Here is a 55,620-nt window from a genome sequence, read left to right on the forward strand (position 1 = left end):
TCGGGCTGAACACGCAGATCTTCGCCGAGATCAAGCTCAATGCCCACGGTCGCTCCAACTTCACCGAGTTCACCGAGGCGATCCGTGGTTTCCCGGAAGTGCTGGAGTGCTACGTGCTGATGGGAGCGGTGGACTTCTTGCTGCGGGTGGTGGCGGCAGATATCGAGGCCTACGAGCGCTTCTTCTTCGAGAAGCTGTCCATGGTGCCGGGTATCCAGGAGGTGAACTCGATCGTTGCCCTGTCGGAGATCAAGTCCACCACCAGCCTGCCGCTGCTGCGCTGATCACATGCGCAGCAGGGTCTTCCAGGCACGGTTCTGGAAGACCGCGATGGCTTGCTGCTTGCGTGCCGCCAGGGCTTCGTCGCTGATCGGCTCGTTGGCCAGCTGCGCCAGCTTGTTCAGCTCACCATAGAGGCGGTCCAGCTCGGGGATCTCCAGCACGCTGCGGGCGTGGTGCAGCCAGGCCTGGATGCGCTCGATGCGCGGCAGTTGCTCGGCCAGGTCCTCGGGTTGCTGCTGGTAGCGCGGCAATTGCAGGGACGTGGCTTCTTCGGCCAGCAGGCGTGGCAGCCAGCTGTCCAGGCGCGCGGCACCCTGGCGATTGCCCCGGGTGTTGCGCTCGGCGGTCCAGGCCCGGGCCAGCAGCCAGCGCGAGGTATTCAGCGAGAACAGGCCCCAGCGCACGTCTTGCAGTTCTTCGATGAACTGTTCCGGAGCGGCCTTGCGCACGTCTTCGTCATCGAGGCCGGCTTGTACCAGCGGACGCCAGTCTTCGAGCAGCGCGTCCAGGGCGCTGCGCAGTTCGGCAGTGGACTGGCGTGGCGCTGCCTGGCCCAGGCTGCTGGCCAGGGCGCGCAATTCGGCGAGGTTTTCCACCCAATCCTGCAGCAGGCGCCAGTGGCCGTTGAAGCGGTACTGTTCGGCCAGGCGCTGGCTGCTGCCCAGCAGGTGCCAGGCCAGGGCAGCGAAGGCTTCGTCCAGCGATGTTTCGGCAGTCAGTTGCGGAGCCGGCAGGCTCAGGGTGTAGCTGCCGGCATCGAACAGGCGGTAGCCACGCTCGGCCTTGCTGATATCGCAGGGCATCAGCGGCAGGGTCATGGCCAGTTCCGAGGCCAGTTCCAGCAGGGCGGCCGGTTCGCCTTCGCGCAGTTCCAGCTCCAGCTCGCAGATCTCTTCCTTGTGCTTGCCGGCGACCACCTGGCCCAGGTCCAGGGCCGCTTCGATCACCACCTTGGCCTTGCCGCGACCCCAGGCGATTTCCGCGCGCTCGCGGACGAAATCGGTGGTGAACATCGGCTTGAGGGTCTTCTTGTCCAGCTCGGCCAGAGCTTCGGGCCAACATTGATCGTCGAGCTTCTTCAGGTCGAGCTTGGCCTTGGGTAGCTGCCAGTCGTACTCGTTGCGTACGGACAGGCCGGCGATGCTCTGGCCACGAGTCTTGAGGGTCTGGATCACCACGTCGCCATCGCGGCGCAGGCGCAGGGCCACCTTGGCCTGGGCCAGGTCGCGGTCCGGGCTGTCGAAGTACTGGTTCATCAGTTCACGGCGTTCCCAGCCACTTTTGTTGCGTTTCTTCAGCAGCGGGTGCTCGCGCAGGGCGGCGAGGGTCTCGCGGCTGGCGCGGAGTTTGATTTCGGTTTCTTTCTGCATGGCCGGACAATCCAGGATCGGGAGCGCAGCCGGGGAAGAGTTGGCTGCCAAGGTCGTGCAGTGTACAGGACAAGGCGTCGACAGGTGCCGCCGCGGTTCCTTCGGCGGGGCAACAGCCCCTATGATGGGTCTCGTCTTGGACATTCCGGAGCCCGCCCATGCCATTGCCATCGATGAAGGATCAATTCGCCGCGTTGATCGCCGCCCCTTCGGTGAGCTGCACCCAGGCCGCTCTGGACCAGTCCAATCGGCCAGTCATCGACCTGCTCGCCGCTTGGCTCGGCGACCTGGGTTTTGCCTGCGACATCCAGCAGGTCAGCCCCGGCAAGTTCAACCTGCTGGCTAGCTTCGGCAGTGGTCCTGGCGGCCTGGTGCTGTCCGGACACAGCGACACCGTGCCGTTCGACGCCGCGCTGTGGCAGACCGACCCACTGAAGCTGACCGAGGTCGACGGGCGCTGGGTCGGCCTTGGCAGCTGCGACATGAAGGGCTTCTTCGCGCTGGCCATCGAGGCGGTGCGGCCGTTGCTCGAACAACCGTTCAAGCAGCCGTTGCTGATCCTGGCCACGTGCGATGAGGAAAGCTCCATGGCCGGAGCCCGGGCCCTGGCGGATGCCGGGCGGCCCCTGGGGCGCGCGGCGGTGATCGGCGAGCCCACCGGGCTCAAGCCGATCCGCCTGCACAAGGGGGTGATGATGGAGCGTATCGATATCCTCGGGCGCAGCGGCCATTCGTCGGATCCGAACCTGGGGCGCAGTGCCCTGGAGGCCATGCACGATGCCATCGGCGAACTGCGCGGCCTGCGCCTGCAGTGGCAGCGTGAGTTTCGCAATCCGCAATTTGGCGTGCCACAGCCGACCCTGAACTTCGGCTGCATCCACGGTGGCGACAACCCCAACCGTATCTGTGGCCAGTGTTCGCTGGAGTTCGACCTGCGGCCCCTGCCGGGCATGGACCCGCAAGCCCTGCGCGAGGCGATCCGGCAGAAGCTCAGGCCTGTGGCCGAACGGCACGAAGTGCAGATCGACTATGCGCCGCTGTTTCCTGCCGTTCCACCGTTCGAGCAGCCCGAGGACGCCGAGCTGGTGCGAGTGGCGGAGCGCTTGACCGGGCATCGTGCCGAAGCAGTGGCGTTCGGCACCGAAGCGCCTTATCTTCAGCGCCTTGGTTGCCAGACCCTGGTCCTTGGCCCAGGGGATATCGCCTGTGCCCACCAGCCGGGGGAGTACCTGGAAATGTCACGCTTGCAGCCTACCGTGCATCTATTACGGGAATTGATTGAACATTACTGCCTGAAGCCGGCCCAATTTCAGTAAATTGCCGTCGTCCCTGTCCGTACCCATGAGGAGAGTAAGCGTGTCGCCAAGCCTGTTCCGACGATAACCATCAGCCCGCTGTGCGTTTTCCGTTTCGTCCTTCCATAGGCTGCTTTTTATTTACAGGCTCAGGTTCATGCCCGAATACGTCAATTGGCTCCGCCACGCGTCTCCCTACATCAATGCCCACCGCGACTGCACCTTCGTGGTCATGCTTCCCGGCGACGGTGTTGAACATCCCAACTTCGGCAATATCGTCCACGACCTGGTGCTGCTGCACAGCCTGGGAGTGCGCCTGGTGCTGGTGCATGGTTCCCGTCCGCAGATCGAATCACGCCTTGCCGCCCGCGGCCTGACTCCGCATTACCACCACGGGATGCGGATCACCGATGCCGCCACCCTGGAGTGCGTGATCGACGCCGTGGGCCAACTGCGCATCGCCATCGAAGCGCGCCTGTCCATGGACATGGCCTCCTCGCCGATGCAGGGCTCGCGGCTGCGGGTCGCCAGCGGCAACCTGGTGACCGCGCGGCCGATCGGCGTGCTCGAAGGCGTCGACTACCACCACACCGGCGAGGTGCGCCGGGTCGATCGCAAGGGTATCAATCGCCTGCTGGACGAGCGTTCCATCGTCCTGTTGTCGCCCCTGGGCTATTCGCCCACCGGGGAAACCTTCAACCTGGCCTGTGAAGATGTCGCCACTCGCGCGGCCATCGACCTGGGCGCCGACAAACTGTTGCTGTTCGGGGCGGATCCGGGCCTGCTGGACGAGAGCGGCAAGCTGGTGCGTGAGCTGCGTCCGCAGCAGGTTCCGGCTCATTTGCAGCGCCTGGGCGCGAACTACCAGGCCGAGCTGCTGGATGCGGCGGCCGAGGCTTGCCGGGGTGGGGTAGGGCGCAGCCATATCGTCAGCTATGCCGAGGATGGCGCCTTGTTGACCGAACTGTTCACCCGCGATGGCGGTGGCACCCTGGTGGCCCAGGAGCAGTTCGAGCGTGTGCGCGAAGCGGCGATCGAGGATGTCGGCGGCCTGCTGGACCTGATCAGCCCGCTGGAAGAGCAGGGCATCCTGGTGCGGCGTTCCCGCGAGGTGCTGGAGCGGGAGATCGAGCAGTTCAGCGTGGTCGAGCGCGAGGGCATGATCATCGCCTGCGCCGCGTTGTACCAGATCGCCGATTCCGACGCTGGCGAGCTGGCCTGCCTGGCGGTGAGCCCGGAGTATCGGCACGGCAAGCGTGGTGATGAACTGCTGGAAAGGATCGAGGCCCGGGCCCGGGCCCAGGGACTCAAGACCCTGTTCGTGCTCACCACGCGCACGGCCCACTGGTTCCGCGAGCGGGGCTTCGCGCCCAGCAGTGTGGAGCGCCTGCCATCGGCGCGGGCCTCGCTGTACAACTACCAGCGCAATTCGAAGATCTTCGAAAAAGCCCTCTGAAATCCTTCCTTCTGCTACACCAGCGCCGCGGTTCGATCATGGGATCGGATCGCGGCGCTGTGTATTTCAGAATAATTTCACTTCGATACTAAAACTGTAACAAATTGACGGGAGGATAGGCTCTTAGCCATGATTGCGTCGCTTTTTTGATCCCTTATGACGTTATTCATTGATCTGGCTAAGGGGCTGGAAGAGAGAGCGGCGGGAAAATATTTTTCAGGAATGGGCTCGCGAGGGTCTACGCTGGAGCTTTTGGCTGCCGGATGGCGAGCTTTATTCCTGAAGGGTATGAGAAAGAATGGAATAATTCTTTTTGGGTTTATGAGTTATTCATTAACCTGCATGGACCAAATAACTGCGATTAGACATTGGTCGAAGACACAGATCGTTACGATTGACTTGTCAGTCACGGTCTGGCGCTAATCGCACATCTGTGGCACCCGGGCGTATCGATCTGGGGCCAGGAACCACAAGAATTAGAAAACGAGAGGAGCGATACATGAACAAGTCCACCTTGGCCCTGGCTGTGGCCGTAGGGGTTTTGGCGCAGCAGGCAGGCGCCGCTGGTTTCATCGAGGACAGCAAGGCCACCCTGGGGCTGCGTAACTTCTATATCAATACCGATAACCGTGATGGCCAGCCATCGGCGACGTCCAACACCCGGAACAAAAACTCCGAGTGGGGCCAGGGCTTCGACCTGCGTTTCATCTCGGGTTATACCCAGGGCACCGTACAGTTCGGTGTTGATGCTATCGGCCTGTATGGCGTGCGCTTGGACTCTAGCCGTGCAGAGCATGGCAACTACACCGGTAGTGCTTCTGGCGGTACTGTTTTCCCAAGTGATGGCAACAAAGCTGTCCATGACTTCGCCAGCCTGGGCTTGACCGGCAAGGTCAAGATTTCCCAGACCGAGCTGAAGATCGGCACCCTGATGCCGAACAACCCGGTGATCAAGTACAACGACGGCCGCCTGCTGCCACAGACCTTCCAGGGCGGGCAGATCACCTCCAACGAAATCAAGGACCTGACCCTGACCGCAGGCCAGGTCGAGCGCGCCAAGGGCCGTAACTCGAGCAACAACGAAGGCTTGTCCATCGCTGGTGCCAACGGCAACTCGAACTACGATGCTGGCGAGTTCAGCAACAAGTTCTACTACGCAGGCGCGGACTACAAGATCACCAAGGATCTGACCGCTTCGTACTACTACGGCGAACTGAAGAACTTCTACAACCAGAACTTCCTCGGCCTGGTGCATAACTGGGCAATCGGCCCGGGCGTCCTGAAGAGCGACCTGCGCTACTACCGCAGCCGCGACGATGGCCGCAATGGCGATACCTCCAGCTACTACACCACTGGTTACTACGGCAACAAGGTCACCAAGGGCAAGGTCGACAACGACCTGTATAGCTACCTGGCCCTGTACTCGATCGAAGGCCATACCTTCGGTGCCGGCTACCAGTACACCAAGGGTGACAGCGACTTCCCTTGGCTGAACCAGGGCGATGGCTCGTCCAACAGCACCATCACCGACATGCAGATCCAGAAGTTCGCCCGCGCTGGCGAGCGTACCTGGCAAGTCCGCTACGGTTATGACTTCGCCAAGGTCGGCCTGCCAGGCCTGACCGCCAACGCGGTCTACCTGCGTGGCAACAACATCGATACCGCCCTGGGCAGCAAGACCGAGTGGGAGCGCGACCTGACCGTTGCCTATGTCATTCCGGAAGGCCCGCTGAAGAACCTGGGCTTTGCCTGGAAAAACGCCATGTGGCGTACCGACCTGGCCAATACTCGTTCCCAGGACGAAAACCGCCTGATCGTCAGCTACTCGATCCCGCTGCTGTAATCGGCAATAAAAAACCTCGCCCGGCGCAATGCCGGGCGAGGCTTCGTTCCAAGTCAGGCCCACCCCCGTGAGCCCTTCCTGAATTCCCCTCTTTCTTGCAGCTACTCAAGGCCTTCTCGAACCTTGTGGCCAAGAGTGTTCCCGGCCTGTCCGCGAGTCCAGTGAAGAGATTTTTAATATTCATTTTCGATCTTAATAAATCGATATTTATTCTTTTTAAATAAACTGCGTCCGAGGCAGAGTAGCGTCATCACGCACTCACAGGAGCAGCACCCATGAGCCTCAGACTGGGCGATATCGCCCCCGACTTCGAACAGGATTCCAGTGCCGGCAAGATTCGTTTCCACGAGTGGCTGGGCGATAGCTGGGGCGTGCTGTTTTCCCATCCGGCGGACTTCACCCCGGTTTGCACCACCGAGCTGGGTTTTACCGCCAAGCTCAAGGACGAATTCGCCCAGCGCGGGGTCAAGGCCATCGCCCTGTCGGTGGACCCGGTGGATTCCCATCACCGCTGGATCGAGGACATCAACGAGACCCAGGACACCCGGGTCAACTTCCCGATCCTGGCCGACGCCGACCGCAAGGTCTCGGACCTCTACGACCTGATCCATCCCAATGCCAGCGACACCCTGACCGTGCGCTCGCTGTTCATCATCGACCCGAACAAGAAAATCCGCCTGACCATCACCTACCCGGCCAGCACCGGGCGCAATTTCCACGAGATCCTGCGGGTGATCGACTCGCTGCAACTCACCGACAACTACAAGGTGGCCACCCCGGCCAACTGGCAGGACGGTGAGGAAGTGGTGATCGTGCCGTCCCTCAAGGACGAAGAGGAAATCAAGCGGCGTTTTCCCAAAGGCTATCGCGCGGTGAAGCCCTACCTGCGGCTGACTCCACAACCCAACCGTTGAGGCGCGTGACAGATCCACAAAGCAGGGGTTTTCAGGCCGTTTCGACGGCCTTTTTTTGGGCCTGCGAAACGGTGTTCCTTATATTCATATAAGGAATAAACAAATGAAAAAATAAGATTTATGGATATAAAAATAGACTGTTAAGGTCTGTTCAGTCCGGCGAGATCGCATCCCGCGAATCGCCCCAATCGCTCAAGGAATCCCTGCATGCTGGTGGTCTCTCTCGGTGGCAGTCCCAGCCAACGCTCCCGTTCCGGGGTGCTGCTGGAGTTGGCCAGGCGCTGGTTGCAGCAGCAGGGCGTAGAGGTGGTCAGCTACCAGGTGCGGGATTTCCCCGCCGAAGACCTGCTCCATGCCCGCTTCGACAGCCCCAGGATCATCGACCTGCTGCAGCAGATCGAACAGGCCGATGGTTTGCTGATCGCTACTCCGGTGTACAAGGCGTCTTTCTCCGGAGCGCTCAAGACCTTGCTCGACCTGCTGCCCGAGCGCGCCTTGCACCACAAGGTGGTGCTGCCCATGGCCACCGGCGGCAGCATCGCCCATATGCTGGCGGTGGATTACGCCTTGAAACCGGTGCTGTCGGCGCTCAAGGCCCAGGAAATGCTGCAGGGCATCTTTGCCGAGGACAGTCAGATCGCCTATGGCGAAGGCAGCGCCCAGCCACAATTGGCCGAGGCCCTGGAGCAGCGCCTGCGCGAAGCCCTGGAGCAGTTCCACAGCGCCCTGGCGCGCCGACCCAGGCCGCTGGACCCGGGCCTGCTGAACGAACGCCTGCTCAGTGCTCGCTGGAGTATCTGAGCCACACCCCTGATTTGCATCACTGGCCTTACTCGCCCGCCAACGGGCAAGCAGGTGCAGCCATAACCCAACAGCCAAAAGGAGAGCGCCATGCGCCCTGTCATTTTGCGCCGTGGTCTGGTCGCTCTGTTTGCTGCGGCTGTGTCCTTCGGTGCTATTGTCCAAGCCCAGGCCGAGACCCTGCGTATCGGTTATCAGAAGTACGGCACCCTGGTCCTGCTCAAGGCCAAGGGCTCCCTGGAGAAGCGCCTGGCCCAGCAAGGTGTCGACGTGCAATGGACCGAGTTTCCCGGTGGTCCGCAACTGCTGGAGGGGCTGAACGTCGGCTCCATCGACTTCGGCGTGACCGGCGAGACCCCGCCAGTGTTCGCCCAGGCTGCTGGCGCCGACCTGCTCTACGTGGCCTATGAGCCGCCGGCGCCCCTGAGCGAAGCGATCCTGGTACCCAAGGACTCGCCGATCCGCTCGGTGCAGGAGCTCAAGGGCAAGAAAGTGGTGCTCAACAAAGGCTCCAACGTCCATTACTTGCTGGTCCGTGCCCTGGAAGATGCCGGCCTGAAGTACAGCGACATCCAGACTGTGTTCTTGCCTCCGGCCGATGCCCGCGCCGCTTTCGAGCGTGGCAGCGTCGATGCCTGGGTGATCTGGGACCCATACCAGGCCGCCGCCGAACAGCAGCTGCAAGCGCGAACCCTGCGTGATGGCAGCGGTATCGTCGACAACCACCAGTTCTACCTGGCCACCAAGCCTTATGCGCAACAGCACCCTGAGGTGATCAAGACCCTGGTGGAGGAAGTGCGGGCGGTGGGCGAGTGGTCCAGGGCCAACCCGCAAGAGGTTACCCAACAGGTGGCGCCGCTGCTGGGCCTGTCCCCCGAGATCACCCTGACCTCGGTCAAGCGCCAGGGCTACGGCGCAGGCTTCCTGACCCCGGAAGTGATCGCCGCACAACAGAAAATCGCCGACAGCTTCTACCAGCTCAAGCTGATTCCCAAGCCCCTGAACATCAAAGACGTGATCTGGACGCCCGGCGCTGCCGTGGCCAAAGCGCCGTAACCCGACCCCTTAGGAGACCACTCCATGAGCCTCAATATCTTCTGGTTCCTGCCCACCCACGGCGACGGCCATTACCTTGGCACCGCCGAAGGCGCCCGCGCCGTCGATCATGGTTACCTGCAGCAGATCGCCCAGGCCGCCGACCGCCTGGGTTTCGGTGGCGTGCTGATCCCTACCGGACGGTCCTGCGAAGACTCCTGGTTGGTGGCGGCGTCGCTGATTCCAGTGACCCAGCGCCTGAAGTTCCTGGTGGCCCTGCGCCCCGGGATCATTTCCCCGACGGTGGCGGCGCGCCAGGCAGCGACCCTGGACCGGTTGTCCGGCGGACGGGCGCTGTTCAACCTGGTGACGGGTGGCGACCCCGACGAGCTGGCCGGCGATGGCTTGTTCCTCGACCATGAAGAGCGCTACCAGGCTTCGGTTGAGTTCACCCGGATCTGGCGTCGGGTGCTGGAAGGCGAGACCGTCGACTACGACGGCCAGCACATCAGCGTGAAGGGCGCCAAGCTGCTCTATCCACCCTTGCAGCAACCGCGTCCGCCGCTGTATTTCGGTGGCTCTTCGGAAGCGGCCCAGGACCTGGCCGCCGAACAGGTGGACATGGTGCTGACCTGGGGCGAGCCGCCCGCCGCCGTGGCCGAAAAAATCCGCCAAGTACGGGAAAAGGCCGCTCGGCAAGGGCGCAGCGTGCGCTTCGGCATTCGCCTGCACGTGATCGTGCGGGAAACCAACGAAGAGGCCTGGAAAGCCGCGGAAAAACTCATCTCCCACCTGGATGACGAGACCATCGCCCGGGCCCAGGCGTCCCTGGCGCGCTTCGATTCCGTGGGGCAGCAGCGCATGGCGGCCTTGCACGGCGGTCGTCGCGACAAGCTGGAAGTCAGCCCCAACCTCTGGGCCGGCGTCGGCCTGGTGCGCGGTGGCGCTGGCACCGCCCTGGTAGGCGACGGGCCTACGGTGGCGGCGCGGATGCAGGAGTACGCGGACCTGGGGATCGATACCTTCATCTTCTCCGGTTATCCGCATCTGGAAGAGTCCTATCGGGTGGCCGAACTGCTGTTCCCGCACCTGGACATCGAGCGGCCCAAGCTGCCGGAGGCTGCCGGTTATGTCAGCCCGTTCGGCGAGATGGTGGCCAACGACATCATCCCCAAAGCCGCGTCCCAGAGCTGAGGTGCGGCCATGAACAGAGAACGCATAGTGCAACGGTTGGCGCCCTGGGTGCTGCCGCTGCTGTTGCTCGCGGTGTGGCAGCTGGCGGTTTCGGCCGGCTGGCTGTCGACGCGCATCCTGCCGGCACCCAGCGCGGTGATCGAGGCCGGGGCCAACCTGATCCGCAGCGGCGATATCTGGACCCACCTGGCCATCAGCGGCTGGCGCGCCGGGCTGGGCTTCCTGATCGGCGGCGGTATCGGCCTGGCGCTGGGCTTCATCACCGGCCTGTCGAAATGGGGCGAGCGCCTGCTGGACAGCTCGGTGCAGATGATCCGCAACGTGCCGCACCTGGCGCTGATCCCGTTGGTGATCCTGTGGTTCGGCATCGATGAGTCGGCGAAGATCTTCCTGGTCGCCCTGGGGACCTTGTTCCCGATCTACCTCAACACTTACCACGGCATCCGCAACGTCGATCCGGCACTGGTGGAAATGTCCCGCAGTTATGGGCTGTCGGGCTTCGCCCTGTTTCGCCAGGTGATCCTGCCCGGTGCCTTGCCTTCGATCCTGGTGGGGGTGCGCTTCGCCCTGGGTTTCATGTGGCTGACCTTGATCGTCGCCGAGACCATTTCCGCCAGTTCCGGTATCGGCTACCTGGCGATGAATGCCCGGGAGTTCCTGCAGACCGACGTGGTGGTGCTGGCCATCGTCATGTACGCCGTGCTGGGCAAACTCGCTGACCTTGCCGCGCGTGGCCTGGAGCGGGTCTGGCTGCGTTGGCACCCGGCCTACCAGGTCGCCAGGGGAGGTGCGCAATGACTGCCCAGCAACCGCCGCGGCTGCTGCGGGGCATCCCGCTGGCGGTGCGCAAGCTGCAGAAGACCTTCGGCTCGCGGCAGGTGCTGCGGGAAATCGACTTGCATATTCCCGCTGGCCAGTTCGTCGCGGTGGTGGGGCGCAGCGGCTGTGGCAAGAGCACCTTGCTGCGCTTGCTGGCCGGCCTCGACCAGCCCAGCGCTGGCCAGTTGCTGGCTGGCGCCGCGCCGCTGGCCGAGGCTCGCGAGGACACCCGGTTGATGTTCCAGGACGCGCGCTTGCTGCCCTGGAAGAAGGTGATCGACAACGTCGGGCTCGGACTCAAGGGCAACTGGCGGCCCCAGGCCCTGGAGGCCCTGGAGGCGGTGGGCCTGGCGGATCGGGCCAATGAATGGCCGGCGGCCTTGTCCGGTGGCCAGAAGCAGCGCGTCGCCCTGGCCCGGGCGCTGATCCATCAACCACGGCTGTTGCTGCTGGATGAGCCGCTGGGGGCCCTGGATGCCCTGACCCGGATCGAGATGCAGCAGCTGATCGAGCGCTTGTGGCAGCAGCATGGCTTCACCGTGCTGCTGGTGACCCACGATGTCAGCGAAGCGGTGGCGATCGCCGATCGGGTGATCCTGATCGAAGACGGCGAGGTCGGCCTGGACCTGCACGTCGAGCTGCCGCGCCCGCGAGTGCGAGGTTCCCATCGCCTGGCGGCGCTGGAGACCGAAGTGCTCAATCGCGTGTTGTCATTGCCCGGGTCGCCGCCCGAGCCGGAACCCGTTTCACCTTTGCCCACGCAGCTGCGTTGGGCGCTCTAGAGCAGCGGCAAGCCAGAGTGTCGTGCTTGGGCTTGCCGCTGACCGCTTGAAACTTGCAGTTCTGTTTTTCGACCCCAGGAGAAATACCATGACCATCAAAGCCATCAACGTTCGCAACCAGTTCAAGGGCACCATCAAGGAAATCGTCGAGGGTGATGTACTGTCGGAAATCGACGTGCAGACCGCTTCCGGCATTGTCACTTCGGTGATCACCACGCGCTCGGTCAAGGAGCTGGAACTGTCCATCGGCAGTGAAGTGATCGCCTTCGTGAAGTCCACCGAGGTCTCGATCGCCAAGTTGTGAATGCCGCCGTAGACAGCCCCGCAGGGTACGCGCCCTACGGGGCTTTTTTCATGGACGCTGTAAATACCGGTCAGATTTGATACTTTCCCTGCTTTCGCACGGCCTGAACAGTACAGACATGACAACAAAGCAGGGTCCAAAAGCAGGGTACCTGGAGTTCGATCGCGACCGTTGGGCCGCTCTCCGGGCCGGGGAACCCATGAGCCTGGCGCCGTCCGAGATGGAGACGCTGACCAGCCCGACCCAGCCCATGGCGCCCGAGGAGGTGAGGCAGATCCTGCTTCCTTTGTCGCGCCTGCTGCATTTGCACGCAACCCGGGTGCAGGCATTGAAGGCGCCGCAGGCCGGGGCCAGGGTGCCCTATGTGATCGGCGTGTCCGGTAGTGTCGCGGTGGGCAAGAGCAGCTTTGCCCGGGTCCTGGCAGCATTGCTGGCCTACTGGCCAGGCAAGCCCAATGTGCACCTGGTGACCACCGATTCGTTCCTTTTTCCCCTGGCCACCCTGCAGGAAAAGAACATCCTGCACCGCAAGGGGTTTCCCGAGTCCTACGACGAACCGCTGTTCCTGGAGTTCCTGCAGGCGGTATGCCGGCGGGGCGAGACTGCGCAGATTCCCATCTACTCCCATGTCCGCTACGACATCCTGGCCGATGAAACGCAGTCGGTGGAGGCGCCGGACATCGTCATCCTCGAAGGCCTGAATGTCCTGCAGGGCGCGCAAGGGCAGGGCCTGCATGCCCTGGACTTCATCGACTTCTCGATCTATGTCGACGCCGCGCCGCAAGCCATCAAGACCTGGTACCTGGAGCGCTTCGTCTACCTGAAGAACACCGCGTTCCAGTCAGCGGATTCCTACTTCAACAAGTTCAAGGGGCTCTCCGACCCCGAGGCCCTGGCCATGGCGTCCGATACCTGGGACCGGGTGAACCTGAAGAACCTCGTCGAGAACATCCTGCCCACCCGGGAGCGGGCCAACCTGATCATCCACAAGACCGTGGACCACCACATCGACAAGCTGTTGCTGCGCCAGGTCTGAAGTTCAGGTTCAAGTCCGGCTTCAGGGCTGCGTGGAGCGCTTGGGCAGGTAGGGCGGCAGGTACAGGCCCAGGTAGGCGTCGAACACCCGCATGCCTTCCTCGGCCATGCGGGCGGTGATTTGCCCGTGCTGCTGCACCGAGCGTGCGTAGACCCGATCGCCCAGCTCCATGGCCAGGGCGAACACGTCCACATCCCGGGGCAGTGCAGGTAGTTCGAAGTGCCGGTCGAACAGCTGGAGCATCAGCTCGCCCAACTCCAGGTCATGCTGGCGGTCGGCCTGGGTCACCTCGGTGAGTCCGTGTTGCGCCAGGATCAACTGGCGGGCCGCGGCGTCTTCGTCGTAGATGGCCAGCATGCGCTGTTCCACCAGGCGTGACAGATCCCGCCAGCTGGTGAGCTGGCCGTGTTCGATGGGGGCCTGGAGGCAGGCGCGGAACGCAGCGTGGACATCGGCGGTGAGGGCTTCCAGCAGGGCCGGGACGCTGGCGAAGAAGTGATAGACCGATGAGGGTGGAATCTGCGCCCTTTCGGCCACGCTGTAGATCGACAGGCTGGCCACGCCCTCGGCGGCCAGCAGGGTGCGGGCGGCGTCGAGTATCGAGTCGATCCGGGCCTGGCTGCGAGCCTGGGGCTTGCGAAGGGGGGCGGTGCGGGTCATCGGGGTCTCCTGTTGGACAGCCGGCATTGTACGCCAGGGCGCTGTTTCCTGTAGTGGCAGGCATGAGCCACGATCACGTATCACGGGCATAAAAAAACGCCGCGAGCCTTGGGCTACGCGGCGTTCTTGGCTGCCGACCGTTCAGACGGTGTGCAGGTACCAGTTGTACTCGAGGTCGGAGATGGAGTGTTCGAACTCCTCCAGCTCGCTTTCCTTGCACGCGACGAAGATGTCGATGTACTTAGGATCGATGTACTTGTTGAGGATCTCGCTGTCGTCCAGCTCGCGCAGGGCATCGCGCAGGTTGTTCGGCAGGCTCTGCTCAACCTGTTCGTAGGCGTTACCCTCGATTGGCGTGCTTGGCTCGACCTTGTTGGTCAGGCCGTGGTGCACGCCCGCCAGGACGGCAGCCATCAGCAGGTAGGGGTTGGCATCGGCGCCGGCTACCCGGTGCTCGATACGTACCGCGTCCGGTGCACCAGTCGGTACGCGCAGCGCTACGGTACGGTTGTCCAGGCCCCAGCTCGGCGCGTTCGGCACGTAGAACTGGGCGCCGAAACGCCGGTACGAGTTGACGTTCGGGCACAGGAACGCCATCGACGCTGGCAGGGTCTCGAGCACACCGCCGATCGCGTGACGCAGCGCGGCGTTCTGCTCGGGATCCTCGCTGGTGAAGATGTTCTTGCCATCCTTGTCCAGCACCGAGATATGGACGTGCAGACCATTGCCCGCCTGGCCTGGATAAGGCTTGGCCATGAAGGTGGTGTCCATTTCATGGTCGTAGGCGATGTTCTTGATCAGGCGCTTGAGCAGTACTGCGTAATCGCAGGCCTTGAGCGGGTCGGCGACGTGGTGCAGGTTGACTTCGAACTGCGCCGGGGCGCTTTCCTTGACGATGGCGTCGGCCGGGATGCCTTGTTCCTTGGCGCCTTCGAGGATGTCCTGCAGGCAATCGACATATTCGTCGAGGTCGTCGATCAGGTAGACCTGGGTCGATTGCGGGCGCTTGCCGGAAATCGGCGAGCGTGGAGGCTGTGGACGGCCGTTCACGTTCTCCTGGTCGATCAGGTAGAACTCCAGTTCGAACGCGGCGCAGATGGTCAGGCCCAGTTCGTCGAACTTGCTCACTACCTGGCGCAGCACTTCACGGGGGTCGGCGAAGAACGGCTCGCCTTCCAGCTCGTGCATGGTCATCAGCAGCTGTGCGGTGGGGCGCTTCTGCCAGGGTTCGTTGGAGAGCGTGTCGGGGATCGGATAGCAGATCCGGTCGGCGTCACCGATATCCAGGCCCAGGCCGGTGCTTTCCACCGTGGAGCCGTTGATATCCAGAGCAAAGAGGGAAGCCGGGAGGTTGATGCCTTTTTCGTAAACCTTGTGGAGGCTGGTGCGTTCGATGCGCTTGCCGCGCACCACACCATTCATATCCGCAATCAGAAGGTCGACGTACAGAACCTCAGGATGTTCCTTAAGGAACGCGTTCGCTTCGTTAAGCTGAACGGCACGCGGGGGTACCGACATGATGCAACACCTTTGTTGTTAAAAATATCAATCATTGATCTTTTCTGGTTTCAGTCAACCCGAACGGCATGCCGAAGTCAAGCGAGGCCTTTTTTGCCCTAATAAAGGGCTGGCGGGGCATTTTTGCAGTAAAACAGGGCGCTTTTATGGGCTCGGGCACCCTGCCTGCCCCAGGCTTGAGTGAGCTGTGTTGTATCTTTTACAGGGGTGTTGTGTAAAAAAATGAACAAGGCTAAGCTCGGCTCAAACCCATAACATCAATAATACCGGGGTGTTTCATGTCTCGCCGGCCGTTAATCGGCGTCACCGCCTGCTCCAGGCAGATCGGTCTGCACGCTTACCACATCAGTGGCGACGAGTATGTCCAGGCAGTGGCCACCGCGGCCCAGGGCCTGCCGGTGATCCTCCCATCCCTGGCTCCATTGTTGGCACCGTCCGATATTCTGGACGGACTGGACGGTATCCTCTTTACCGGCTCCCCTTCCAATATCGAACCTTTCCATTATCAGGGCCAGGCCAGCGCGCCGGGCACTGCTCATGATTCTGCACGGGACGCCGCCACCTTGCCGCTGCTCCAGGCCGCCGTCGAGGCCGGGGTTCCGGTGCTGGGCATCTGCCGCGGATTCCAGGAAATGAACGTCGCCCTGGGCGGCAGCCTGCACCAGAACGTGCACCAGGTGCCGCCGTTCATGGACCACCGCCATGCGGATGAACCCGGCCAGCCCCTGGATGACTGGTACGCCCCGGCCCATGAACTGCATGTCGAGGCTGGTGGCGTGTTGGCCGACCTGGGCCTGCCGCAAACCCTGCAGGTCAACTCCATCCATGCCCAGGGCGTGGAGCGTCTGGCTCCGGGCTTGCGGGTCGAGGCGCGTGCTCCGGACGGGCTGGTCGAGGCGATTTCCGTCGATAGGAGCAAGGCTTTTGCTTTGGGGGTGCAATGGCACCCCGAATGGCAGGTAAGCTGCAATCCTCACTACCTGGCCATCTTCCAGGCTTTTGGTGATGCCTGCCGCGAGCGGGCAAAACAGCGCGACGCCGAAGCGTCACACAACGCCTGACTTAATAGAGAGTCAGGAAACTCAGCCTAGAGGCATTTATGAGTACCAACCTCGACCAGCTCACTGATTGGTTGAAAGACCACAAGATCACAGAAGTCGAATGCTTGATCGGCGACTTGACCGGCATTACCCGGGGCAAGATCTCGCCGACCAACAAGTTCATCGCCGAAAAAGGCATGCGCCTGCCCGAGAGCGTGCTGCTGCAGACCGTGACCGGCGACTATGTCGAAGACGACATCTATTACGAACTGCTGGACCCGGCGGACATCGACATGATCTGCCGCCCGGACCATAACGCGGTGTACCTGGTGCCCTGGGCCATCGAGCCCACCGCCCAGGTGATCCACGACACCTACGACAAGCAAGGCAACCCCATCGAGCTATCGCCACGCAACGTGCTCAAGAAGGTCCTCAAGCTCTATGCCGACCATGGCTGGCAGCCGATCGTGGCGCCGGAGATGGAGTTCTACCTGACCAAGCGCAGCGACGACCCCGACTACCCGCTGCAGCCGCCGGTGGGCCGCTCCGGGCGTCCGGAAACCGGGCGCCAGTCGTTCTCCATCGAGGCCGCCAACGAATTCGACCCGCTGTTCGAGGACGTCTACGACTGGTGCGAGTTGCAGGAGCTGGATCTCGACACCCTGATCCACGAGGACGGCACGGCGCAGATGGAGATCAACTTCCGTCACGGCGACGCCCTGTCCCTGGCCGACCAGATCCTGGTGTTCAAGCGCACCATGCGCGAAGCGGCGCTCAAGCACGATGTGGCCGCCACCTTCATGGCCAAGCCCATGACCGGCGAGCCGGGCAGCGCCATGCACCTGCACCAGAGCATCGTCGACATCAGCACCGGCAAGAACGTCTTCTCCAACGACGACGGGACCATGAGCCAGCTGTTCCTCAACCATATCGGCGGCTTGCAGAAGTTCATCCCCGAGTTGCTGCCGCTGTTCGCCCCCAACGTCAACTCGTTCCGCCGCTTCCTGCCCGATACCTCGGCGCCGGTGAACGTCGAGTGGGGCGAGGAAAACCGCACCGTGGGCCTGCGGGTGCCAGATGCCGGGCCGCAGAACCGCCGGGTGGAAAACCGCCTGCCGGGTGCCGATGCCAACCCCTACCTGGCCATCGCCGCCAGCCTGTTGTGCGGCTTCATCGGCATGGTCGAAGGGCACAATCCGAGCGCGCCAGTGGTGGGCCGTGGTTACGAGCGCCGCAACCTGCGCCTGCCGCTGACCATCGAGGACGCCCTGGAACGCATGGAGAACAGCAAGACCATCGAGAAGTACCTGGGCCACAAGTTCATCACCGGCTACGTCGCGGTCAAGCGAGCCGAGCATGAAAACTTCAAGCGCGTGATCAGTTCCTGGGAGAGGGAGTTCCTGTTGTTCGCCGTCTGACACGCCAGGCGCCGCTGCCCGTCGGTGGCGCCTTCACTGATACCAAGGAGACATTGATGACTCATAAAAACCCGCAAACCCGCGAGTGGCAAACCCTCAGCAGTGATCACCACCTGGCACCCTTCAGCGACTTCAACCAGTTGAAGGAGAAGGGGCCGCGGATCATCACCCATGCCAAGGGTGTGTACCTGTGGGACAGTGAAGGCAACCAGATCCTCGACGGCATGGCCGGCCTGTGGTGCGTGGCCGTAGGTTACGGCCGCGATGAACTGGCCGAAGTGGCCAGCAAGCAGATGCGCGAACTGCCGTACTACAACCTGTTCTTCCAGACCGCCCATCCGCCGGCGCTGGAGCTGGCCAAGGCGATCATCGACGTCGCGCCCAAAGGCATGAGCCACGTGTTCTTCACTGGCTCCGGCTCCGAGGGCAACGACACCGTGCTGCGCATGGTCCGTCACTACTGGGCGCTCAAGGGCAAGCCTAAGAAGCAGACCATCATCGGCCGTATCAACGGCTACCACGGCTCCACGGTGGCCGGCGCCAGCCTGGGCGGCATGAGCGGCATGCACGAGCAGGGCGGCTTGCCGATCCCGGGTATCGTGCATATCCCGCAGCCATACTGGTTCGGCGAAGGCGGCGACATGACGCCGGATGAGTTCGGTGTGTGGGCTGCCGAGCAACTGGAGAAGAAAATCCTCGAAGTCGGCGAAGACAACGTCGCGGCCTTCATCGCCGAGCCGATCCAGGGCGCGGGCGGTGTGATCATCCCGCCGGAAACCTACTGGCCGAAGATCAAGGAAATCCTCGCCAAGTACGAAATCCTCTTCGTCGCCGACGAAGTGATCTGTGGTTTCGGCCGTACCGGCCAGTGGTTCGGCTCCGACTACTACGACCTTGCACCTGACCTCATGACCATCGCCAAGGGCCTGACCTCCGGTTACATCCCCATGGGCGGTGTGGTCGTGCGTGACACCGTGGCCAAGGTGCTCAGCGAGGGCGGTGATTTCAACCACGGCTTCACCTATTCCGGCCACCCGGTGGCAGCGGCGGTGGGCCTGGAAAACATCCGCATCCTGCGCGAAGAGAAAATCGTCGAGAAGGTGCATGAGCAGACGGCACCGTATTTGCAGAAGCGTTTGCGCGAGCTCAGCGACCACCCGCTGGTGGGCGAAGTTCGCGGCCTGGGCATGCTGGGGGCGATCGAGCTGGTCAAGGACAAGGCTACCCGGGCGCGTTACGAAGGTCGGGGCGTGGGCATGATCTGCCGGCAGTTCTGCTTCGACAACGGCCTGATCATGCGTGCCGTGGGCGACACCATGATCATCGCCCCGTCGCTGGTGATCAGCGAGGGGGAAATCGACGAGCTGGTGGCCAAGGCGCGCAAGTGCCTGGACCTGACCTTGAGTGCGCTGCAGGGCTGAGTGCTAGGCTTTGAGCGCAGTGCTTGCGGGCACTGCGCGCGAAGCGGATATAAAGGCCGGAACGTGCCTTGAAAGCCGGCCTTGGATCTTGCCAGACTAGCCGCCGTTTTCAGTGGTCCCGGACAGTGGCACCCGGCAGCGGGTCACCGAGAATGTGCTTAAAAAGAACAATTGGAGCATTACGCATGAAGGCATTAGGTATGAAGTTAGCTGGCAAGACCCTCCTCGCCATGTCCCTGATGGGCGTGATGGCGACGGCGGCACAAGCGGACGATAAAGTGCTGCACGTCTACAACTGGTCCGACTACATCGCGCCAGACACCATCAAGAAGTTTGAAGCCGAATCCGGCATCAAAGTGGTCTATGACGTGTTCGACAGCAACGAAACCCTGGAAGCCAAGTTGCTGGCCGGCAAGTCCGGCTACGACGTGGTAGTGCCTTCCAACAACTTCCTGGCCAAGCAGATCAAGGCTGGTGTGTACCAGGAACTGGATAAATCCAAGTTGCCGAACTGGAAGAACCTCAACGAATCGCTGCTCAAGGCGGTATCGGTGAGCGACCCGGGCAACAAGCATGCCTTCCCTTACATGTGGGGCTCGATCGGCATCGGCTTCAACGCCGAAAAGGTCAAGGCCGCACTGGGTGCCGACGCTCCGACCAACTCCTGGGACCTGCTGTTCAAGCCGGAAAACGCCGAGAAGCTGAAGTCTTGCGGCATCAGCTTCCTCGATTCGCCGACCGAGATGATCCCGGTAGCGCTGCATTACCTGGGCTATCCGACTGACAGCCAGGACAAGAAGCAACTGGACGAGGCCGAGAAGCTGTTCCTCAAGATCCGTCCTTCGATCGGCTATTTCCACTCTTCCAAGTACATCTCGGACCTGGCCAATGGCAACATCTGCGTGGCCGTCGGCTACTCGGGTGACATCTATCAGGCCAAGGCCCGCGCCGCCGAGGCCGGTGACAAGGTCAAGGTCAGCTACAACATTCCCAAGGAAGGTGCTGGCAGCTTCTACGACATGGTCGCCATTCCCAAGGATGCGGAAAACGTCGAGGGTGCCTACAAGTTCATGACCTTCCTGCAGAAGCCGGAAATCATGGCCGAGATCACCAACGCCGTGCGTTTCCCCAACGGTAACGCGGCCGCGACCCCCCTGGTCGATAAAGACATCACCAGCGACCCGGGCGTCTACCCACCTGCCGATGTCCAGGCCAAGCTGTACGCGATCGCCGACCTGCCGGCCGCGACCCAGCGCATCCTGACCCGCAGCTGGACCAAGATCAAATCCGGTAAATAAGCCGATTTGCAGCGATACCTGTTGCCGTCGTCATGGCGAGGGCGGTAACAGGAAACAATTAAATGACAGAAAGTTTTGCTGGATTGGTTTATCGAGGGTAAGTTGCGCGCCGGTTTTGTTGCTGGGCAGCTTGGGGGCTGTCAGGTAGCGCGGGGCAACTTTGGCCCAACTATTCAAGAGGACCTCCACTTGCCTACTACTTTATTTCGCAAAGCCATGCTGGCCGCCGCCAGCCTGACGCTGGTGGCAAGCGCCCAGGCGGCATCGACCGTGCATATTTATAACTGGTCCGACTACATCGGTCAGAACACCCTGTCTGAGTTTGAAAAGACCACGGGTATCAAGCCGCTGTATGACGTATTCGATTCCAATGAAACCCTGGAAGGCAAGTTGCTGGCCGGTCGCACCGGCTACGACGTGGTAGTGCCGTCCAACCACTTCCTGGGCAAGCAGATCAAGGCCGGGGCGTTCCAGAAGCTCGACAAGAGCCTGTTGCCCAACTACGCCAACCTCGACCCGAAGTTGCTCAAGCGCCTCGAGGTCAACGATCCGGGCAACCAGTACGCAGTGCCCTACCTGTGGGGCACCAACGGCATCGGCTACAACGTCGATAAAGTGAAGGCCGCCCTGGGGGTGGAGAAGATCGACTCCTGGAGCGTTCTGTTCGAGCCGCAGAACATCAAGAAACTCAGCAGCTGCGGCGTGGCCTTCCTCGATTCCGCCGACGAAATGATGCTCACGGTGCTCAACTACATGGGCCTGGATCCCAACAGCACCAACCCCCAGGACTACAAGAAGGCCGAGGCCAAGCTCCTGGCGGTACGTCCCTACGTGACCTACTTCCATTCGTCCAAGTACATCTCGGACCTGGCCAACGGCAATATCTGCGTGGCCGTCGGCTTTTCCGGCGATGTGTTCCAGGCCCGGGCCCGGGCAGCCGATGCCGGCAAGGGCGTGAACATCGCCTACACCATTCCCAAGGAAGGCGGCGCCCTGTGGTTCGACATGCTGGCCATCCCCAAGGACTCGAGCAACGTCAAGGAGGCTCACGCCTTCATCAACTATTTGCTGCAACCTGAGGTGATCGCCCAGGTCAGTGATTATGTCGGTTATGCCAACCCCAACCCCGGGTCGGACAAGTTGATGGACCAGTCCATCCGCACCGATGAAGCGGTTTATCCACCGCAGGCCGTGCTCGACAAGACTTATGTGTCCATAGAGTTGCCAGCCAGTATCCAACGCTTGATGAACCGCAGCTGGACCAAGGTCAAGACGGGTAAATAGTTCTACAGGCTCAAACTATCCGGGACCCGTCCACCAGGGGCGGGCTGAAAATTTTGTTGGGAGTTTCGCAAATGGCAGTTGCCTCCGGCGCCTATAAGAAAGCCCTCGAGGGCGACCAGACACCCAAGCAGGTGCTGGTCAAGATCGACCGGGTCACGAAGAAGTTCGACGAGACGGTGGCCGTGGACGACGTGTCCCTGGAGATCAAGAAAGGCGAGATCTTCGCCCTGCTGGGCGGCTCCGGTTCGGGCAAGTCCACCTTGTTGCGCATGCTGGCCGGCTTCGAGCGGCCTACCGAGGGCCGGATCTTCCTCGATGGCGTGGACATCACCGACATGCCGCCCTACGAGCGGCCGATCAACATGATGTTCCAGTCCTATGCGCTGTTCCCGCACATGACCGTGGCCCAGAACATCGCCTTCGGCCTCAAGCAGGACAAGATCCCTTCGGCGGAGATCGACGCCCGGGTGGCGGAGATGCTCAAGCTGGTGCAAATGAGCCAGTACGCCAAGCGCAAGCCGCACCAGCTCTCCGGCGGCCAGCGCCAGCGCGTGGCCCTGGCCCGCTCCCTGGCCAAGCGACCCAAGCTGCTGCTGCTCGACGAGCCCATGGGCGCCCTGGACAAGAAGCTGCGCTCGCAGATGCAACTGGAGCTGGTGGAGATCATCGAGCGCGTAGGCGTGACCTGCGTGATGGTGACCCACGACCAGGAAGAGGCCATGACCATGGCCGAGCGCATCGCCATCATGCACCTGGGCTGGATCGCCCAGATCGGCAGCCCGATCGATATCTACGAGACCCCGGTCAGCCGCCTGGTCTGCGAGTTCATCGGCAACGTCAACATCTTCGAGGGCGAAGTGGTGGACGATGCCGAAGGCCATGCCTTGATCACCTGCAAGGACGTGGACCGCAACATCTACGTCGGCCACGGCATCAGCACCTCGGTCCAGGACAAGTCGGTGACCTACGCCATCCGCCCGGAAAAACTCCTGGTGACCGCCGAGATGCCGACCTGCGAGTACAACTGGTCCAGTGGCAAGGTCCACGACATCGCCTACCTGGGTGGCCACTCGGTGTTCTACGTCGAGCTGCCGAGCGGCAAGCTGGTGCAATCCTTCGTCGCCAACGCCGAGCGCCGTGGGGCGCGGCCGACCTGGGGTGACCAGGTCTACGTGTGGTGGGAAGACGACAGCGGCGTGGTACTGCGCTCATGAACATGCGAAAGCTCAAGCGCCGACTCGACCGAATGATTCCCGGAGGCCGCCAGCTGGTCATCGGGATCCCGTTCATCTGGCTGTTCCTGTTCTTCATGCTGCCGTTCTTCATCGTCCTGAAGATCAGCTTCGCCGAAGCGGACGTGGCCATCCCGCCGTACACCGAGATCTACAGCTACGTCGACCAGAAGCTGCAGATCCTGCTGAACCTGGGCAACTACGCGATGCTCGGGGACGACGAGCTGTACATCGCCGCCTACCTCGGCTCGCTGAAGATGGCATTCATCAGCACCATCCTCTGCCTGCTGATCGGCTACCCGATGGCCTATGCCATCGCCAGTGCCCGCAAGGAAATGCAGACCGTGCTGGTGCTGCTGATCATGATGCCGACCTGGACCGCGATCCTGATCCGCGTCTATGCCTGGATGGGCATCCTCAGCAACAACGGCCTGCTCAACGGTTTCCTGATGTCCATGGGCTGGATCAGCGAGCCGCTGCAGATCCTCAACACCAACACCGCGGTGTACATCGGCGTGGTCTATTCCTACCTGCCGTTCATGGTGCTGCCGCTGTACGCCAACCTGGTCAAGCATGACCCGAGCCTGCTGGAAGCCGCCGCCGACCTGGGGTCGGGGACTTTCAACAGTTTCTGGAGGATCACCGTACCGCTGTCCAAGAACGGCATCATCGCAGGCGCGATGCTGGTGTTCATCCCGGTGGTGGGCGAGTTCGTGATTCCTGAGTTGCTCGGCGGTCCGGAGACCCTGATGATCGGCAAGGTGCTGTGGCAGGAGTTCTTCAACAACCGCGACTGGCCGGTGGCCTCGGCCCTGGCGGTGGTGATGCTGGCGATCCTGATCGTGCCGATCATCCTGTTCAACCGTAGCCAGGCCAAAGAAATGGAGGCCAAGGAATGAAGCGCTTCAGTTTCTCCAACTTGATGCTGGTCCTGGGCCTGCTGTTCATCTACCTGCCGATGCTGATCCTGGTGATCTACTCGTTCAACGCCTCGCGGCTGGTGACGGTGTGGGGTGGCTGGTCGGTCAGCTGGTATGTCGGCCTGCTGGACAACACCCAGCTGATGGGCTCGGTGCTGCGCTCCCTGGAAATCGCCTGCTACACCGCCGTGGCGGCGGTGGCCCTGGGCACCCTGGCGGCGTTCGTCATGACCCGGATCAGCCGCTTCAAGGGGCGCACCCTGTTCGGCGGCCTGGTCACCGCGCCACTGGTGATGCCCGAGGTGATCACCGGCCTGTCGCTGTTGCTGCTGTTCGTGGCCATGGCCCAGGCCATCGGCTGGCCCCAGGAACGTGGCATCGCCACCATCTGGATCGCCCATACCACCTTCTGTGCCGCCTACGTGGCGGTGGTGGTGTCGGCGCGCCTGCGCGAGCTGGACCTGTCCATCGAGGAAGCGGCCATGGACCTGGGCGCGCGGCCGTTCAAGGTGTTCTTCCTGATCACCATCCCGATGATCGCGCCGTCCCTGGCGGCGGGCGGCATGATGTCCTTCGCCCTGTCGCTGGACGACCTGGTGCTGGCCAGCTTCGTGTCCGGACCGGGCTCCACCACCTTGCCGATGGAAGTCTTCTCGGCGGTGCGCCTGGGGGTCAAGCCGGAGATCAACGCCGTGGCCAGCCTGATCCTGCTGGCGGTATCGCTGGTGACCTTCCTGGTCTGGTTCTTCAGTCGGCGCGCCGAGGAGGCCCGCAAGCGGGCGATCCAGCAAGCCATCGAAGAGAGCGCCGCCGACTCCTGGAAACAGCCGGACGTGCGCCGGCCCAAGGCGCCGCAAGCCGCTTGAGCCTGTTGCAATAGCACAACGCCCCTTTCCAGGGGCGTTGTGGTTTCTGGCCTCGTGTCCTGGCTCAGGAAACCCAGGGCGAGCGGCGAATCACTTCGACGAAGTTCGTCGGCTGGAACCCAGGCTGCTGGTCGGCCAGGACATCGGTCTTGACGTTGCCGAAGGTGGTCTGTGGCCGATGGCGCAGGCCGTCGGCGAATGCGCAGATGATGCACTCCTTGAAACCTTCGCCCCGGGGATGGGCATGCACCACCGCCTCGCGCTGGGCGCTGGGGAAGGCCGCGTAGTCGATGCCCAGGACGTCCATCTCGACCCCGGCTGTGACCAGGGCCACGGTGGGGCGCAGGTGCTGGGGGATGCCAGGAGTGGTATGCAGGGCGATGGACAGCCAGACTTGCTCGATATCGTCGTCGCTCAGCCCGTAGGGCTTGAGGAAGTCCCGGGCGGCATTGGCGCCGTCGACTTCGAAGCGCTGGTCGTCGCTGCGGTGGCCGGGCACCAGGCCCAGGTCGTGGAACATCGCGCCGACGTACAGCAGCTGTGGGTCGTATTGCAGCTGGCGGCGTTCGCCGCTCAGGGCGCCGAACAGGAATACCCGGCGCGAGTGGTGGTAGAGCAAATCGGATTCGATATCGCGAATGTAGTCGGTGGTGGCCCGGGCCAGGGCGCTGTCGGGAATCTTGATCCCGGCGATGGTGGAGCTCATGGGGCGGTCCTCGTGGCGGGCGCCGTACTGGCGCTGGAGCCCAGAGTCTGTGCCTGGCCAGGCATGGGGACAATCGATCCGGAGCTGCGATCCGGGCCAACCTGGGGGCATTTACGGCCATGGGCTGTCGCCTCGGGGGCCTGGTTGCGACAATCCAGCGTCGGGCCTGCCTGCCCGGCCCATAGAAGAAGGTGCGTGCCATGGCCAGATCCGTTGCCATCCTGGTGTTTCCCGGTGTCCAGGCCCTCGATGTGACGGGCCCCATGGACGTATTTTGCGAGGCCAACCGGTTCTTGCCGGTCGAAGACCATTACCGCCTGGAGGTGATCGGGCTCCAGGCCGGCGCGCAGGTTTGCTCCAACGGCCTGGTGCTGCAGGCCCGGCGCTCCTTCGAAGAGGCTGTGGAAGCCTTCGACCTGTTGCTGGTGGCGGGTGGGCCGCAAGTCCCCGGCAGCGACTTCGGTCCGGTCTTCGACGCCTGGCTGCGCGGGGCTTGTGCCCGGGCCGCGGGCTTCGGTTCGATCTGCAACGGCGCGTTCATCCTGGCTCGGGCGGGCCTGCTGGAGGGACGCACGGTGACCACCCACTGGAGCGATGCGCCGGCGCTCGCGACCTTGTATCCCGCGACCCGGGTCGAGGTCGACCGCCTGTATGTCGAGGACGACAGGCTGTTCACCTCGGCGGGGGTCACCGCCGGCATCGACCTGTCGTTGTATCTGCTGGCCAGGGATCGGGGCGCCGAGGTGGCCTTGAACGTGGCCAAGCGCCTGGTGGTGTTCACCCAGCGCGCCGGAGGCCAGTCGCAGTTCAGCCCGTTCCTGCTGCCCCAGGCTACAGCCACTTCCGTCGTGGCCCAGGTCCAGCAACATGTGCTGGATCACCTGCAGGACAACCTGAGCATCGGCGAGCTGGCGCGTGCGGCGCACATGAGCCCACGCAACTTTTCCCGGGTCTTTGTCCGTGAGGCTGGAATAACCCCTGCAGAGTTCGTCGAGCGGGCACGGGTAGATGCCGCTCGGGCGCTGCTGGAGCGCTCGTCGGCGCCGCTCAAGACCCTGGCCTATCGCTGCGGGTTTCGCGATGCCCAGCACCTGCTCCGTGTGTTCAAGCGCCGCCTGGGGCTGACCCCGCAGCAGTTCCGGGCGAACTTCGCCCCGCCGTCCTGGTAGCCAGCGGCGGCTACCAGGGCGCCTGGTTCAGGGGCGGCGGGCCGGTAGCAGTTTCAGGGTGCTGCGGGTGTTGGCGGTGACTTCCTCTTCGCTGAAGTGCGCCTGCTGGTAAACCCCTTCGATGTAGGCTTCGGCCTGATCGTCATAGTGCTTGTCGAACAGCACACCGCTCTGGCCGACCGGATTGATGGTCAGGCTATGGGCCGGGTCGGCGAAGTCGATGATGCGCCGGGTCGAAGGGCCGTAGACCACCGCCCAGGGCGCCGGGCCGATCTTGCTGGTGAGGTTGTTCGGTACCTCATGGCTGCCGGGGGCCTCCAGCGGCCCGACGTTGAACACGCGGTCCAGGGGCTTCTGCATGCCCAGCGGGTGGCCATGGGTCAGGGTGTGGGCACTGCCCCAGCGCCATTGCGTCGGGTTTGGCCCGAGGGTGCGCTTGAGATGGTCGATGCTCGCGCGCCAGGCTTGCTTCACCGTATCGGCACGGCTTTCCCGCTGCGCTGTGGTGCGGTCGTCCCACCAGGGCGAGTCGGGGTCTGCCGCCAGGCGCGGCAGGGCGGCGTCCACCACCCGGGCCTGGATCAGGGCGTCGAAATAGGCATCGCCGAGCTTCTCATGGAAAGCCGCCCGGGCCAGTTCGAACAGGAACTGGTTGAACAGGGTGGCGCTGGTGGATTCCAGCGGATAGTCACCCTGCCATTGCGCCAGTTGCTCCATCAGCTTGAGTTCCTCGGGGGCTACGACCACTTCGCGCAGCACTGGCAGCAAAGGCGCCAACAAGCGCGGACCGTAGGCGGTGGTGGTGCCCAGTTGCAGCTTCTGGGTGTTCTCCAGATCCCATTTCAGCGTCTTGTCGCTGAGCTGGCGATCCAGCTGCTGGCCTCGGTCGGGCAGGTTGTAGTAGCCGGGAATCTCCATGCCGGTGGGGGAGGTCGGCTGGAAGTTGGCCGAGACGATGTAGCCCCGGGCCGGGTTTTCTTCCTGGGGGTTGGCGCTGAAGGGGTAGAAGCCGTCCTTGTCCGCCAGGGCGGTGCTGCCATCGAGGATGAAGGTCGGCTTGGCTCCGGCCGGGCGCTTGGGCAGCAAGGCGGCGGCCCACCAGCCGATATCGCCCTTGGCATTGGCCCAGACGATGTTCAGTCCCGGCGCATGGACCTTGGCCGCGGCCGCCCGGACCTTGGGCAGGGTGTCGGCGCGATTGAGCTGGTAGAAGCCGTCGAGGATCGGGTTGGGCGTCTCCAGGAATCCCCACCACATGGCGATCGGGGCCTTGCCCACGGTGCTGCCGAGCATGTCGTTGATGATCGGGCCATGGGGCGACTGGCGCAGGGTCAGGGTCACCGGCGCCTGGCCCTTGACGGCGATCTGCTGCTCGCTGCTGATCAGGTCCACCCATTGGTCATGGAACCAGACCTGGTTGGGGTTCTCCGGGTTGACCTTCTCGGCGATCAGGTCGAGATCGTCGTTCTGGAACATGGTCAGGCTCCAGCCGAAGTCCAGGTTGTGACCCAGGAAGGCAAACGGCACCAGCGCCTGGTAGTGGCCGTAAAGCTCGAAGCCCGGGGCCCAGAGCTGGGCTTCGTACCACACCGATGGCAGCGAGTAGCGGATATGCGGGTCGCCGGCCAGCAGCGGGCGGCCGCTCTTGGTCCGGCTACCGGACACGGCCCAGGCGTTGCTGCCTTCGAATTGCGGCAGGCCGGCGTCGGCCAGGGCCTGCTGGCTCAGGTGGCCGATTTTCGCCAGGTCCTGCCAGTCGATGGCGGCCAGGTGCGGCGTGGCTGGGGTCTTGCCGTTGGCCAGGACGCCCTTGGGCTGCCACTCCAGGTCGAACACCTTCAGGTAGTCGTTGCCCAGCTGGTCACGGATATAGGTCATCAGCGGTTCGGTACGAAACGCCATGGCGAAGCTGTAGGCCATGAAACCGGCGACGCTGACGGTGTCTTCGGCGGTGAAGGGCCGCTTCTGGATGCCCAGGATGTCGAACTCCATGGGCCGTGGGTGGCTGTCCTGATACTGGTTGATACCGTCCAGGTAGGCTTGCAGGGCTTGCCAGGCGGGAGACTGGCGGTCGAGCCCGGCCACGTAGCTGTCGGCCCGCTCGCGGATGCGCAGGCTGCGAAACAGCTTGTCGGTGTCCAGCAGCTTGGGCCCGAGAACCTCGGCCAGCTCGCCACGGGACAGGCGGCGCAGCACTTCCATCTGGAACAGCCGGTCCTGGGCATGCACGTAGCCCAGGGTGCGGTACAGGTCGGTTTCGTTCTCCGCGCGGATATGCGGTACGCCGCGCTCGTCGTAGCGCACCGTGGCCGAGCCCTGCAGGCCGCTGAGCTCCACCTGGCCCTGACGCACCGGCTGCTTGCTGTACAGGTAGCCGCCGAGGCCCAGCAACAGGGCGAGGATCAACACGGCGACGACGGTGAGGCTGCGTTTCATGCGGGCTCCTTGCTGCGTTGTTATGTTCGGTGCCGCCCTGGTCGGGCAGCAGACATGTAACACATCTGGCCGGCGGTGCGCAGGAGGCAGTCCTCGATTAGTCGCGAATGCCTTGCTCGGTGCCGTTGGCCCATGGGCAATAGCAGCCGACCGCCAGGGTATGGGTGGCGCTGACCGCTCGCTCTTCTTGCAAGGCCTGGAGGATGGGCTCGATGAAGCTGTTGCTGGAGTTGCAGGTCAAGCCTTCGCTGTAGGGGCCGAAGTAGGCCAGCTTGCCGTTGCGGTCCCAGATCGCCACGGCGGGGCTGGCGGGGACCTGCTCGGCGCCGGGCAGGTGCTCCAGGGACTTGAGGCGCTCCAGGGTGACCGGCAACTGGCCGTGGCTGCCGGCCTTGCGCACCGAATAGAACTCCACGCCCCGTGGGCCGTAGGTTTCGATCAGTTCGGCCAGGTGCTGCTGGTTGCCGACGTTGCAAGGGCAGGCCGGGTCCCAGAAGTGCACCAGGCGGATCGCCCCCGGTCCGGCGAGTTCGGCAGGCAGTTGCAATGGATCGCCGGAGAACATCGCCGTGTGCTCGCTGAAGGCCCGCAGGTAGCGACCCTGGAACCAGTCGTAGGCACTCCACAGCACCACGGCGCAGATCAGGACGAGCAGGCTGGCGAGCAGGGATGTGCGGTAGGGCTGGCGCATGGAGATAGGTCCTCGAAGGTCGCGTAGCTTGCCATGCTTGCCGCGACAGATGAATATCGCAGGCCCATAAAGCCCGTTTTGCCCTGGTGTCCCTGTTTTGCAAACCTCCATGCCTACGACCTTCGACCCCGACCTCCTGCGTGCCAGCCTGCAACCCCTGGCGGCTGGCCAGCCGCTGTCGGCCCAGGGCCAGGCCTACCAGCGCTTCTACGGGCTGGATTTTTCCGGCCGCGCCCGGGTGCCGCGCAGTCGCCTGGGGCGCTTCCAGGTGGATGGCTATGAGGTGGTCGCCCAGGCCTGGTGGCCGGAGCGACCTCGGGCGACGCTGTTCCTGTTCCATGGTTTCTACGATCACATGGGCTTGTACCGGCATGTGATCGAGTGGGCACTGCAGCGCGACTTCGTGGTGATTTCCTGCGACCTGCCGGGGCATGGACTGTCCAGCGGCGAACGCGCCAGCATCGACGATTTCGCGGTGTACCAGCGGGTATTGCAGGGCCTGTTCGTGCAGGCGCGGACCCTGGAGTTGCCCCAGCCCTGGCACCTGTTCGGGCAGAGCACCGGCGGGGCGATCGTCATCGACCACCTGCTGCACCAGGGCGCCCAGAGCCCAGCCCAGGGCCAGGTGATCTTGCTTTCGCCGCTGGTGCGTCCACGGGCCTGGGGCTGGTCGCTGCTCAGCTACTACCTGTTGCGGCCCTTCGTCAGCGGCATTGCCCGGCGTTTCAGCGAGAACTCCAACGACCACGACTTCCTCGCCTTCCTCCAGGCCGACCCCTTGCAGCCCCAGCGCCTGCCGACGGCCTGGGTCGGTGCGCTGGCGCGCTGGATCAAGCGGCTGGAGGCGGCCCCGCGCAGCGACCGGCAGCCGGTGATCGTGCAGGGGCAGGCGGACATGACTGTGGATTGGCAGCACAACCTGCAAGTGATCCGCAGCAAGTTCAGCGCACCCGAGGTGCTGATGCTGCCGGAAGCGCGGCACCATCTGGCCAACGAGGTGCCGCTGTACCGCGACCAGTATTTCGCCTTCCTGACCCGGCACGTTTGAGTCCAGGGAGTGAACCTGCCTTGGAGTGGCGCAGGCGCTGGCATAGGCTGCGAACGCCCCGAAGGGCCGCAGGGTCCTCAAGATCGCTGGAGGTTTGGCGGATGATTGCCTGGCAAGGTCCTGCGGCTCTTTGCGTAGCCCGGCAGGCTTGGTAGCGGCTACAGGTGGGTGGCCGGGTCAGGGAGCCAGGCTGGAGGTGCTCTGGCCCACCGCCAAGCCGGCGCGGATCGCGGCCAGGGCCGCCTGGTAATAGGCCTTGCCTTCGGCTGATTCGGCAAAAGTGGCGAACTCTTCCAGTTCCGTATCGGACAGGTCCCGGTAGACGTACAGCAGGGTGTTGTTCAGGTCATTGCCGATCTGCTGCATCAGGCGCTGGCGCTGGCCATTGAGCATGCCCTGGGCCTGGCCGTTGCCCAGCAAACCGGGAATCATCTGGCTCAGGCTGTCGGCGGCGACTCCGGCAATGGCCAGGCTGACTTCCGCACCGGCTTCGCGGGCGGGCAGGGCCTGGGCCAGGTGGCCGATGATCAATTGGCGATTGTCGCTGGCCTGCATCTTCGGCAAGCCCTGGGCGTTCTTGGCCAACTGGTCGCGACGGGTGGCCAGCAGCTCGGCGGCGACGATCTTGCGGCCCAGGGGCGACTGGAAAAAGGCCAGGGCCGGAGCGGGGTCGGCCAGGTTCTGGCGCAACTGCTCCTCGGCGCGGCGATCCACCGACTGGGGCGCGAAGCGCTGGTTGCTGTTATCCACCAGGGCCTGGTAGACCGCTGGCGGCAGGCTGTTCTGGTAGCGCTGCTGGGCGGCGTTGAGGGCATCGCTGAAATGCGCGCGCTGCTCTGCCCAACCGGCGACCTTGTACAACTGGTCGTGGCTGTCTGCCCAGGCAGGCAAGGTGCAGAACATCAACAGTGAGAAAAGCAAACGACGCATAAGGACTCCTGTCAGCAGGCGACTATTCTCCGGGCCAAGGCGGTAGTTGTCGAGAATTCGTATCAGATGAAGTCATGGTTCCAGGCACCTTGGAAAAAAAGCTGAATCTGCCGCCCTGCGGCTCTGTCAGATTTATCTGCGGCTGGATACTATGCGCGCCATGCACATACCCTCTGATCATCCGCTGTTGTTGAGCATCGTCGACGACCTGGCCGCCCGTGGCTGGTCGCAGCAGGATATTTTCCTGCCTGAGGCTCTGACCCTCGACCTGGCTGCCGAGTGCCGTAAACGCGCCGCCGAAGGCGAGCTGGCTCCAGCGGCGGTCGGGCGCGGGGTTGCCCAGGAAATCCGCGAGGGTATCCGCGGCGACCATATCCAATGGCTCGAGCCCGGCCAGGCCGCGGCCAGCGACGCCTACCTGGCGCTCATGGACAGCCTGCGCGAAGCCTTGAACCGTGGCCTGTTCCTTGGCCTGGAGGATTTCGAGTGCCATTTCGCGATGTATCCGCCGGGTGCTTTCTACAAGCGCCATGTGGACCGCTTTCGCGACGACGACCGGCGCATGGTGTCGGCGGTGACCTATCTCAACTCGCAATGGCTGCCCGAGCATGGCGGGCAATTGCGCATGTACCTGCAGGACCAGGAGCAGCACGATGTCGACCCGCTCGGCGGCCGGCTGGTGGTGTTCCTCTCCGGCGAATTGCCCCATGAAGTCCTGCCCGCGACCCGGGAGCGCCTGTCCCTGACCGGCTGGTTCCGGCGCCGCGGCAACGAGCCGTTCTGAGGATGCACAAGATCCTGGTCAGCCGCTGCCTTTTGGGCCACCGCGTACGCTACGACGGCGGCGCCAGTGGCCCTTTCGATCAATTGGCGGCCTGGCAGCATGAGGGGCGGGTGGTGGCCCTGTGCCCGGAAGTGGCTGGCGGCTTGCCGACACCACGTGCCGCGGCGGAGATCCCGGGTGGCCAGGGCGTCGATGTGCTGCAGGGGCGGGCGCCGGTGATGACCACGGCAGGTGACGACGTCAGCGCCGAGTTTCTCTCCGGGGCCCGGCAGGCTTTGGCCCTGGTGGAAAAGCACGGTATCCGTATTGCCGTGCTCAAGGCCAACAGCCCGTCCTGCGGCAACCTCTGGACCTATGACGGCACCTTCAGTGGGGCCAAGGTCCCGGGTGAAGGGGTTACCGCCGCCTTGCTCAAGCAGCACGGGGTGCAGGTCTTCAGCGAACTGCAACTGCTCGAGGCTGCCAGCGCCCTCGCTGCATTGTCCTCGTAGCCGCTGTCGAGCTTTAGCGAGGCGACGGTGGTGACTACAGGTGAGGTCTATTGCTCGGCGTCGCCCTTGGGCGGCTTGCTGGCGTCCATGCCGAACCATTTCTCCGACAGGGCCATCAGCCGCCCATCCGCCTTGATCCGCTGCAAGGCGCTATCCAGGCTGGCGCGGAACGCCGGATTGCCTTTCTGGAAAGGAATCGCCAGGCTCAGGGTCGGTCCCACCTTGGCGCCTTCCTTCACTGGCAGGCGACTGTCGCGAATCGCATAGGGGATCAGCAGGCGGTCGCTGATGGCGGCGTCGATCTGCTTGTCCGCCACATCCTTGATCGGCTGTTGGGCATCGGCATAGCTACGCAGGTTGATGCCTTCGACGGTCCGTGCCTGGTCGACGAACTGGCTGCCCTGGGCCACGCCCAGGGCCCGGCCGCGCAGGGATTGCAAGGAAAACAGCGGGCGTTGCTCCTCCTTGCGTACGATCAGCTGGGCGCTGGAGTAGCTGTAGGGCTCGCTGAAGTCGAAACGATCCTTGAGCTCCGGTGTCACTGCTATGTGGTTGATGGCCACGTCGAACCTGCCGCTTTCGACGCCGGGCAGCAACTCGTCGGTGTCGGTCACCACGAAGTCCGCGCGCACGTCCAGTTCGCTGGCCAGCAACTGCCCCAGTTCGACTTCGAAGCCGCTGAGCTTGCCGTCATCCTTGAAATTGAAGGGCGGGGTATCGGCTTCAAGGGCAATACGCAGTTCCCCGCGGTCATTGATGTCATCCATCAACTCGGCGTGGACGCAGGTGCTCGCCAGGGGCAGCAAAAGTATCAGGCCAGGCAGGAAACGCATGGTCACTCCTTGAATTCATGTGAGCGATGCGCTGTTCAGGCTCGCTTTGCTAAGGTGTTGAGTGCCTTCGACAACGAACAGCCACAAAGTTGTCATAACCGTAAAAGAATTGCGGAAAACTGGAGAAGATAATGAAAAAGTATATGTCTTGCGCGGCCCTGGCGGGTTTGTTGCTGGGAGCCTCGATGCTGGCCGGCGCAGCTGAAATTCCTCGTACGCAGGCACCTGCCGGTGCCAAGGTGTCCATTGTTTCCCCGGCTGACGGAGCAACCGTGGACAAGACCTTCAAGGTCAAGTTCGGGGTCGAGGGCATCGCCCTGGCGCCAGCGGGCGACCAGACCGCCAATACTGGCCATCACCACCTGCTGATCGACGTCGACCAGCTGCCGGCCGAGAACATGCCGATTCCGATGGATGCCAACCACCTGCACTTCGGCAAGGCCCAGACCGAGACCGAAGTGACCCTGGCCCCGGGCAAGCACACCCTGCAACTGGAGCTGGGGGACAAGAACCACGTGCCGTTCGACCCGGTGATCGTTTCGAAGAAGATCACAGTGACCGTGAAATAAGCGTAAACGCCGCACAAAAAAAGGGAGCCCATCAAGGCTCCCTTTTTTGTACGGCTAGCTACAAGGCTGCAGCTACAAACCAGGACGGGCCCTTGCTTGCCGCTTGAGACTTGCCGCTTGCAGCTGCTGTCAGAACAGGACGCGGCAGCGGATGGTGCCGTTGATGTGTTGCAGCTTCTCTTGCGCCAGGTCCGAGTACTCGGCGTCGACGTCGATCACCACGTAGCCGACCTTTTCGTTGGTCTGCAGGAACTGGCCGGAGATGTTGATGCCATTTTCCGCGAAGACCTTGTTGATCTCGCTCATCACGCCCGGGATGTTCTCGTGGATGTGCAACAGGCGGTGCTTGCCAGGGTGGGCAGGCAGGGCCACTTCCGGGAAGTTGACCGAGGACACCGAGGTGCCGTTGTCGCTGTACTTGACCAGCTTCTCGGCCACTTCCAGGCCGATGTTGGCCTGGGCCTCGGCGGTGGAACCACCGATGTGCGGGGTCAGGATCACGTTGTCCAGGCCACGCAGCGGGCTTTCGAACTCTTCGTCGTTGGAACGTGGCTCGACCGGGAATACGTCGATGGCCGCGCCGATCAGGTGCTTGTCCTTGATCGCGTCCGCCAGGGCGTCCAGCTCGACCACGGTGCCGCGTGCGGCGTTGATCAGGATGCCGCCCTTCTTGATGGCGCGGATTTCCTTCTCGCCGATCATCCACTGGGTGGCCGCGGTTTCCGGCACGTGCAGGGTGACGATATCGGACATGCCCAGCAGCTCGTGCAGGTTGCCGACCTGGGTCGCGTTGCCCAGTGGCAGCTTGGTCACGGTGTCATAGAAGAACACCTGCATGCCCAGGCCCTCGGCCAGGACCGACAGTTGGGTACCAATGGAGCCATAACCGACGATACCCAGCTTCTTGCCGCGGATCTCGAAGGAGTTGGCTGCGCTCTTGATCCAGCCGCCGCGGTGGCAGGAGGCGTTTTTCTCGGGGATACCGCGCAACAGCAGGATGGCCTCGGCCAGTACCAGCTCGGCGACCGAGCGGGTGTTGGAGTAAGGCGCGTTGAACACCGCGATGCCGCGCTCGCGGGCCGCGGACAGGTCAACCTGGTTGGTGCCGATGCAGAAGCAGCCCACCGCGACCAGTTTCTTCGCGTGGTCGAAGATCTCTTCGGTCAGTTGGGTGCGGGAGCGAATACCGATGAAGTGCGCATCGGCGATCTTTTCCTTGAGCTGGGCTTCCGGCAGAGAACTGGTGAGGTACTCGATGCTGGTGTAGCCGGCGGCCTTGAGCACGTCGACAGCGGATTGGTGGACGCCTTCGAGGAGAAGGAACTTGATCTTGCTCTTATCGAGAGAAGTCTTGCTCATCTGCGTAAACCTGTGTCCCGGAGAAAAATGGCAGGGAAGTGGACAGCTTGAGCTGACCTGGGCGGCGCGCGGCCGACACCGCAGAAGGCCCTTGGGCACTCTTCTGCGGGGGCGGTATGCTAGCATACGCGCCCCGCTAAACACTCATTCCTGCGACGTGAAGCGTTCTCAGGATGACCATGAATTGTTCGAGAGTTCTGTCGATGACCAATCCTGCCCTGATTGATGAGCTGAAGACCCTGGTTGAGCCCGGCAAGGTGCTGACCGACGCTGACTCGCTGAATGCCTACGGCAAGGATTGGACCAAGCACTTCGCCCCCGCCCCGACCGCCATCGTGTTCCCCAAGACCATCGAACAGGTCCAGGCCATCGTCCGCTGGGCCAATCAGCACAAGGTGGCGCTGGTGCCTTCGGGCGGTCGTACCGGGCTTTCGGCGGCAGCGGTAGCCGCCAACGGCGAAGTGGTGGTGGCCTTCGACTACATGAACCAGATTCTCGACCTGAACCTGACCGACCGCACCGCGGTATGCCAGCCAGGCGTGGTCACCGAGCAACTGCAGAACCTGGCGCAAGACAACGGCCTGTACTATCCGGTGGACTTCGCATCGGCAGGTTCCAGCCAGATTGGCGGCAACATCGGCACCAATGCCGGCGGGATCAAGGTCATTCGCTACGGCATGACCCGTAACTGGGTGGCTGGAATGAAGGTGGTCACCGGCAAGGGCGACCTGCTGGAACTGAACCGCGACCTGATCAAGAACGCCACCGGCTATGACCTGCGCCAGCTGTTCATCGGCGCCGAGGGCACCCTGGGTTTCGTGGTCGAGGCCACCATGCGCCTGGACCGGGCGCCGAAGAACCTCACTGCCATGGTCCTGGGCACGCCTGACTTCGACTCGATCATGCCGGTGCTGCATGCATTCCAGGGCAAGGTCGACCTGACGGCTTTCGAATTCTTCTCCGACAAGGCGCTGGCCAAGGTCCTGGCCCGCGGCGACGTCCCGGCGCCATTCGAATCGCAATGCCCGTTCTATGCCCTGCTGGAGTTCGAGGCCACCACCGAGGAAGTGGCCAACCAGGCCCTGGAGACCTTCGAGCATTGCGTCGAGCAGGGCTGGGTCCTGGATGGCGTGATGAGCCAGAGCGAAACCCAGCTGCAGAACCTGTGGAAGCTGCGCGAGTACATCTCCGAGACCATCTCCCACTGGACCCCGTACAAGAACGACATCTCGGTCACCGTGTCCAAGGTGCCGGCATTCCTCCAGGAAATCGACGCCATCGTCGGCAAGCACTACCCGGACTTCGAGATCGTCTGGTTCGGCCACATCGGCGACGGCAACCTGCACCTGAACATCCTCAAGCCGGAAAACCTGAGCAAGGACGAGTTCTTCGCCAAGTGCGCCACGGTCAACAAGTGGGTGTTCGAAACCGTCGAGAAGCACAATGGTTCGATCTCCGCCGAACACGGCGTGGGCATGACCAAGCGCGACTACCTGACCTATAGCCGCTCGCCGGTGGAAATCGAGTACATGAAGGCCGTCAAGGCGGTCTTCGACCCGAACGGCATCATGAACCCGGGCAAGATCTTCGCTGCTTGAGTCCGGGCAGCCCTGAACACGCGTACGAACAGGAGTCGGTAATGAGCTATCAGCACCAGTATGTCGACGGTACCCGGATTCATTTTCCCCTGGGCAAGGTGGTATGCATCGGCCGCAACTACGCCGAGCATGCCAAGGAACTGGACAACCCGGTTCCCACCGAACCGCTGCTGTTCATCAAGCCGGGCAGCTGTGTCGTGCCCCTGGAAGGCGGTTTTGCCATTCCCACCGAGCGTGGCTCGGTGCATTACGAAGCCGAGATCGCGGTGTTGATCGGCAAACCGCTGTCCCCCAAGCCCAGTCGTGAAGAGGTGCTGGATGCCATTTCCGGCTTCGCCCCGGCCCTGGACCTGACCCTGCGCGACAAGCAGGCCGAGCTCAAGGCCAAGGGCCTGCCCTGGGAAATCGCCAAGTCGTTCGACGGCGCGGCGGTGATCGCGCCTTTCGTGGTGGGCAGCACTTTCGCCGACCTGACCGACATCGGCATTCGCCTGACCATCAATGGCGAGGTACGCCAGGATGGCAACAGCAGCATCATGCTCAACCCCATAGTGCCGATGATCCAGTACATGGCCGGCTGCTTTTCCCTGCAGGCCGGCGACGTGATCCTCACTGGTACTCCGGTGGGTGTCGGCCCGCTGAATGTCGGTGACGAACTGATCCTGGAACTGCCGGGCGCCAGCCGTTTCATCAGCACCGTCCGTTGATCGGAAACTTTCTGCGAGAGCACCAAAAAACCGGACATCTCGCAGAAAGCCCTCCGCGCTTTTACCGTTTTTTCACATTTGCCCCGGATAATTCTCGGGTTCATGGTTCGCAGCGCTCAAATTTGCGTGCTATTACCTGTGGCCGAGCTTCTTGGAATCTGTGAAATGGATGCCCAACCTCTGACCAAAATCCACACTCCCCGGCGTTTGCGACTGCGCATGCGCTGGTATTCCTGGCTGCTGCTGGCCGGGGTGATCAGCTATGGCCTGGCCAGCATCATGCACTGGGACGACCGCGGCGTGCTCTGGCTGCAGGAAGGCTTCGTCACTCCTGCAGAGCGCAGCGCCAGTATCTGGCTACCGGCCTATCGGGCGGTGATCGACGCCAAATTGATGCCTGGCCTGGAGCGCGACGAAGCTTCCGACCTGTCCTACAACCCCAGGACCAAGACGCTGTTCTCGGTAATGGGCAAGCACCCGTTCCTGGTGGAACTGAGCCTGCAGGGCGACGTCCTGCGCAAGATCCCGCTGGTGGGCTGGAGCAATCCGGAAGGGGTGGCGGTCATGGAGGATGGCTTGATGGCCATCGTCGATGAGCGCGACCACTCGCTGGTGATCGTCAAGGTCGATGGCTCCACCAGCCAGTTGAACATCGCCGATTTCCCCAAGTACGACCTGGGCCCTTCGCAAGACCAGAACAAGGCTTTCGAAGCCGTGGCCTGGGACCCGCGCAAGCAGCAGTTGCTGCTGGGCGAAGAGCGGCCGCCGGCGCTGTTCACCTGGAGCAGCGACGGTCGTGTGCTCAAGGGCGACAAGCAAAGACTGCCTAGCGACGAGCTCGACCTGCGCAACTTGTCGGCCCTGGGTATCGATCCGCGTACTGGTCATACCCTGGTGCTGTCGGCCGAGTCGCATTTGCTGCTGGAGCTGGACGAGCAGGGCGAGCAAGTCAGCTTCATGACCTTGCTTGGTGGTTTCAACGGCCTGAAGAACACCATCCCCCGCGCCGAAGGCGTGGCCATGGACGAGGCGGGCAACCTGTACATGGTCAGCGAGTCCAACCTGTTCTACCGCTTCGAGAAGCGCTGAACACCGGACCCGGACGTTGTCCGGGTCGTGCCGATTAAGCTTGAATTCAGGCGCCGGTGATATTCCTGGGGCCGTCCTGTATTCGAGCTTGCCTGCCATGTATCGCCTGAGTCGTATCCATCCCCTCTATCTGCTCCTTGGTCTTGTAGTCGTGTTGCTGGCGGCATTCGCCCACAACCATCGGCTGTGGCAGCGCGCCTGGTTCGACTGGCAGGCCTACTGGCAAGCGACTGATCCGCATTCACTGGGGCTGGGCGACTACCGAGTGGTGCGCGAGGCCCAGCCCATCGAGGGCCTGGACGATGTTTCGGCGCTGACCTACGACCCGCTGCGCAACAGCCTGTTCACCGTGACCAACAAGCAACCCGAGCTGATCGAGCTGTCCCTGGATGGGCAGGTGCTGCGACGCATCGCCCTGGTGGGGTTCGCCGATCCTGAGGCGGTGGAGTACATCAGTGCCGGTACCTATGTGATCAGCGACGAGCGCCAGCAGCGGTTGATCAAGATCCATCTGCAGGACGACACCCAGGTAGTGGATGCGGCGCAGTCCGAGCAGGTGACCCTCGGTGTGCACCTGGGCGGCAACAAGGGATTCGAGGGCTTGGCCTACGACTCCCGGGGCAAGCGCCTGTTCGTCGCCAAGGAGCGTGATCCGATGCTGATCTACGAAGTGCAGGGGTTTCCCGACAGCGAGCCGGATACGCCCTATGGCATGCACGTGGTGAACAACCCCAAGCGGGATGCCGCGCTGTTCGTGCGTGATCTTTCCAGCCTGCAATACGATGAGCGCAGCGGCCACTTGCTGGCGTTGTCGGATGAGTCGCGACTGGTGCTGGAGCTGGACGCCCAGGGGCGCCCCCTGAGCACCCTGGCGCTGGGCAAGGGTCGCCAGGGCCTGGACCGGGCGGTGCCCCAGGCCGAGGGTATCGCCATGGACAATGAAGGCACGTTGTACCTGGTCAGCGAACCGAACCTGTTCTACGTCTTCAAGAAACCCGCGCGCTAGTTCTGGCGTTGCCGGGATTGGCTCGCCATAGCGGCCAATCCGGCAGGGGGAGCGTGATCAGGCCTTGAGGGTCTGCACGCCTTCGGCGGTGCCCAGCAGCAGCACGTCGGCGGGCCGGGCGGCGAACAGGCCGTTGGTGACCACGCCGACGATGGCGTTGATCTGGCTTTCCAGCTCCACCGGGTTGCTGATCTGCATGTTGTGCACGTCGAGGATGATGTTGCCGTTGTCGGTGATCACGCCTTCGCGGTACACCGGATCGCCGCCCAGCTTCACCAGTTCGCGAGCCACGTGGCTGCGGGCCATCGGGATCACTTCCACCGGCAGTGGGAAGGCGCCCAGCACCGAGACCAGCTTGCTGGCATCGGCGATGCAGATGAAGGTCTTGGCCACGGCCGCGACGATCTTCTCGCGGGTCAGGGCCGCGCCGCCGCCCTTGATCAGGTTCAGGTGCGCATCGCTTTCGTCGGCGCCGTCGATGTAGAACTCCAGCTCGCTGACGGTGTTGAGTTCATACACCGGGATGCCGTGGCCCTTGAGGCGCGCGGCGGTGGCTTCGGAACTGGCCACGGCGCCATCGAAGGCGCCCTTGTGCCGGGCCAGGGCGTCGATGAAGCAGTTGGCGGTGGAGCCGGTGCCGACCCCGACGATGCTCTTGTCGTCGAGTTTCGGCAGGATGAGGTCGACGGCGGCCTGGGCGACGGCCTGTTTGAGTTGATCCTGGGTCATGCGGGCTCCGAAGCGGGCAGGGGGGGCACAAAGCCCGGCATTATAGGCGTCGGCGCCGGCCAGGTCATTGCCCGTCTGGCCACTCGCCCGGCGGCGTTGCCCACAGGGCCCGCAGGCAGGCTAAAACCTCTGGATTCGTGTGGTCGCCCGGGCAAACGCTGGGTTAGACTCCTTGGCCCTGCCCAACCCGCTCAGTGATGCTTTCCGATGCTCGAACAGTACGTAAAGAAGATCCTCACCTCGCGCGTTTATGACGTTGCCGTGGAAACCCCATTGCAGGCCGCCCGCCAGCTCTCCGAGCGGCTGGGCAACCAGGTCTGGCTCAAGCGCGAAGACTTGCAGCCGGTGTTCTCGTTCAAGATCCGTGGCGCCTACAACAAGCTCACCCAGCTCACCGACGCCGAGCGCGCCCGTGGCGTGGTCACCGCATCGGCGGGCAACCACGCCCAGGGCCTGGCCCTGGCTGCCAAGGTGCTGGGGGTCAAGGCCACCATCGTGATGCCCAAGACCACTCCCGAGATCAAGGTCGAAGGCGTGCGTTCCCGTGGCGGCAAGGTAGTGCTGCATGGCGATACCTTCCCCGAGGCGCTGGCCTATTCGCTGAAGCTGGTGGACGAGAAGGGCTACGTCTACATCCATCCTTATGACGATCCCCACACCATTGCCGGGCAGGGCACGGTGGCGATGGAGATCCTGCGCCAGCATCCCGGCCCGCTGGATGCGATCTTCGTACCGGTCGGTGGCGGCGGCTTGATCGCCGGCATCGCCGCGTACGTGAAGTACCTGCGCCCGGAGATCCGGGTCATCGGTGTCGAGCCGGACGATTCCAACTGCCTGCAAATGGCCATGGCCGCCGGCGAGCGGGTGGTGTTGCCGACCGTGGGCATCTTCGCCGATGGCGTGGCCGTGGCGCAGATCGGCCAGCACACCTTCGATATCTGCAAGGATCACGTCGACGAGGTGATCACCGTCAGCACCGACGAGATCTGTGCGGCAATCAAGGATATCTACGACGATACCCGCTCGATCACCGAGCCTGCCGGTGCACTCGGCGTGGCGGGGATCAAGAAGTACGTCGAGCAGCGCGGCATCACCGGGCAGACCCTGGTGGCCATCGATTCCGGCGCCAACGTCAACTTCGACCGTCTGCGCCACGTGGCCGAGCGCGCCGAGCTGGGTGAGGGTCGCGAAGCCATCATCGCCGTGACCATTCCCGAGCAGCCCGGCAGCTTCAAGGCGTTCTGCGAGGCGGTGGGCAAGCGCCAGATCACCGAATTCAACTACCGCTACAACACCGGCAGCGAGGCGCATATCTTCGTTGGCGTGCAGACCCACCCGGAAAGCGATCCGCGCAGTGCCCTGATCGCCAACCTGAGCGAGCAGGGCTTCCCGGTGATCGACCTGACCGACAACGAGCTGGCCAAGCTGCATATCCGCTACATGGTCGGCGGCCGGGCGGAGAAGGTCAGCGACGAGCTGGTGCTGCGCTTCGAGTTCCCGGAGCGTCCGGGTGCCTTGTTCAACTTCCTCAACAAACTGGGCGGGCGCTGGAACATTTCCATGTTCCACTACCGCAACCACGGCGCGGCAGATGGGCGAGTGGTCGCCGGCCTGCAGGTGCCGGCCGAGGAGCGCCACCTGGTGCCGGCGGCCCTGGAGCAGATCGGTTATCCGTACTGGGACGAAAGCGACAACCCCGCCTACCAGCTGTTCCTCGGCTGAACGGCTACGCTGAGGATCGAGGCCTTAAGGACGCGAGAATATGGAAACGCTGACCACGCTCAAGACACTTCATGTACTGGCCACGGTGCTGCTGCTGGGCAGTGCGCTGGGCCTGGCGATCTGGGTCTGGCGCCTGCGTCGCCAGGGTGACGCGAGCGTCTATAGCCGGGTGCTGCACCGTCCGGGCCTGTTCGGCTGGCTGCTGCTGGCCCTGGGCCTGGTGACCCTGCCGGTCACCGGTTGGTGGCTGGTGCACCTGGTGGGCTGGCCGCTGGGGCAGACCTGGGTCCTGGGCTCCAGTGTGCTCTACACCCTCGGGGCGCTGGCCTGGCTATGGCTGATGGTGCGCCTCAATCGCCTGCGCGTGGCCAAGGCTGCCAGTGGCCTGGCCTTTACCCTGGTCCTGGCGGTCTTCAGTGCCCTGTGCTTCGTCACCATTGCCGGCCTCATGGGGGCCAAGCCGGTCTGACCCGGCTTTAAGGATCGCCATGAAGGTCGTTCTGGTGGGGGCCACGGGGTTCGTCGGCCGCCATCTGCTGGCAGCGTTGCACGCCGCCGGTCATCAATTGATCGCTACCAGTCGCCAGCCACAACCTCGGGGTTTGCCCGGGGTGCAGTGGCTGCAACTGGATCTGGATCGCCTCGGTCGTGAGCCTGGTTCGTTCGAGCTGCCGGCTGATACCGACCTGCTGATCAATGCCGCCGGGTTGCTGAGCAATGATCCCCAGGCCCTGAGCCTGACCCAGGACCTGGGCACGCGGGCGCTGTTCGACCTGGCTGCGGCCCGCGGTGCCCGGGTGCTGCAGATTTCCGCGTTGGGCGCCGGCACCCAGCCCCGGGTGCCATTCCTGGCGAGCAAGGCCATGGCGGACGATTATCTGCTGGGCCTTAATATTCCGGCAGTAGTGCTGCGCCCGTCATTGGTGCTCGGTGCCGGGGGCGCCAGCAGTGGCTGGCTCGCGCGATTGTCGCCCTGGCCGCTGATTCCGCTGCTGTCCTCCCAGGCGCGGATGCAACCCCTGCATGTGGATGACTTGAGCGCCGCGGTGCTGGCGCTGCTGCGGCACTGGCCGCAAGAGTCCATGGTCTTGCCGCTGGTCGGCCCGGAGCGGATGACCATGGGGCAATTGCTCGATCGCCTGCGGGCAGCCCAGGGTTGGGCGCCAGCTCGTTACCTGCAACTGCCGGGACCGCTCCTGGGCCTGGCCGCGCTGCTGGGCGAGCGCCTGGGTTGGCGGGCCTTGAGCCGGCAAAGCTTGAGCATGGCGCGGCAGGACAACCTGGCGGACCCCGAGGTGCTGGCATCGGTCTGTGGGTATCACGCCGCGCCGTTGGCGACGCGTTTGCAGGACTGGCCCCAGGCCGGGCAGACCACCCAGTGGGTGCTGCGGCCGTTGTTGTTGGCAGTGATGGTGTTGATCTGGCTGGGCACGGCGGTGGTGTGCATCGGCCCCGGCTACGCCTGGGGCCTGCGGATCATGGCCGAGGCCGGGGTGCAGGGCGCCTGGGCGGTGCTGGCGGTGATCGGCGGTTCGCTCTGCGACGCGGTGCTGGGCGTCGGCCTGCTGCTGCGACGCTGGCGCCGGCGAGCCTTGCAGGCGCAATTGCTGCTGATGCTCGGCTACACGCTGATCATCAGCCTGATCCTGCCGCATTTCTGGTTTGACCCTTATGCCGCCGTCGCCAAGAACCTGGTGCTGATGGTGGCGACCCTTTGGCTGTTGTGGACCGAACCTCGTCGATGAGCGCTTACCTGCTGCTGAAAACCCTGCATATCCTGTCTTCCACCGTGCTCTTCGGCCTGGGTGCCGGGTCGGCCTACTACGCCTTGCGGGCCTGGCGCAGTGGCCAGGTGCAGGTGATCGCCGTGACCTTCAAGCACCTGGTGTTCGCCGACTGGGCCTTCACCGCGACCACAGCGGTATTCCAGCCGCTGAGCGGGCTGGGTTTGATCCACTTGGCGGGGTGGTCGATCCAGCAGCCCTGGCTGATGTGGAGCCTGGGGCTCTATGTACTGGCGGGGGTGTGCTGGCTGCCGGTGGTCTGGCTGCAGATCCGGGTGCACAAGATGGCTGAACAAGCCTTGCGCGATGGGACGCCGATGCCGATGCGCGCCACTCTCTATATGCGCTGGTGGTTTGCCCTGGGCTGGCCGGCTTTCCTGGCCTTCATGGCGATCTTCTACCTGATGGTGGCCAAGCCGGCCTGAACCCCGTGAGCGCCCCCGGACCGCAGGGCGGCCCGGGGCGCCGCTTCAGTCGCGCAGGCTGATTACCTGCCAGCCGCGTTGCTGGGCTTCGGCGCGCAGGTTGGGGTCAGGGTCGACGGCCACCGGTGTGGTCACCTGTTCCAGCAGCGGCAGGTCGTTCATCGAGTCGCTGTAGAAATAGCTGTCTTGCAGGTCGTGACCGGTTTCCTCCAGCCAGCGCTGCAGGCGGGTCACCTTGCCCTCGCGAAAGCACGGGACGTCGGTGCTGCGGCCGGTGTAGCGACCGTCCTGCATCTCGCACTCGGTGGCGATCAGGGTTTCCACGCCCAGGCGCTCGGCGATCGGGGCGGTGACGAAGCGGTTGGTGGCGGTGATGATCACCAGCTTGTCGCCGGCCTCGCGGTGCCGGGCCAGCAAGGCCAGGGCCTTGGGCAGCAGGATCGGCTCGATGCAGTCGCGCATGTAGTCGCGATGCCATTGGGCGAGCACGTCCATTTCGGTGCGGCCGAGGATTTCCAGGCAGAAATTCAGGTAGGCGGCGTTGTCGAGCTTGCCGGCCAGGTAGTCCTGGTAGAACTCGTCGTTGCGGGTCTTGTAGGCCACCGGATCGAGGTGGCCCTTTTCGCACAGATAGTCGCCCCAGGCGTGATCGCTGTCGCCGCCCAGGAGGGTGTTGTCCAAGTCGAATAAAGCCAGACGCATTGCGGTTACTCACTGAAAAGTCTTGGAAAAGGTCCCCAGAATACGGTCTTTTCACAAGAGTGCACATAAGCTTGGCAGCCTCGTTGCTGCATTCCCAAGCTTTATGGAACAATGCGGCGACATGCGTTTGCGAGGTTGTAGCCGTGATCGACCCCGATGGTTTTCGCCCCAATGTCGGGATCATTCTGACGAATGATGCCGGCCAGGTGCTATGGGCTCGCCGTATCAATCAAGATGCCTGGCAGTTTCCCCAAGGCGGCATCAACCCCGACGAGACGCCGGAAGACGCTCTTTATCGTGAGTTGAACGAAGAAGTGGGCCTTGAGCGCGAAGATGTGCAAATTCTCGCCTGCACCCGCGGCTGGTTGCGCTATCGTTTGCCGCAGCGTTTGGTAAGGACCCACAGCCAACCGCTGTGCATCGGCCAAAAGCAGAAATGGTTTCTCTTGCGCCTGATCTCCAACGAGCAGCGGGTGCGGATGGATTTGACCGGTAAACCGGAATTCGATGGCTGGCGTTGGGTCAGTTATTGGTACCCGTTGGGCCAGGTGGTGACATTCAAGCGCGAAGTGTATCGCCGCGCTCTCAAAGAGCTTGCCCCGCGCCTTCTAGTGCGCGACTGACGACGGAGTTCGACCCCGAGCCATGCTCAATACGCTGCGCAAGATCGTCCAGGAAGTTAACTCCGCCAAGGATCTCAAGACGGCGTTGGGGATCATTGTCTTGCGCGTCAAAGAGGCCATGGGCAGCCAGGTCTGCTCGGTCTACCTGCTGGACCCGGAAACCAACCGTTTCGTGCTGATGGCCACCGAAGGCCTGAACAAACGTTCCATCGGCAAGGTCAGCATGGCTCCCAACGAAGGCCTGGTGGGCCTGGTAGGCACCCGGGAAGAACCCCTCAACCTGGAAAACGCCGCCGATCACCCCCGCTACCGCTACTTCGCCGAGACTGGCGAGGAGCGCTACGCTTCCTTCCTCGGGGCGCCGATCATCCACCACCGGCGGGTGGTCGGGGTCCTGGTCATCCAACAGAAGGAACGTCGCCAGTTCGACGAGGGCGAAGAAGCCTTCCTGGTGACCATGAGCGCCCAGCTGGCCGGGGTTATCGCCCATGCCGAGGCCACCGGCTCGATCCGTGGCCTGGGACGCCAGGGCAAGGGCATCCAGGAAGCCAAGTTCGTCGGTGTGCCGGGTTCCCCGGGGGCCGCGGTGGGCAGTGCGGTGGTGATGTTGCCGCCGGCCGACCTGGACGTGGTGCCGGACAAGCACATCACCGATATCGACGCCGAGCTGACGCTGTTCAAGAGCGCCCTGGAAGGGGTGCGCGCCGACATGCGGGCGCTGTCGGAAAAACTCGCTACCCAGCTGCGCCCCGAAGAGCGGGCGCTGTTCGACGTCTACCTGATGATGCTCGACGACGCTTCCCTGGGCAGCGAGGTCAAGGCGGTGATCCGCACCGGGCAATGGGCCCAGGGCGCACTGCGCCAGGTGGTCAGCGATCACGTCAACCGCTTCGAACTGATGGACGACGCCTACCTGCGTGAGCGCGCATCGGACGTCAAGGACCTGGGCCGGCGGCTCCTGGCCTACCTCCAGGAGGAGCGCCAGCAGACCCTGGTCTACCCCGACAACACCATCCTGGTCAGCGAAGAGCTGACCCCGGCCATGCTCGGCGAAGTGCCCGAGGGCAAGCTGGTGGGCCTGGTCTCGGTGCTGGGGTCGGGCAACTCCCACGTGGCGATCCTGGCCCGGGCCATGGGCATCCCGACGGTGATGGGCCTGGTCGACCTGCCTTATTCCAAGGTCGACGGCATCCAGATGATCGTCGACGGCTACCATGGCGAGGTCTACACCAACCCCAGCGATGTGCTGCGCAAGCAGTTCGCCGATGTGGTGGAAGAGGAACGGCAACTGGCCCAGGGCCTGGATGCGCTGCGCGACCAGCCATGCGTGACCCCCGATGGCCACCGCATGCCGTTGTGGGTCAACACCGGCCTGCTGGCCGACGTGGCCCGGGCGCAGAAGCGTGGCGCCGAGGGCGTGGGCCTGTACCGCACCGAAGTGCCGTTCATGATCAACCAGCGCTTCCCCAGCGAAAAGGAACAGCTGGCGATCTATCGCGAGCAGCTGGCGTCCTTCCATCCGCAACCGGTGACCATGCGCAGCCTGGACATCGGCGGCGATAAATCGCTGTCCTATTTCCCGATCAAGGAAGACAACCCGTTCCTGGGCTGGCGCGGCATCCGCGTGACCCTCGACCATCCGGAGATCTTCCTGGTGCAGGCCCGGGCCATGCTCAAGGCCAGCGAGGGCCTGAACAACCTGCGCATCCTGCTGCCGATGATCTCCGGCATCCACGAGCTGGAAGAGGCCTTGCACCTGATCCACCGGGCCTGGGGCGAGGTGCGCGACGAAGGTACCGACGTGCCGATGCCGCCGGTGGGGGTGATGATCGAAATTCCCGCGGCGGTCTACCAGACCAAGGAGCTGGCGCGCCAGGTGGACTTCCTGTCGGTGGGCTCCAACGACCTGACCCAGTACCTGCTGGCGGTGGACCGCAACAACCCGCGGGTGGCCGACCTCTACGACTACCTGCACCCGGCGGTATTGCAGGCGTTGCAGACCGTGGTCCGCGATGCCCACGCCGAAGGCAAGCCGGTGAGCATCTGTGGCGAAATGGCCGGCGACCCGGCCGCTGCGGTGCTGCTGATGGCCATGGGTTTCGACAGCCTGTCGATGAACGCCACCAACCTGCCGAAGGTGAAGTGGATGCTGCGCCAGATCAGCATGACCAAGGCCAGGGAACTGCTGGATGAGATGATGACCATCGACAACCCGCAAGTTATCCACAGTTCGCTGCAGCTGGCGCTGAAGAAGCTCGGCCTGGCGCGCATGATCAACCCCGCGTCGAACAAGACCCTCTAGTGGGCGCGCCGGTCCCTCGGGACCGGTCGCCGGCCGCGCCTCAAATCTTCAGTTCTATCTCTCCCAGGTGCCCGCCATAGGGGCCGAAACTGCGCTCGACCAGATGCCGGGAACCGTCGGCGTGGACGATCAGCGCAGTACTGGCGCGGGTGCCGTAGCTGGGACTGGCAATGAAGACGCTCGACAGCAGGCTCTCGGTGGCCAGGCCCACGCCGGTGTCCGGCAAGTCGGCGAAAGGCGCGGTCTGCGGATCCCCCAGTAACGCCAGCAGCGCTTGGGGCTGCGGGTCGTGCAGCACTTCCCGGAGCGCCGCCTTGGCCTTGAGCAGCTTGGGCCAGGGGGTGTCGAGGCCGGCATTGGACAGGCCATAGACACCGGCCTCCAGCTGGCGCGGCTCCGCATCCTGGGCGTTGTAGTGCCAGAGCTGCTCTGCGGTGCCCAGCAACAGGTTGAAACCAGCGTACTCCAGGGAGCGGCCCACTACGTCACGCAGGTATTCGTCCAGGTCGATGGTGCCGGCCAGGAAGCGCGCCACCAGTTCCCCGCGGGAGCGACGTGCCGGAGGCTGGTGCGGGTTGCGGATATTGGTCAGGGCGGCGAAGCGCCCGTCGGCGCCGACCCCGAGCCAGGTGCCGCCGGCTTCAAGATCGCGCCCGGCGTGGATCTGCGGTAATTCCGGCCATTGCGCCAGGGGCAGGCTGGGCCGGGCATAGAACTCGTCGCGGTTGGCCGCGACGATCAGTGGCTGGGCATGACCCGGCCGCCAGGCAAAGACAATCAAGCACATGAAGGTGGCCCCCTGTGTGTTTCTGCCCACTTTACGCACAGATCCGGCGGGTATCCATCGTCAGCTGGTGGAGTCCCGGGCCGTGCATCCGTTACCATGCCGGACTCATTTTTGGATGCTCCCATGGAATTTCTGCTCTATCTGCTCTTGGGCGCCTGTGCGGGCGTGCTGGCCGGGCTGTTCGGCGTCGGCGGCGGAATCATCATCGTTCCGGTGCTGGTGTTCAGCTTCACCCTGCAAGGTTTCGACGCCTCGGTGCTGACCCACCTGGCGGTGGGCACCTCCCTGGCCAGCATCATCTTCACCTCCATCAACTCGGTCCGCGAACACCATCGCCGGGGCGCTGTGCGCTGGCCGATATTCGCCTGGATGACCCTGGGCATCCTCATGGGCGCCGGTTTCGGAGCGCTGACGGCGGAAGCGATTTCCGGCCCGCACCTGCAGAAGATCATCGGTGTGTTCGCCTTGGTGATCGCCATGCAAATGGCCCTGGAGCTCAAGCCCAAGGCCAGTCGCGAGGTTCCCGGCAAGTTCGGCCTGACCGCCGCCGGTGGCGTGATCGGCTGGGCCTCGGCGATCTTCGGCATCGGTGGCGGCTCGCTGACGGTGCCGTTTCTCACTTGGCGCAGCGTGCCGATGCAGCAGGCGGTGGCCACATCCTCGGCCTGCGGTTTGCCCATCGCCCTGGCCAGTGCATTAAGTTTCATGATTCTGGGCTGGCATGATCCCCTGTTGCCGGCTCATAGTCTGGGTTTCGTCTACCTGCCTGCGTTGCTGGGCATCGCCCTGACCAGCATGGTGTTCGCCCGTATCGGCGCGCGCCTGGCTCACAAATTGTCACCGCGACTGTTGAAGCGGATGTTCGCCGCGCTGCTGTTTTGCGTCGGGGTCAGCTTCCTGTTCTGAGTCGTGACGCAATCCTGGCTTAATCCTGGCGTGACAGTTTCGCCCGGGAACCGAAGTCCCAACCCTTACGAGGAGTCGTAATGCTGCCTTACCCGCAGATTGATCCGGTGGCCGTGGCCATCGGTCCGCTGAAAATCCACTGGTACGGCCTGATGTACCTGATCGGCATCGGCGGTGCCTGGTTGCTGGCATCGCGCCGGCTGAACCGCTTCGATCCGACCTGGACCAAGGAAAAGCTCTCGGACCTGGTGTTCTGGCTGTCCATGGGCGTGATCGTCGGCGGGCGCCTGGGCTACGTGCTGTTCTACGACCTCGGCGCCTACTTGGCCAACCCGACCCTGATCTTCGAGGTGTGGAAGGGCGGCATGTCGTTCCACGGCGGTTTCATCGGGGTGATGCTGGCGGCCTGGTGGTTCGGCAAGCGCAACAACAAGACCTTCTTCGAACTGATGGACTTCGTCGCACCCATGGTGCCGATCGGCCTGGGCGCCGGGCGCATCGGTAACTTCATCAACGCCGAGCTGTGGGGCAAGGCCACCGACCTGCCCTGGGCCATGGTGTTCCCGCCCTTCAGCGACCCGGCCCAGTTGCCGCGCCATCCGTCGCAGCTGTACCAGTTCGCCCTGGAAGGCGTGGCACTGTTCCTGGTCCTCTGGCTGTTCTCGCGCAAGCCGCGCCCGACCATGGCGGTCTCCGGGATGTTCGCGCTGTTCTACGGGATCTTCCGGTTCATCGTCGAATTCGTGCGGGTGCCGGATGCCCAGCTGGGCTACCTGGCATGGAACTGGCTGACCATGGGTCAGATTCTGTGCGTGCCGATGATCCTCGGTGGCCTCGGACTGATCTGGCTGGCTTATCATCGCGCTCCGGCCAAGAGCGCCGCGCAATAAATTCGAATCCCGGGACGCAGGTCCCGGGTTCAAGGATGCAGGTAACTCATGAAGCAATATCTTGATCTGGTGGCCCACGTCATCAACAACGGCACCAAGCAGGCCAACCGCACGGGTGTGAACACCATCAGCTTCCCCGGGGCGATGCTGCGCTACGACCTCAAGGAAGGCTTCCCGGCCATCACCACGCGCAAGATGGCGTTCAAGTCGGCCATCGGCGAAATGGTCGGCTTCCTGCGCGGTGTGAACAACGCCGCCGAGTTCCGTGCCCTGGGCTGCAAGGTCTGGGACCAGAACGCCAACGAAAACGCCCAGTGGCTGGCCAACCCGTTCCGCCAGGGCGAGGACGACCTGGGCGAGATCTACGGCGTGCAGTGGCGCAAGTGGCCGGCCTACAAGCAGATCAAGGTCGCCAACCAGGCTGCCATCGAGTTGGCGCTGAGCCAGGGCTACCGGCAGATCGCCGCGGGAGAGGAAGAGGGCGAGGCCTACGTGGTGCTGTACAAGGCCATCGACCAGGTGCGCCAGTGCGTCGACACCATCATCAACGACCCGGGCAGCCGGCGGATCCTGTTCCATGGCTGGAACTGCGCGCAACTGGATGAAATGGCCCTGCCGCCATGCCACCTGCTGTACCAGTTCCATCCGAATGTCGAGACCCGGGAAATTTCCCTGACCCTCTACATCCGCTCCAACGACCTGGGCCTGGGTACGCCGTTCAACCTCACCGAGGGCGCGGCGCTGCTGAGCCTGATCGGCCGCCTGACTGGCTATACCCCACGTTGGTTCACCTATTTCATCGGAGATGCCCACGTCTACGAAAACCACCTGGACATGCTCAACGAACAGCTCAAGCGCAAGCCGTTCCCGATGCCCAGGCTGGTGATCTCCGACCGGGTGCCGGAGTTCGCCAAGACTGGCGTGTACCAGCCGGAGTGGCTGGAGCTGATCGAGCCGAGCGACTTCTCCCTGGAAGGCTACGAACACCATGCGCCGATGACCGCGCCCATGGCGGTCTGATCGTCCCCCGCGTCACCTGGGGCCGTGCACTGGATATCGCCCGGCCCTGTCGCTTTTCCCTGTTGTCTTCATCGAGCCTGCCCGGAATTTGCTCCGGGCATCGCCGTGCCTGGTGGGCGACCATGCTCCTGGAACCGGCGCTCTCTTTGCCTTCTGAACGCGAGCCACCGAATGGAAGAACTCAACCGCAGCCTGTTCCTGGTCATCAATGCCAGTGCCGAAGCATCGCTACCCATGCGCGACCTGGCGCTGTTCATGGCGCAATGGCTGGTCCTGGCCGTGCCATTGCTGCTGTTGCTGTTCTGGGTTTTCGGCGACCGGCGCCAACGGATGATCGTCCTGCTGGCGACCCTGAGCATTGTTCTGGCCTTGGCCAGCAACCTGGTGATCCGCGGCCTGTGGTTCCACCCGCGGCCGTTCATGCTGGAGCTGGGGCAGAACTTCCTGGCCCATGCCCCCGGCGCGTCCTTCCCCAGCGATCACGCCAGCGGCATGTTCGCCATGGGCTTCGCGCTGCTGCTGGCGTCCCTGCGCAAGACCGGCCTGGTGATGCTGGCCCTGGCGGTGCTGGTGGGCTGGGCAAGGATCTACCTCGGAGTGCACTTCCCGCTGGATATCCTCGGTGGTTGCCTGGTGGGGCTGGGGAGTGCCTGGCTGGTGCGCCGGTACAGCATGTGGCGACAGCTGGACCAGCGCCTGCTGGCGCTGCTGGAAGGGATCTACCTGCGCATGCTGCCGCGGCGCCACGGCTCCTGAGAGCCGCGCGCCTGGCGGGCAGGCTCAATGACCGTGGCTGCGGCCAACGTGGGATGGCTCGGTTTCGCTGGGAACCACCGAGCCACTGACCTCCAGGCGCTGGAGGATGCCGCAAGGCTCAAGGTCCGGCTCCTCGCCGCAGCGCTGGCGCAGGTCCACCAGTTGTTCCTGCAGGGCCAGCAGGCCATCGATCCGCGCCTTGACGTGGTGGATGTGCTCATCGATCAGGGCGTTGACGCTGGCGCACTGGTCCTGGGGGCTGTCCCGCAGGTTCAGCAGGCTGCGGATCTCCTCGAGGGTCATGTCCAGGCTGCGGCAGTTGCGGATGAAGGTCAGCCGCTCGCCATGGGCCTGGGTGTAGAGGCGGTAGTTGCCCTCACTGCGGGCCGGTTCCGGTAGCAGGCCCTCGCGCTCGTAGTAACGGATGGTCTCGACCTGGCAGTCGGTGAGTTTCGCCAATTCGCCAATCTTCATCGCCGTCGTCTCCCATTGGGTGCTTGACCCTATAGTGGCTACAGGGTGTTCACTTGGCAACAAGCACCTTTTCATATGGAAGCGACCCGATGAGCGATTCTCTCCATAACCCACGCAAGCCCGACGCCCAGCAAGCCCATGCTGGCCACGATCACGATCACGATCACGATCACGATCACGATCACAGCCATGCCCATGCCGCTGTGGGCAAGCTGCAACCGCTCAAGTCCCACGATCACGCCAGTCATGGCGGTTCCTGCTGTGGTTCTGCGGCGGCCGCGCCATCCCGGGTGGTCCTGGGCGAGGCGTCGGGCGCCGGTGCGCGTTCGAGCAGCTTTCGCATCGAGGCCATGGATTGCCCCACCGAACAGACCCTGATCCAGAACAAGCTGGGCAAGCTGGCCGGGATCCAGGCCCTGGAGTTCAACCTGATCAACCGGGTACTGGGCGTGACCCACGACCTGCCGAACACTGCGCCGATCGTCGAGGCCATCAAGTCCCTCGGCATGCATGCCGAACCCCTGGAGGCAGGGAGCGATAGCCAGCCTGCCAGTGCGCAGCCGGTGAAGAAACCCTGGTGGCCCCTGGCGCTGTCCGGCGTCGGGGCGCTGGCTGCCGAAGTCATTCACTTCACCAGTGCCGGGCCGGATTGGCTGGTGGCGCTGGTGGCCCTGGTCTCGATCCTCAGCGGCGGGCTGGGCACCTACAAGAAGGGCTGGATCGCCCTGAAGAACCGCAACCTCAACATCAATGCGCTGATGAGCATCGCCGTGACCGGCGCGGTGCTGATCGGCCAGTGGCCAGAGGCGGCCATGGTGATGTTCCTGTTCACCGTGGCCGAGTTGATCGAGGCTCGCTCCCTGGACCGCGCGCGCAATGCCATCAGTGGCCTGATGCAGATGACTCCGGAGCAGGTCACGGTGCAGCAGAACGATGGCAGCTGGCGTGAACAAGAGGCGAAAAGCGTCGAACTGGGGGCACTGGTACGGGTGCGCCCGGGTGAGCGCATCGGCCTGGACGGCGAGGTGACCAGTGGCAGCTCCACCATCGACCAGGCACCGATCACCGGTGAAAGCCTGCCTGTGGAAAAGACCGTGGGCGACAAGGTGTTCGCCGGCACCATCAACCAGGCCGGCGCCCTGGAATACCGGGTCACCGCTGCGGCCAACAACTCGACCCTGGCGCGGATCATCCACGCCGTGGAACAGGCCCAGGGTGCGCGGGCACCGACCCAGCGCTTCGTCGACAGTTTCTCGAAGATCTATACCCCGGCGGTGTTCGCTTTCGCCCTGGCGGTGGCGCTGATTCCCCCGCTGCTCATGGGCGGCCAGTGGTTCGACTGGATCTACCGCGCCCTGGTGCTGCTGGTGGTGGCCTGCCCATGCGCCCTGGTGATCTCGACCCCGGTGAGCATCGTCAGCGGCCTGGCTGCTGCAGCGCGCAAGGGCATCCTGGTCAAGGGCGGGGTCTATCTGGAAGGTGGCTACAAGCTGGATTACCTGGCCTTGGACAAGACCGGCACCATCACCCACGGCAAACCGGTGCAGACCGACTTCCTGCCCCTGGACCCGCTGGCCAACGACAGCGCCCCGGCCCTGGCCGCCAGCCTGGCTGGCCGTTCCGATCACCCGGTGTCCCTGGCCATCGCCCAGGCGGCTGTGGATAAACAGCTGGCCATGCACCCTGTGGATAACTTCGCGGCCCTGGCCGGCCGTGGCGTGCGCGGTGAAATCGACGGCCAGTTGTACCACTTGGGCAACCACCGCCTGGTGGAGGAGCTGGGCCTGTGCTCGCCAGCCTTGGAAGAAAAGCTCTTCGCCCTGGAGAAGCAAGGCAAGACCGTGGTCCTGCTGCTGGACAGCAAGGGCCCGCTGGCGCTGTTCGCGGTGGCCGATACGGTCAAGGAGTCCAGTCGCGAGGCGATCCAGCAGTTGCACGAGCTGGGCATCAAGACCCTGATGCTCACCGGCGACAACCCCCACACCGCCAAGGCCATCGCCGCCCAGGTGGGTATCGACCAGGCCCGGGGCGACCTGTTGCCCACCGACAAGCTGCAAGCCATCGAGGACCTGTATGCCCAGGGGCACCGGGTGGGGATGGTGGGCGACGGCATCAACGATGCCCCGGCCCTGGCCCGGGCGGAGATCGGCTTCGCCATGGCGGCCGCCGGCACCGATACCGCCATCGAGACTGCGGATGTTGCGCTGATGGACGACGATCTGCGCAAGATCCCGGCTTTCATCCGCCTGTCGCGCCAGACCTCGGCAGTGCTCAAGCAAAATATCGCCCTGGCCCT

Annotated in this window: 53 protein-coding genes (2 of these 53 cut by a window edge); 40 read left to right on the forward strand and 13 right to left on the reverse strand. The window is 63.6% G+C overall.

Going from position 1 to position 55,620, the window contains the following annotated elements:
- Window positions 1-284 carry the 3' portion of an Lrp/AsnC family transcriptional regulator gene (locus tag CAG11_RS02160; protein WP_085594347.1) on the forward strand. It extends 187 nt beyond the left edge of the window, so only the last 284 of its 471 coding nucleotides appear in the window; the start codon falls outside the window, past its left edge; it ends in the stop codon at window positions 282-284.
- On the opposite strand, the gene CAG11_RS02165 is transcribed toward CAG11_RS02160, so the two are convergent.
- On the reverse strand, window positions 285-1,652 hold the full coding sequence (locus tag CAG11_RS02165) for an inorganic triphosphatase (RefSeq protein WP_085594349.1): 1,368 nt from the start codon (window positions 1,650-1,652) through the stop codon (window positions 285-287).
- Between the two features lie 158 nt (window positions 1,653-1,810).
- Here CAG11_RS02165 and argE point away from each other — a divergent pair, with 158 nt between their 5' ends.
- From argE to coaA, 11 genes are all read left to right on the forward strand, one after another.
- Entirely contained in the window at window positions 1,811-2,968 is a 1,158-nt protein-coding gene (gene argE / locus CAG11_RS02170; protein WP_085594351.1) for an acetylornithine deacetylase, read from the forward strand.
- Window positions 2,969-3,104: 136 nt separating this feature from the next.
- Window positions 3,105-4,403, forward strand: coding sequence for an amino-acid N-acetyltransferase (gene argA, locus CAG11_RS02175; protein WP_053133808.1), 1,299 nt, complete (start codon window positions 3,105-3,107; stop codon window positions 4,401-4,403).
- A gap of 499 nt (window positions 4,404-4,902) precedes the next feature.
- Complete coding sequence (locus CAG11_RS02180) at window positions 4,903-6,246, forward strand: OprD family porin (protein ID WP_085594353.1); 1,344 nt, start codon at window positions 4,903-4,905, stop codon at window positions 6,244-6,246.
- A 275-nt stretch (window positions 6,247-6,521) separates the two neighbouring features.
- Window positions 6,522-7,160 carry a peroxiredoxin gene (locus tag CAG11_RS02185; protein WP_085594356.1) on the forward strand — a complete coding sequence of 213 codons (639 nt, stop codon included), beginning with the start codon at window positions 6,522-6,524 and terminating at the stop codon, window positions 7,158-7,160.
- A 207-nt stretch (window positions 7,161-7,367) separates the two neighbouring features.
- Window positions 7,368-7,961: an NADPH-dependent FMN reductase gene (gene ssuE / locus CAG11_RS02190; protein ID WP_022641714.1), complete on the forward strand. Its 594-nt coding sequence runs from the start codon at window positions 7,368-7,370 to the stop codon at window positions 7,959-7,961.
- Between the two features lie 90 nt (window positions 7,962-8,051).
- Window positions 8,052-9,017 carry a sulfonate ABC transporter substrate-binding protein gene (locus CAG11_RS02195; protein WP_053133817.1) on the forward strand — a complete coding sequence of 322 codons (966 nt, stop codon included), beginning with the start codon at window positions 8,052-8,054 and terminating at the stop codon, window positions 9,015-9,017.
- 24 nt (window positions 9,018-9,041) lie between these two features.
- Window positions 9,042-10,190 (forward strand): FMNH2-dependent alkanesulfonate monooxygenase, encoded by a 1,149-nt coding sequence (gene ssuD / locus CAG11_RS02200; protein ID WP_022641712.1) that lies wholly within the window; start codon window positions 9,042-9,044, stop codon window positions 10,188-10,190.
- Between the two features lie 9 nt (window positions 10,191-10,199).
- Window positions 10,200-10,988 carry an aliphatic sulfonate ABC transporter permease SsuC gene (gene ssuC / locus CAG11_RS02205; protein WP_085594358.1) on the forward strand — a complete coding sequence of 263 codons (789 nt, stop codon included), beginning with the start codon at window positions 10,200-10,202 and terminating at the stop codon, window positions 10,986-10,988.
- Window positions 10,985-11,791, forward strand: a complete 807-nt coding sequence (gene ssuB / locus CAG11_RS02210; RefSeq protein WP_022641710.1) for an aliphatic sulfonates ABC transporter ATP-binding protein — start codon at window positions 10,985-10,987, stop codon at window positions 11,789-11,791. The genes ssuC and ssuB overlap by 4 nt, the downstream gene beginning before the upstream one ends.
- 88 nt (window positions 11,792-11,879) lie before the next feature.
- Window positions 11,880-12,095: a molybdopterin-binding protein gene (locus tag CAG11_RS02215; protein ID WP_011064106.1), complete on the forward strand. Its 216-nt coding sequence runs from the start codon at window positions 11,880-11,882 to the stop codon at window positions 12,093-12,095.
- Window positions 12,096-12,213: 118 nt separating this feature from the next.
- Window positions 12,214-13,131, forward strand: coding sequence for a type I pantothenate kinase (coaA, locus tag CAG11_RS02220; RefSeq protein WP_085594360.1), 918 nt, complete (start codon window positions 12,214-12,216; stop codon window positions 13,129-13,131).
- 21 nt (window positions 13,132-13,152) lie between these two features.
- Here the strand turns inward: coaA and CAG11_RS02225 are convergent, their stop codons facing one another.
- Entirely contained in the window at window positions 13,153-13,791 is a 639-nt protein-coding gene (locus CAG11_RS02225; RefSeq protein ID WP_085594362.1) for a TetR/AcrR family transcriptional regulator, read from the reverse strand.
- A gap of 141 nt (window positions 13,792-13,932) precedes the next feature.
- On the reverse strand, window positions 13,933-15,309 hold the full coding sequence (locus CAG11_RS02230) for a glutamine synthetase family protein (RefSeq protein ID WP_053133826.1): 1,377 nt from the start codon (window positions 15,307-15,309) through the stop codon (window positions 13,933-13,935).
- A gap of 278 nt (window positions 15,310-15,587) precedes the next feature.
- Here CAG11_RS02230 and CAG11_RS02235 point away from each other — a divergent pair, with 278 nt between their 5' ends.
- From CAG11_RS02235 to CAG11_RS02270, 8 genes are all read left to right on the forward strand, one after another.
- Window positions 15,588-16,370, forward strand: coding sequence for a gamma-glutamyl-gamma-aminobutyrate hydrolase family protein (locus tag CAG11_RS02235; protein WP_022641708.1), 783 nt, complete (start codon window positions 15,588-15,590; stop codon window positions 16,368-16,370).
- A gap of 38 nt (window positions 16,371-16,408) precedes the next feature.
- Complete coding sequence (locus tag CAG11_RS02240) at window positions 16,409-17,767, forward strand: glutamine synthetase family protein (protein ID WP_022641707.1); 1,359 nt, start codon at window positions 16,409-16,411, stop codon at window positions 17,765-17,767.
- Window positions 17,768-17,823: 56 nt separating this feature from the next.
- On the forward strand, window positions 17,824-19,188 hold the full coding sequence (locus CAG11_RS02245) for an aspartate aminotransferase family protein (RefSeq protein WP_085594364.1): 1,365 nt from the start codon (window positions 17,824-17,826) through the stop codon (window positions 19,186-19,188).
- 200 nt (window positions 19,189-19,388) lie between these two features.
- Window positions 19,389-20,486 (forward strand): polyamine ABC transporter substrate-binding protein, encoded by a 1,098-nt coding sequence (locus tag CAG11_RS02250; RefSeq protein ID WP_022641705.1) that lies wholly within the window; start codon window positions 19,389-19,391, stop codon window positions 20,484-20,486.
- Window positions 20,487-20,675: 189 nt separating this feature from the next.
- Entirely contained in the window at window positions 20,676-21,770 is a 1,095-nt protein-coding gene (locus tag CAG11_RS02255) for a polyamine ABC transporter substrate-binding protein (RefSeq protein WP_085594366.1), read from the forward strand.
- A gap of 71 nt (window positions 21,771-21,841) precedes the next feature.
- Window positions 21,842-22,984 (forward strand): ABC transporter ATP-binding protein, encoded by a 1,143-nt coding sequence (locus CAG11_RS02260; RefSeq protein WP_053133831.1) that lies wholly within the window; start codon window positions 21,842-21,844, stop codon window positions 22,982-22,984.
- A 35-nt stretch (window positions 22,985-23,019) separates the two neighbouring features.
- Complete coding sequence (locus CAG11_RS02265; protein ID WP_256578747.1) at window positions 23,020-23,901, forward strand: ABC transporter permease subunit; 882 nt, start codon at window positions 23,020-23,022, stop codon at window positions 23,899-23,901.
- Window positions 23,898-24,788 carry an ABC transporter permease subunit gene (locus CAG11_RS02270; RefSeq protein WP_022641701.1) on the forward strand — a complete coding sequence of 297 codons (891 nt, stop codon included), beginning with the start codon at window positions 23,898-23,900 and terminating at the stop codon, window positions 24,786-24,788. The genes CAG11_RS02265 and CAG11_RS02270 overlap by 4 nt, the downstream gene beginning before the upstream one ends.
- Before the next feature lie 64 nt (window positions 24,789-24,852).
- Here CAG11_RS02270 and CAG11_RS02275 read toward each other — a convergent pair whose 3' ends face one another.
- Window positions 24,853-25,494: an HD domain-containing protein gene (locus CAG11_RS02275; RefSeq protein ID WP_068575411.1), complete on the reverse strand. Its 642-nt coding sequence runs from the start codon at window positions 25,492-25,494 to the stop codon at window positions 24,853-24,855.
- Window positions 25,495-25,694: 200 nt separating this feature from the next.
- Here CAG11_RS02275 and CAG11_RS02280 point away from each other — a divergent pair, with 200 nt between their 5' ends.
- Window positions 25,695-26,663: a GlxA family transcriptional regulator gene (locus CAG11_RS02280; protein ID WP_085594370.1), complete on the forward strand. Its 969-nt coding sequence runs from the start codon at window positions 25,695-25,697 to the stop codon at window positions 26,661-26,663.
- A 27-nt stretch (window positions 26,664-26,690) separates the two neighbouring features.
- On the opposite strand, the gene CAG11_RS02285 is transcribed toward CAG11_RS02280, so the two are convergent.
- Entirely contained in the window at window positions 26,691-29,099 is a 2,409-nt protein-coding gene (locus CAG11_RS02285) for a penicillin acylase family protein (RefSeq protein WP_085594372.1), read from the reverse strand.
- Between the two features lie 97 nt (window positions 29,100-29,196).
- The gene (locus tag CAG11_RS02290; RefSeq protein ID WP_085594374.1) at window positions 29,197-29,790 is read right to left on the reverse strand and encodes a DUF6436 domain-containing protein; all 594 of its coding nucleotides are present in this window, start codon (window positions 29,788-29,790) and stop codon (window positions 29,197-29,199) included.
- Between the two features lie 109 nt (window positions 29,791-29,899).
- On the opposite strand from CAG11_RS02290, the gene CAG11_RS02295 reads away from it, so the two are divergent.
- Window positions 29,900-30,838 carry an alpha/beta hydrolase gene (locus CAG11_RS02295; RefSeq protein ID WP_085594617.1) on the forward strand — a complete coding sequence of 313 codons (939 nt, stop codon included), beginning with the start codon at window positions 29,900-29,902 and terminating at the stop codon, window positions 30,836-30,838.
- Between the two features lie 177 nt (window positions 30,839-31,015).
- Here the strand turns inward: CAG11_RS02295 and CAG11_RS02300 are convergent, their stop codons facing one another.
- The gene (locus tag CAG11_RS02300) at window positions 31,016-31,768 is read right to left on the reverse strand and encodes a DUF2059 domain-containing protein (RefSeq protein ID WP_022641695.1); all 753 of its coding nucleotides are present in this window, start codon (window positions 31,766-31,768) and stop codon (window positions 31,016-31,018) included.
- Window positions 31,769-31,919: 151 nt separating this feature from the next.
- Between CAG11_RS02300 and CAG11_RS02305 the strand changes: the two genes are divergently transcribed.
- Both CAG11_RS02305 and CAG11_RS02310 read left to right on the forward strand, forming a co-directional pair.
- Window positions 31,920-32,552, forward strand: coding sequence for a 2OG-Fe(II) oxygenase (locus CAG11_RS02305; protein WP_085594376.1), 633 nt, complete (start codon window positions 31,920-31,922; stop codon window positions 32,550-32,552).
- A 2-nt stretch (window positions 32,553-32,554) separates the two neighbouring features.
- Window positions 32,555-33,043 carry a DUF523 domain-containing protein gene (locus CAG11_RS02310; RefSeq protein ID WP_085594378.1) on the forward strand — a complete coding sequence of 163 codons (489 nt, stop codon included), beginning with the start codon at window positions 32,555-32,557 and terminating at the stop codon, window positions 33,041-33,043.
- 47 nt (window positions 33,044-33,090) lie between these two features.
- Here the strand turns inward: CAG11_RS02310 and CAG11_RS02315 are convergent, their stop codons facing one another.
- The gene (locus tag CAG11_RS02315) at window positions 33,091-33,876 is read right to left on the reverse strand and encodes a transporter substrate-binding domain-containing protein (protein ID WP_022641692.1); all 786 of its coding nucleotides are present in this window, start codon (window positions 33,874-33,876) and stop codon (window positions 33,091-33,093) included.
- A 131-nt stretch (window positions 33,877-34,007) separates the two neighbouring features.
- On the opposite strand from CAG11_RS02315, the gene CAG11_RS02320 reads away from it, so the two are divergent.
- A complete protein-coding gene (locus tag CAG11_RS02320) occupies window positions 34,008-34,445 on the forward strand; it encodes a DUF4399 domain-containing protein (RefSeq protein WP_022641691.1) in 438 nt (145 codons plus the stop codon).
- A 129-nt stretch (window positions 34,446-34,574) separates the two neighbouring features.
- Here the strand turns inward: CAG11_RS02320 and serA are convergent, their stop codons facing one another.
- Entirely contained in the window at window positions 34,575-35,804 is a 1,230-nt protein-coding gene (gene serA, locus CAG11_RS02325) for a phosphoglycerate dehydrogenase (RefSeq protein ID WP_022641690.1), read from the reverse strand.
- 203 nt (window positions 35,805-36,007) lie between these two features.
- Between serA and CAG11_RS02335 the strand changes: the two genes are divergently transcribed.
- From CAG11_RS02335 to CAG11_RS02350, 4 genes are all read left to right on the forward strand, one after another.
- Window positions 36,008-37,402, forward strand: coding sequence for an FAD-binding oxidoreductase (locus tag CAG11_RS02335; RefSeq protein WP_085594380.1), 1,395 nt, complete (start codon window positions 36,008-36,010; stop codon window positions 37,400-37,402).
- 41 nt (window positions 37,403-37,443) lie between these two features.
- Entirely contained in the window at window positions 37,444-38,109 is a 666-nt protein-coding gene (locus tag CAG11_RS02340) for a fumarylacetoacetate hydrolase family protein (protein WP_085594382.1), read from the forward strand.
- 165 nt (window positions 38,110-38,274) lie between these two features.
- The gene (locus CAG11_RS02345; protein ID WP_085594384.1) at window positions 38,275-39,198 is read left to right on the forward strand and encodes an SdiA-regulated domain-containing protein; all 924 of its coding nucleotides are present in this window, start codon (window positions 38,275-38,277) and stop codon (window positions 39,196-39,198) included.
- 97 nt (window positions 39,199-39,295) lie between these two features.
- Window positions 39,296-40,204, forward strand: coding sequence for an SdiA-regulated domain-containing protein (locus CAG11_RS02350; RefSeq protein ID WP_085594386.1), 909 nt, complete (start codon window positions 39,296-39,298; stop codon window positions 40,202-40,204).
- A 57-nt stretch (window positions 40,205-40,261) separates the two neighbouring features.
- Here the strand turns inward: CAG11_RS02350 and rpiA are convergent, their stop codons facing one another.
- Entirely contained in the window at window positions 40,262-40,933 is a 672-nt protein-coding gene (gene rpiA / locus CAG11_RS02355; RefSeq protein ID WP_022641685.1) for a ribose-5-phosphate isomerase RpiA, read from the reverse strand.
- A 207-nt stretch (window positions 40,934-41,140) separates the two neighbouring features.
- On the opposite strand from rpiA, the gene ilvA reads away from it, so the two are divergent.
- Genes ilvA through CAG11_RS02375 form a run of 4 tightly spaced genes read left to right on the forward strand, consistent with a single transcriptional unit; the run spans window position 41,141 to window position 44,864 of the window.
- Window positions 41,141-42,655, forward strand: a complete 1,515-nt coding sequence (ilvA, locus tag CAG11_RS02360; RefSeq protein WP_085594388.1) for a threonine ammonia-lyase, biosynthetic — start codon at window positions 41,141-41,143, stop codon at window positions 42,653-42,655.
- Window positions 42,656-42,695: 40 nt separating this feature from the next.
- Entirely contained in the window at window positions 42,696-43,124 is a 429-nt protein-coding gene (locus CAG11_RS02365) for a DUF2269 family protein (RefSeq protein WP_085594390.1), read from the forward strand.
- Window positions 43,125-43,143: 19 nt separating this feature from the next.
- Window positions 43,144-44,400: an SDR family oxidoreductase gene (locus CAG11_RS02370; protein ID WP_085594392.1), complete on the forward strand. Its 1,257-nt coding sequence runs from the start codon at window positions 43,144-43,146 to the stop codon at window positions 44,398-44,400.
- On the forward strand, window positions 44,397-44,864 hold the full coding sequence (locus CAG11_RS02375) for a DUF2269 domain-containing protein (RefSeq protein ID WP_085594394.1): 468 nt from the start codon (window positions 44,397-44,399) through the stop codon (window positions 44,862-44,864). The genes CAG11_RS02370 and CAG11_RS02375 overlap by 4 nt, the downstream gene beginning before the upstream one ends.
- Before the next feature lie 45 nt (window positions 44,865-44,909).
- Here the strand turns inward: CAG11_RS02375 and CAG11_RS02380 are convergent, their stop codons facing one another.
- The gene (locus CAG11_RS02380; protein WP_022641680.1) at window positions 44,910-45,566 is read right to left on the reverse strand and encodes an HAD family phosphatase; all 657 of its coding nucleotides are present in this window, start codon (window positions 45,564-45,566) and stop codon (window positions 44,910-44,912) included.
- A 143-nt stretch (window positions 45,567-45,709) separates the two neighbouring features.
- Here CAG11_RS02380 and CAG11_RS02385 point away from each other — a divergent pair, with 143 nt between their 5' ends.
- The gene (locus tag CAG11_RS02385; RefSeq protein WP_011064073.1) at window positions 45,710-46,189 is read left to right on the forward strand and encodes an RNA pyrophosphohydrolase; all 480 of its coding nucleotides are present in this window, start codon (window positions 45,710-45,712) and stop codon (window positions 46,187-46,189) included.
- Window positions 46,190-46,211: 22 nt separating this feature from the next.
- A complete protein-coding gene (gene ptsP / locus CAG11_RS02390) occupies window positions 46,212-48,491 on the forward strand; it encodes a phosphoenolpyruvate--protein phosphotransferase (protein WP_022641678.1) in 2,280 nt (759 codons plus the stop codon).
- A gap of 40 nt (window positions 48,492-48,531) precedes the next feature.
- Here the strand turns inward: ptsP and CAG11_RS02395 are convergent, their stop codons facing one another.
- Entirely contained in the window at window positions 48,532-49,278 is a 747-nt protein-coding gene (locus CAG11_RS02395; RefSeq protein ID WP_053133860.1) for an NRDE family protein, read from the reverse strand.
- Between the two features lie 123 nt (window positions 49,279-49,401).
- Here CAG11_RS02395 and CAG11_RS02400 point away from each other — a divergent pair, with 123 nt between their 5' ends.
- The 4 genes from CAG11_RS02400 to CAG11_RS02415 all read left to right on the forward strand — a co-directional run bounded on the left by CAG11_RS02400 (window position 49,402) and on the right by CAG11_RS02415 (window position 52,850).
- A complete protein-coding gene (locus CAG11_RS02400; protein WP_022641676.1) occupies window positions 49,402-50,184 on the forward strand; it encodes a sulfite exporter TauE/SafE family protein in 783 nt (260 codons plus the stop codon).
- Between the two features lie 80 nt (window positions 50,185-50,264).
- Window positions 50,265-51,074, forward strand: a complete 810-nt coding sequence (gene lgt / locus CAG11_RS02405; RefSeq protein ID WP_085594396.1) for a prolipoprotein diacylglyceryl transferase — start codon at window positions 50,265-50,267, stop codon at window positions 51,072-51,074.
- 48 nt (window positions 51,075-51,122) lie between these two features.
- Window positions 51,123-52,094: a thymidylate synthase gene (locus CAG11_RS02410; protein ID WP_085594398.1), complete on the forward strand. Its 972-nt coding sequence runs from the start codon at window positions 51,123-51,125 to the stop codon at window positions 52,092-52,094.
- 171 nt (window positions 52,095-52,265) lie between these two features.
- Window positions 52,266-52,850 (forward strand): undecaprenyl-diphosphatase, encoded by a 585-nt coding sequence (locus tag CAG11_RS02415; RefSeq protein WP_085594400.1) that lies wholly within the window; start codon window positions 52,266-52,268, stop codon window positions 52,848-52,850.
- Between the two features lie 24 nt (window positions 52,851-52,874).
- Here CAG11_RS02415 and cadR read toward each other — a convergent pair whose 3' ends face one another.
- Window positions 52,875-53,324, reverse strand: coding sequence for a Cd(II)/Pb(II)-responsive transcriptional regulator (cadR, locus tag CAG11_RS02420; RefSeq protein WP_053133863.1), 450 nt, complete (start codon window positions 53,322-53,324; stop codon window positions 52,875-52,877).
- A gap of 89 nt (window positions 53,325-53,413) precedes the next feature.
- Here cadR and CAG11_RS02425 point away from each other — a divergent pair, with 89 nt between their 5' ends.
- Window positions 53,414-55,620, forward strand: partial view of a heavy metal translocating P-type ATPase gene (locus CAG11_RS02425; RefSeq protein ID WP_085594402.1) — the 5' portion only. The gene runs 127 nt beyond the window's last position; the window shows 2,207 of its 2,334 coding nt (coding positions 1-2,207); it begins with the start codon at window positions 53,414-53,416; its stop codon lies beyond the right edge, outside the window.

Origin of the sequence: Pseudomonas sp. B6(2017) (assembly GCF_002112765.1) — a bacterium.
GTDB classification, from domain to species: domain Bacteria; phylum Pseudomonadota; class Gammaproteobacteria; order Pseudomonadales; family Pseudomonadaceae; genus Aquipseudomonas; species Aquipseudomonas piscis.

What these genes read in the sequence shown, in the direction of transcription:
- ssuC (WP_085594358.1), top strand. Translation starts at nt 10,200, where the DNA reads ATGAACAGAGAACGCATAGTGCAACGGTTGGCGCCCTGGGTGCTGCCG.
- ilvA (WP_085594388.1), top strand. Translation starts at nt 41,141, where the DNA reads ATGCTCGAACAGTACGTAAAGAAGATCCTCACCTCGCGCGTTTATGAC.
- CAG11_RS02340 (WP_085594382.1), top strand. Translation starts at nt 37,444, where the DNA reads ATGAGCTATCAGCACCAGTATGTCGACGGTACCCGGATTCATTTTCCC.
- CAG11_RS02345 (WP_085594384.1), top strand. Translation starts at nt 38,275, where the DNA reads ATGGATGCCCAACCTCTGACCAAAATCCACACTCCCCGGCGTTTGCGA.
- cadR (WP_053133863.1), bottom strand. Translation starts at nt 53,324, where the DNA reads ATGAAGATTGGCGAATTGGCGAAACTCACCGACTGCCAGGTCGAGACC.
- CAG11_RS02335 (WP_085594380.1), top strand. Translation starts at nt 36,008, where the DNA reads ATGACCAATCCTGCCCTGATTGATGAGCTGAAGACCCTGGTTGAGCCC.
- CAG11_RS02350 (WP_085594386.1), top strand. Translation starts at nt 39,296, where the DNA reads ATGTATCGCCTGAGTCGTATCCATCCCCTCTATCTGCTCCTTGGTCTT.
- rpiA (WP_022641685.1), bottom strand. Translation starts at nt 40,933, where the DNA reads ATGACCCAGGATCAACTCAAACAGGCCGTCGCCCAGGCCGCCGTCGAC.
- CAG11_RS02410 (WP_085594398.1), top strand. Translation starts at nt 51,123, where the DNA reads ATGAAGCAATATCTTGATCTGGTGGCCCACGTCATCAACAACGGCACC.
- CAG11_RS02225 (WP_085594362.1), bottom strand. Translation starts at nt 13,791, where the DNA reads ATGACCCGCACCGCCCCCCTTCGCAAGCCCCAGGCTCGCAGCCAGGCC.
- CAG11_RS02250 (WP_022641705.1), top strand. Translation starts at nt 19,389, where the DNA reads ATGAAGTTAGCTGGCAAGACCCTCCTCGCCATGTCCCTGATGGGCGTG.
- CAG11_RS02185 (WP_085594356.1), top strand. Translation starts at nt 6,522, where the DNA reads ATGAGCCTCAGACTGGGCGATATCGCCCCCGACTTCGAACAGGATTCC.
- CAG11_RS02270 (WP_022641701.1), top strand. Translation starts at nt 23,898, where the DNA reads ATGAAGCGCTTCAGTTTCTCCAACTTGATGCTGGTCCTGGGCCTGCTG.
- CAG11_RS02235 (WP_022641708.1), top strand. Translation starts at nt 15,588, where the DNA reads ATGTCTCGCCGGCCGTTAATCGGCGTCACCGCCTGCTCCAGGCAGATC.
- CAG11_RS02320 (WP_022641691.1), top strand. Translation starts at nt 34,008, where the DNA reads ATGAAAAAGTATATGTCTTGCGCGGCCCTGGCGGGTTTGTTGCTGGGA.
- CAG11_RS02295 (WP_085594617.1), top strand. Translation starts at nt 29,900, where the DNA reads ATGCCTACGACCTTCGACCCCGACCTCCTGCGTGCCAGCCTGCAACCC.
- serA (WP_022641690.1), bottom strand. Translation starts at nt 35,804, where the DNA reads ATGAGCAAGACTTCTCTCGATAAGAGCAAGATCAAGTTCCTTCTCCTC.
- CAG11_RS02260 (WP_053133831.1), top strand. Translation starts at nt 21,842, where the DNA reads ATGGCAGTTGCCTCCGGCGCCTATAAGAAAGCCCTCGAGGGCGACCAG.
- CAG11_RS02395 (WP_053133860.1), bottom strand. Translation starts at nt 49,278, where the DNA reads ATGTGCTTGATTGTCTTTGCCTGGCGGCCGGGTCATGCCCAGCCACTG.
- ssuB (WP_022641710.1), top strand. Translation starts at nt 10,985, where the DNA reads ATGACTGCCCAGCAACCGCCGCGGCTGCTGCGGGGCATCCCGCTGGCG.
- ptsP (WP_022641678.1), top strand. Translation starts at nt 46,212, where the DNA reads ATGCTCAATACGCTGCGCAAGATCGTCCAGGAAGTTAACTCCGCCAAG.
- CAG11_RS02195 (WP_053133817.1), top strand. Translation starts at nt 8,052, where the DNA reads ATGCGCCCTGTCATTTTGCGCCGTGGTCTGGTCGCTCTGTTTGCTGCG.
- CAG11_RS02365 (WP_085594390.1), top strand. Translation starts at nt 42,696, where the DNA reads ATGGAAACGCTGACCACGCTCAAGACACTTCATGTACTGGCCACGGTG.
- CAG11_RS02290 (WP_085594374.1), bottom strand. Translation starts at nt 29,790, where the DNA reads ATGCGCCAGCCCTACCGCACATCCCTGCTCGCCAGCCTGCTCGTCCTG.
- CAG11_RS02275 (WP_068575411.1), bottom strand. Translation starts at nt 25,494, where the DNA reads ATGAGCTCCACCATCGCCGGGATCAAGATTCCCGACAGCGCCCTGGCC.
- CAG11_RS02315 (WP_022641692.1), bottom strand. Translation starts at nt 33,876, where the DNA reads ATGCGTTTCCTGCCTGGCCTGATACTTTTGCTGCCCCTGGCGAGCACC.
- CAG11_RS02245 (WP_085594364.1), top strand. Translation starts at nt 17,824, where the DNA reads ATGACTCATAAAAACCCGCAAACCCGCGAGTGGCAAACCCTCAGCAGT.
- CAG11_RS02180 (WP_085594353.1), top strand. Translation starts at nt 4,903, where the DNA reads ATGAACAAGTCCACCTTGGCCCTGGCTGTGGCCGTAGGGGTTTTGGCG.
- argA (WP_053133808.1), top strand. Translation starts at nt 3,105, where the DNA reads ATGCCCGAATACGTCAATTGGCTCCGCCACGCGTCTCCCTACATCAAT.
- argE (WP_085594351.1), top strand. Translation starts at nt 1,811, where the DNA reads ATGCCATTGCCATCGATGAAGGATCAATTCGCCGCGTTGATCGCCGCC.
- lgt (WP_085594396.1), top strand. Translation starts at nt 50,265, where the DNA reads ATGCTGCCTTACCCGCAGATTGATCCGGTGGCCGTGGCCATCGGTCCG.
- ssuD (WP_022641712.1), top strand. Translation starts at nt 9,042, where the DNA reads ATGAGCCTCAATATCTTCTGGTTCCTGCCCACCCACGGCGACGGCCAT.
- CAG11_RS02300 (WP_022641695.1), bottom strand. Translation starts at nt 31,768, where the DNA reads ATGCGTCGTTTGCTTTTCTCACTGTTGATGTTCTGCACCTTGCCTGCC.
- ssuE (WP_022641714.1), top strand. Translation starts at nt 7,368, where the DNA reads ATGCTGGTGGTCTCTCTCGGTGGCAGTCCCAGCCAACGCTCCCGTTCC.
- CAG11_RS02215 (WP_011064106.1), top strand. Translation starts at nt 11,880, where the DNA reads ATGACCATCAAAGCCATCAACGTTCGCAACCAGTTCAAGGGCACCATC.
- CAG11_RS02280 (WP_085594370.1), top strand. Translation starts at nt 25,695, where the DNA reads ATGGCCAGATCCGTTGCCATCCTGGTGTTTCCCGGTGTCCAGGCCCTC.
- CAG11_RS02285 (WP_085594372.1), bottom strand. Translation starts at nt 29,099, where the DNA reads ATGAAACGCAGCCTCACCGTCGTCGCCGTGTTGATCCTCGCCCTGTTG.
- CAG11_RS02305 (WP_085594376.1), top strand. Translation starts at nt 31,920, where the DNA reads ATGCGCGCCATGCACATACCCTCTGATCATCCGCTGTTGTTGAGCATC.
- coaA (WP_085594360.1), top strand. Translation starts at nt 12,214, where the DNA reads ATGACAACAAAGCAGGGTCCAAAAGCAGGGTACCTGGAGTTCGATCGC.
- CAG11_RS02240 (WP_022641707.1), top strand. Translation starts at nt 16,409, where the DNA reads ATGAGTACCAACCTCGACCAGCTCACTGATTGGTTGAAAGACCACAAG.
- CAG11_RS02380 (WP_022641680.1), bottom strand. Translation starts at nt 45,566, where the DNA reads ATGCGTCTGGCTTTATTCGACTTGGACAACACCCTCCTGGGCGGCGAC.
- CAG11_RS02370 (WP_085594392.1), top strand. Translation starts at nt 43,144, where the DNA reads ATGAAGGTCGTTCTGGTGGGGGCCACGGGGTTCGTCGGCCGCCATCTG.
- CAG11_RS02310 (WP_085594378.1), top strand. Translation starts at nt 32,555, where the DNA reads ATGCACAAGATCCTGGTCAGCCGCTGCCTTTTGGGCCACCGCGTACGC.
- CAG11_RS02230 (WP_053133826.1), bottom strand. Translation starts at nt 15,309, where the DNA reads ATGTCGGTACCCCCGCGTGCCGTTCAGCTTAACGAAGCGAACGCGTTC.
- CAG11_RS02400 (WP_022641676.1), top strand. Translation starts at nt 49,402, where the DNA reads ATGGAATTTCTGCTCTATCTGCTCTTGGGCGCCTGTGCGGGCGTGCTG.
- CAG11_RS02375 (WP_085594394.1), top strand. Translation starts at nt 44,397, where the DNA reads ATGAGCGCTTACCTGCTGCTGAAAACCCTGCATATCCTGTCTTCCACC.
- CAG11_RS02415 (WP_085594400.1), top strand. Translation starts at nt 52,266, where the DNA reads ATGGAAGAACTCAACCGCAGCCTGTTCCTGGTCATCAATGCCAGTGCC.
- CAG11_RS02165 (WP_085594349.1), bottom strand. Translation starts at nt 1,652, where the DNA reads ATGCAGAAAGAAACCGAAATCAAACTCCGCGCCAGCCGCGAGACCCTC.